The sequence below is a fragment of the Leminorella grimontii genome (genome assembly GCF_039789245.1).
Classification (GTDB): Bacteria; Pseudomonadota; Gammaproteobacteria; order Enterobacterales; family Enterobacteriaceae; genus Leminorella; species Leminorella grimontii.
The window spans coordinates 4,112,501-4,170,171 of the sequence record NZ_CP146357.1; the positions used below are offsets into that span (position 1 = coordinate 4,112,501).

48 protein-coding genes and 4 tRNA genes (2 of these 52 running past the window's edge) are annotated in these 57,671 nt (G+C 53.7%); 13 read left to right on the plus strand and 39 right to left on the minus strand.

What is annotated here, in order from left to right; all coding sequences use genetic code 11:
- The 3 genes in view from V8L73_RS18780 to pepQ are tightly spaced (at most 38 nt apart) and all read right to left on the minus strand, a layout consistent with a single transcriptional unit that may run on beyond the window.
- Positions 1-1,093, minus strand: the 5' portion of a protein-coding gene (locus V8L73_RS18780) for a TrkH family potassium uptake protein (RefSeq protein WP_347253725.1). Its footprint begins 359 nt before the window's first position; 1,093 of the gene's 1,452 nt are visible here — the first part of the coding sequence; the start codon lies at positions 1,091-1,093; the stop codon falls past the left edge of the window.
- A 38-nt stretch (positions 1,094-1,131) separates the two neighbouring features.
- Entirely contained in the window at positions 1,132-1,743 is a 612-nt protein-coding gene (locus V8L73_RS18785) for an IMPACT family protein (RefSeq protein WP_347253726.1), read from the minus strand.
- Positions 1,743-3,074, minus strand: coding sequence for a Xaa-Pro dipeptidase (pepQ, locus tag V8L73_RS18790; RefSeq protein WP_347253727.1), 1,332 nt, complete (start codon positions 3,072-3,074; stop codon positions 1,743-1,745). Before pepQ ends, V8L73_RS18785 begins: the two co-directional genes overlap by 1 nt.
- Positions 3,075-3,475: 401 nt before the next feature.
- Between pepQ and V8L73_RS18795 the strand changes: the two genes are divergently transcribed.
- A complete protein-coding gene (locus tag V8L73_RS18795) occupies positions 3,476-3,697 on the plus strand; it encodes a hypothetical protein (protein ID WP_347253728.1) in 222 nt (73 codons plus the stop codon).
- 68 nt (positions 3,698-3,765) lie between these two features.
- On the opposite strand, the gene metE is transcribed toward V8L73_RS18795, so the two are convergent.
- Complete coding sequence (gene metE, locus V8L73_RS18800; protein WP_347253729.1) at positions 3,766-6,036, minus strand: 5-methyltetrahydropteroyltriglutamate--homocysteine S-methyltransferase; 2,271 nt, start codon at positions 6,034-6,036, stop codon at positions 3,766-3,768.
- Positions 6,037-6,137: 101 nt separating this feature from the next.
- Between metE and metR the strand changes: the two genes are divergently transcribed.
- Entirely contained in the window at positions 6,138-7,034 is an 897-nt protein-coding gene (metR, locus tag V8L73_RS18805) for an HTH-type transcriptional regulator MetR (RefSeq protein WP_347253730.1), read from the plus strand.
- Here the strand turns inward: metR and V8L73_RS18810 are convergent.
- The gene (locus V8L73_RS18810; protein ID WP_261832716.1) at positions 7,031-7,894 is read right to left on the minus strand and encodes a carboxylate/amino acid/amine transporter; all 864 of its coding nucleotides are present in this window, start codon (positions 7,892-7,894) and stop codon (positions 7,031-7,033) included. The genes metR and V8L73_RS18810 overlap by 4 nt on opposite strands.
- Positions 7,895-8,083: 189 nt before the next feature.
- On the opposite strand from V8L73_RS18810, the gene V8L73_RS18815 reads away from it, so the two are divergent.
- The gene (locus V8L73_RS18815) at positions 8,084-10,372 is read left to right on the plus strand and encodes a zinc/cadmium/mercury/lead-transporting ATPase (protein ID WP_347253731.1); all 2,289 of its coding nucleotides are present in this window, start codon (positions 8,084-8,086) and stop codon (positions 10,370-10,372) included.
- A gap of 58 nt (positions 10,373-10,430) precedes the next feature.
- Here V8L73_RS18815 and edd read toward each other — a convergent pair whose 3' ends face one another.
- From edd to recQ, 6 genes are all read right to left on the minus strand, one after another.
- Complete coding sequence (gene edd, locus V8L73_RS18820; RefSeq protein ID WP_027275456.1) at positions 10,431-12,242, minus strand: phosphogluconate dehydratase; 1,812 nt, start codon at positions 12,240-12,242, stop codon at positions 10,431-10,433.
- A gap of 260 nt (positions 12,243-12,502) precedes the next feature.
- Positions 12,503-13,840, minus strand: a complete 1,338-nt coding sequence (gntU, locus tag V8L73_RS18825) for a gluconate transporter (RefSeq protein WP_027275455.1) — start codon at positions 13,838-13,840, stop codon at positions 12,503-12,505.
- A gap of 11 nt (positions 13,841-13,851) precedes the next feature.
- Positions 13,852-14,382 carry a gluconokinase gene (gntK, locus tag V8L73_RS18830; protein WP_261832718.1) on the minus strand — a complete coding sequence of 177 codons (531 nt, stop codon included), beginning with the start codon at positions 14,380-14,382 and terminating at the stop codon, positions 13,852-13,854.
- Positions 14,383-14,564: 182 nt separating this feature from the next.
- Positions 14,565-15,560, minus strand: coding sequence for a gluconate operon transcriptional repressor GntR (gene gntR, locus V8L73_RS18835; RefSeq protein ID WP_347253732.1), 996 nt, complete (start codon positions 15,558-15,560; stop codon positions 14,565-14,567).
- Positions 15,561-15,696: 136 nt separating this feature from the next.
- Positions 15,697-16,326 (minus strand): threonine export protein RhtC, encoded by a 630-nt coding sequence (gene rhtC, locus V8L73_RS18840; protein WP_027275452.1) that lies wholly within the window; start codon positions 16,324-16,326, stop codon positions 15,697-15,699.
- Between the two features lie 184 nt (positions 16,327-16,510).
- On the minus strand, positions 16,511-18,361 hold the full coding sequence (gene recQ / locus V8L73_RS18845) for an ATP-dependent DNA helicase RecQ (RefSeq protein WP_027275451.1): 1,851 nt from the start codon (positions 18,359-18,361) through the stop codon (positions 16,511-16,513).
- Positions 18,362-18,663: 302 nt separating this feature from the next.
- Here recQ and rarD point away from each other — a divergent pair, with 302 nt between their 5' ends.
- Entirely contained in the window at positions 18,664-19,551 is an 888-nt protein-coding gene (gene rarD / locus V8L73_RS18850) for an EamA family transporter RarD (protein WP_027275450.1), read from the plus strand.
- Here rarD and V8L73_RS18855 read toward each other — a convergent pair.
- The 9 genes from V8L73_RS18855 to lptM form a co-directional block, all read right to left on the minus strand.
- Entirely contained in the window at positions 19,543-20,538 is a 996-nt protein-coding gene (locus tag V8L73_RS18855; protein ID WP_245614601.1) for an AbrB family transcriptional regulator, read from the minus strand. The genes rarD and V8L73_RS18855 overlap by 9 nt on opposite strands.
- 353 nt (positions 20,539-20,891) lie before the next feature.
- Positions 20,892-21,842 carry a magnesium/cobalt transporter CorA gene (gene corA / locus V8L73_RS18860; protein WP_027275448.1) on the minus strand — a complete coding sequence of 317 codons (951 nt, stop codon included), beginning with the start codon at positions 21,840-21,842 and terminating at the stop codon, positions 20,892-20,894.
- A 476-nt stretch (positions 21,843-22,318) separates the two neighbouring features.
- Positions 22,319-24,481, minus strand: coding sequence for a DNA helicase II (gene uvrD / locus V8L73_RS18865; RefSeq protein ID WP_027275447.1), 2,163 nt, complete (start codon positions 24,479-24,481; stop codon positions 22,319-22,321).
- A 42-nt stretch (positions 24,482-24,523) separates the two neighbouring features.
- A complete protein-coding gene (gene yigB, locus V8L73_RS18870; protein WP_347253733.1) occupies positions 24,524-25,240 on the minus strand; it encodes a 5-amino-6-(5-phospho-D-ribitylamino)uracil phosphatase YigB in 717 nt (238 codons plus the stop codon).
- Entirely contained in the window at positions 25,240-26,166 is a 927-nt protein-coding gene (gene xerC / locus V8L73_RS18875; RefSeq protein ID WP_261832720.1) for a tyrosine recombinase XerC, read from the minus strand. Before xerC ends, yigB begins: the two co-directional genes overlap by 1 nt.
- Positions 26,163-26,870 carry a DUF484 domain-containing protein gene (locus V8L73_RS18880; protein ID WP_051155791.1) on the minus strand — a complete coding sequence of 236 codons (708 nt, stop codon included), beginning with the start codon at positions 26,868-26,870 and terminating at the stop codon, positions 26,163-26,165. Before V8L73_RS18880 ends, xerC begins: the two co-directional genes overlap by 4 nt.
- On the minus strand, positions 26,867-27,691 hold the full coding sequence (dapF, locus tag V8L73_RS18885; RefSeq protein WP_027275443.1) for a diaminopimelate epimerase: 825 nt from the start codon (positions 27,689-27,691) through the stop codon (positions 26,867-26,869). The genes V8L73_RS18880 and dapF overlap by 4 nt, the downstream gene beginning before the upstream one ends.
- Positions 27,692-27,794: 103 nt before the next feature.
- On the minus strand, positions 27,795-29,045 hold the full coding sequence (gene lysA, locus V8L73_RS18890) for a diaminopimelate decarboxylase (protein ID WP_347253734.1): 1,251 nt from the start codon (positions 29,043-29,045) through the stop codon (positions 27,795-27,797).
- A 113-nt stretch (positions 29,046-29,158) separates the two neighbouring features.
- Entirely contained in the window at positions 29,159-29,338 is a 180-nt protein-coding gene (lptM, locus tag V8L73_RS18895) for an LPS translocon maturation chaperone LptM (RefSeq protein WP_071783405.1), read from the minus strand.
- Positions 29,339-29,428: 90 nt separating this feature from the next.
- Here lptM and cyaY point away from each other — a divergent pair, with 90 nt between their 5' ends.
- Both cyaY and V8L73_RS18905 read left to right on the plus strand, forming a co-directional pair.
- Entirely contained in the window at positions 29,429-29,752 is a 324-nt protein-coding gene (gene cyaY / locus V8L73_RS18900) for an iron donor protein CyaY (protein ID WP_027275441.1), read from the plus strand.
- A gap of 271 nt (positions 29,753-30,023) precedes the next feature.
- Positions 30,024-30,995 carry a reverse transcriptase family protein gene (locus V8L73_RS18905; protein ID WP_261832722.1) on the plus strand — a complete coding sequence of 324 codons (972 nt, stop codon included), beginning with the start codon at positions 30,024-30,026 and terminating at the stop codon, positions 30,993-30,995.
- Here the strand turns inward: V8L73_RS18905 and V8L73_RS18910 are convergent.
- A complete protein-coding gene (locus V8L73_RS18910; protein ID WP_347253735.1) occupies positions 30,992-33,550 on the minus strand; it encodes a class I adenylate cyclase in 2,559 nt (852 codons plus the stop codon). The two genes, V8L73_RS18905 and V8L73_RS18910, sit on opposite strands and share 4 nt — an antisense overlap.
- 351 nt (positions 33,551-33,901) lie before the next feature.
- Between V8L73_RS18910 and hemC the strand changes: the two genes are divergently transcribed.
- Genes hemC through hemY form a run of 4 tightly spaced genes read left to right on the plus strand, consistent with a single transcriptional unit; the run spans position 33,902 to position 37,972 of the window.
- Positions 33,902-34,843, plus strand: a complete 942-nt coding sequence (hemC, locus tag V8L73_RS18915; protein WP_027275439.1) for a hydroxymethylbilane synthase — start codon at positions 33,902-33,904, stop codon at positions 34,841-34,843.
- The gene (gene hemD / locus V8L73_RS18920) at positions 34,840-35,580 is read left to right on the plus strand and encodes a uroporphyrinogen-III synthase (RefSeq protein ID WP_347253736.1); all 741 of its coding nucleotides are present in this window, start codon (positions 34,840-34,842) and stop codon (positions 35,578-35,580) included. Before hemC ends, hemD begins: the two co-directional genes overlap by 4 nt.
- A gap of 17 nt (positions 35,581-35,597) precedes the next feature.
- Positions 35,598-36,788, plus strand: a complete 1,191-nt coding sequence (gene hemX, locus V8L73_RS18925; protein WP_347253737.1) for a uroporphyrinogen-III C-methyltransferase — start codon at positions 35,598-35,600, stop codon at positions 36,786-36,788.
- A gap of 2 nt (positions 36,789-36,790) precedes the next feature.
- Positions 36,791-37,972, plus strand: coding sequence for a protoheme IX biogenesis protein HemY (hemY, locus tag V8L73_RS18930; protein ID WP_347253738.1), 1,182 nt, complete (start codon positions 36,791-36,793; stop codon positions 37,970-37,972).
- Between the two features lie 738 nt (positions 37,973-38,710).
- Here the strand turns inward: hemY and V8L73_RS18935 are convergent.
- The 4 genes from V8L73_RS18935 to V8L73_RS18950 all read right to left on the minus strand — a co-directional run bounded on the left by V8L73_RS18935 (position 38,711) and on the right by V8L73_RS18950 (position 39,164).
- Positions 38,711-38,787, minus strand: a tRNA-Pro gene (locus V8L73_RS18935).
- A 46-nt stretch (positions 38,788-38,833) separates the two neighbouring features.
- Positions 38,834-38,919: transfer RNA gene (locus V8L73_RS18940), tRNA-Leu, on the minus strand.
- A 26-nt stretch (positions 38,920-38,945) separates the two neighbouring features.
- Positions 38,946-39,021: transfer RNA gene (locus tag V8L73_RS18945), tRNA-His, on the minus strand.
- 66 nt (positions 39,022-39,087) lie between these two features.
- Positions 39,088-39,164: transfer RNA gene (locus V8L73_RS18950), tRNA-Arg, on the minus strand.
- Positions 39,165-39,641: 477 nt separating this feature from the next.
- Between V8L73_RS18950 and sstT the strand changes: the two genes are divergently transcribed.
- On the plus strand, positions 39,642-40,892 hold the full coding sequence (gene sstT / locus V8L73_RS18955) for a serine/threonine transporter SstT (protein WP_027275435.1): 1,251 nt from the start codon (positions 39,642-39,644) through the stop codon (positions 40,890-40,892).
- Between the two features lie 89 nt (positions 40,893-40,981).
- On the opposite strand, the gene wecG is transcribed toward sstT, so the two are convergent.
- The 14 genes from wecG to trxA form a co-directional block, all read right to left on the minus strand.
- A complete protein-coding gene (gene wecG / locus V8L73_RS18960; RefSeq protein ID WP_261832727.1) occupies positions 40,982-41,710 on the minus strand; it encodes a lipopolysaccharide N-acetylmannosaminouronosyltransferase in 729 nt (242 codons plus the stop codon).
- A 9-nt stretch (positions 41,711-41,719) separates the two neighbouring features.
- Entirely contained in the window at positions 41,720-43,090 is a 1,371-nt protein-coding gene (wzyE, locus tag V8L73_RS18965) for an ECA oligosaccharide polymerase (protein ID WP_347253739.1), read from the minus strand.
- A complete protein-coding gene (locus V8L73_RS18970) occupies positions 43,090-44,169 on the minus strand; it encodes a TDP-N-acetylfucosamine:lipid II N-acetylfucosaminyltransferase (protein ID WP_347253740.1) in 1,080 nt (359 codons plus the stop codon). The genes wzyE and V8L73_RS18970 overlap by 1 nt, the downstream gene beginning before the upstream one ends.
- Positions 44,166-45,416: a lipid III flippase WzxE gene (wzxE, locus tag V8L73_RS18975; RefSeq protein ID WP_027275432.1), complete on the minus strand. Its 1,251-nt coding sequence runs from the start codon at positions 45,414-45,416 to the stop codon at positions 44,166-44,168. Before wzxE ends, V8L73_RS18970 begins: the two co-directional genes overlap by 4 nt.
- A gap of 1 nt (position 45,417) precedes the next feature.
- Entirely contained in the window at positions 45,418-46,548 is a 1,131-nt protein-coding gene (gene rffA / locus V8L73_RS18980; protein WP_347253741.1) for a dTDP-4-amino-4,6-dideoxygalactose transaminase, read from the minus strand.
- 16 nt (positions 46,549-46,564) lie between these two features.
- A complete protein-coding gene (gene rffC / locus V8L73_RS18985; protein ID WP_347253742.1) occupies positions 46,565-47,275 on the minus strand; it encodes a dTDP-4-amino-4,6-dideoxy-D-galactose acyltransferase in 711 nt (236 codons plus the stop codon).
- Positions 47,253-48,134 (minus strand): glucose-1-phosphate thymidylyltransferase RfbA, encoded by an 882-nt coding sequence (rfbA, locus tag V8L73_RS18990; RefSeq protein WP_347253743.1) that lies wholly within the window; start codon positions 48,132-48,134, stop codon positions 47,253-47,255. Before rfbA ends, rffC begins: the two co-directional genes overlap by 23 nt.
- A 57-nt stretch (positions 48,135-48,191) precedes the next feature.
- A complete protein-coding gene (gene rffG / locus V8L73_RS18995; protein ID WP_347253744.1) occupies positions 48,192-49,271 on the minus strand; it encodes a dTDP-glucose 4,6-dehydratase in 1,080 nt (359 codons plus the stop codon).
- Complete coding sequence (gene wecC, locus V8L73_RS19000) at positions 49,262-50,524, minus strand: UDP-N-acetyl-D-mannosamine dehydrogenase (RefSeq protein WP_347253745.1); 1,263 nt, start codon at positions 50,522-50,524, stop codon at positions 49,262-49,264. Before wecC ends, rffG begins: the two co-directional genes overlap by 10 nt.
- A complete protein-coding gene (gene wecB / locus V8L73_RS19005; RefSeq protein WP_027275426.1) occupies positions 50,521-51,651 on the minus strand; it encodes a non-hydrolyzing UDP-N-acetylglucosamine 2-epimerase in 1,131 nt (376 codons plus the stop codon). Before wecB ends, wecC begins: the two co-directional genes overlap by 4 nt.
- An 82-nt stretch (positions 51,652-51,733) precedes the next feature.
- Positions 51,734-52,768 carry an ECA polysaccharide chain length modulation protein gene (wzzE, locus tag V8L73_RS19010; protein ID WP_347253746.1) on the minus strand — a complete coding sequence of 345 codons (1,035 nt, stop codon included), beginning with the start codon at positions 52,766-52,768 and terminating at the stop codon, positions 51,734-51,736.
- A 20-nt stretch (positions 52,769-52,788) separates the two neighbouring features.
- Positions 52,789-53,886 (minus strand): UDP-N-acetylglucosamine--undecaprenyl-phosphate N-acetylglucosaminephosphotransferase, encoded by a 1,098-nt coding sequence (wecA, locus tag V8L73_RS19015; protein ID WP_347253747.1) that lies wholly within the window; start codon positions 53,884-53,886, stop codon positions 52,789-52,791.
- A gap of 71 nt (positions 53,887-53,957) precedes the next feature.
- Positions 53,958-55,217, minus strand: a complete 1,260-nt coding sequence (gene rho, locus V8L73_RS19020; RefSeq protein WP_027275423.1) for a transcription termination factor Rho — start codon at positions 55,215-55,217, stop codon at positions 53,958-53,960.
- A gap of 443 nt (positions 55,218-55,660) precedes the next feature.
- Positions 55,661-55,987, minus strand: coding sequence for a thioredoxin TrxA (trxA, locus tag V8L73_RS19025; protein ID WP_027275422.1), 327 nt, complete (start codon positions 55,985-55,987; stop codon positions 55,661-55,663).
- A 145-nt stretch (positions 55,988-56,132) separates the two neighbouring features.
- Here trxA and rhlB point away from each other — a divergent pair, with 145 nt between their 5' ends.
- Positions 56,133-57,419 (plus strand): ATP-dependent RNA helicase RhlB, encoded by a 1,287-nt coding sequence (gene rhlB, locus V8L73_RS19030; protein WP_027275421.1) that lies wholly within the window; start codon positions 56,133-56,135, stop codon positions 57,417-57,419.
- A gap of 45 nt (positions 57,420-57,464) precedes the next feature.
- Positions 57,465-57,671: the 5' portion of a guanosine-5'-triphosphate,3'-diphosphate diphosphatase gene (gene gppA / locus V8L73_RS19035; RefSeq protein WP_347254836.1), read on the plus strand. It continues 1,278 nt past the right edge of the window; the window shows 207 of its 1,485 coding nt (coding positions 1-207); it begins with the start codon at positions 57,465-57,467; its stop codon lies off the right edge, out of view.

Consider the following 57,671-nt stretch of genomic DNA (forward strand, 5'->3'; position numbering starts at 1 on the left):
GCAAAAACAGCAGCAGCACTCGAATAACTTTAAGTCCCCCGCCGGTCGATCCCGCACATCCGCCGACAAACGTCGCCATCAGCAGCATCACGGGAATAAACGTCGGCCAATTGGCAACGGGTTCAATCGCGCTCCCCATCGTGGTACTCATTGATATCACGTGGAAAAACGACTGGTCCAGCGCCTCTAAAAACGACCCGTAAACGTTCTTATACCACAGCGTAATCGCACAGATGGCGATAAGCGCCACCTGAAAGAAGAAGTACATCTTGAACTCGGGATCGCGCCAGTACACCTTTAGGCTTCTGCCGCTCAGCACCGCAAAGTGCAGGCCGAAGTTACAGCCGGCGATAAACAGAAATACGCCGGAAATGCCGTTGATCAGGGAACTGTTATAAAACGCTAATCCATTTTCGTGAGGAGAAAAGCCGCCGATCGCAATCGTTGAAAAGCTGTGGCTTATAGCGTCAAACGGCGTCATTCCCGCCGCCCAAAACGCCAGCGCGCAAAGCGCCGTCAACAGAACGTAGATAAACCACAGCGTTTTTGCCGTTTCGGCAATGCGTGGACGCATTTTGCTATCTTTTAGCGGCCCTGGGATCTCAGCCCGATAAAGCTGCATGCCCCCGACGCCCAACAGCGGAAGGATAGCGACTGCCAAGACGATGATCCCCATACCGCCTAGCCACTGAAGCATCTGGCGATAAAACAGGATGGCCTTAGGCAAGCTGTCTAACCCAACCAGCGTCGTCGCGCCAGTGGTCGTCAGCCCAGAGAATGATTCAAAGAACGCGTTGGTGACGCTCATGCCTAGTGAATCTTCGAACAAGAAGGGCAAGGCTCCGACGCTGCCGAGCACGGTCCAGAACAGGACGACGATCAGAAAGCCTTCCCGGGACTTCAGCTCCTGTCGTTGATTACGGTTCGGGAGCCAGAGCATCAGGCCGATAATGATAGTCACGATAAACGTTTGGGTAAACGCACGCCCAGCGCCGTCACGATAGATTAACGCCACAATTCCGGGAATAAACATAAGCCCGGAAAAGAGGATAACCAAAAGCCCAACGATGCGGGTTATTGTGCGAAAGTGCATTCAGGTACGACCTTATTTCAATAAAAACCCGAGAATTATTACTCAATTGAGGACAAAAGCAACGTTCCTCGACTCGCGTCACGCAACTTACCGGCGACGCGGTCAACCTCCGCAAGCGGCAGCTGCAGCGTTAGTTGAATATTAGCTTCATATTGCGCATCGACAACTTTCCCGCCCGCCTGCTGCACCAGCGTTTCAATCATACTCAGCTGCGCGTATTCACAAGACAGACGGTATGCCGCCAAAGGAACCTTAAGCCGCGTCGGCAAAATTTTAAGCGCCTGCTGTACGCCGTTGCCATAAGCTTTAACCAGCCCACCGGTACCCAACAGAATGCCGCCGTAGTAGCGTACGCCTACCGCTACAATTTCACCCACGCCGCTGCCCATCAGCTGCGCCAACATCGGCTTACCCGCCGTACCGGAAGGCTCCCCGTCATCGGAAAAGCCCAACAGCTGGGAATCATCAGGCGCTCCTGCGACAAACGCCCAGCAGTGATGTCTGGCGTCCGGATGCTCATCCCGCATTTGCTGAATAAACTGTCTGGCCGCCTGAATGCCGTCTACCGGCGCAAGATAGGTAATAAACCGGCTCTTTTTTATCTCTTCGCAAAACGACGTCGTTTCGGCAGGAATAAAGTAGGGTTTCATTAGGCCAGCTTTAAATCTCGCGTCATGTTCTCAATCCGATCCTTACGGACAATAACGTTATCTTCAATACGAATGCCGCCATAGGGCCTGAGTGCATCAATGCGCGACCAGTTAAAGTTGGACGAATGACGGCCGACGCGCCAAGGTTCAAGCAATGAATCAATAAAGTAAAGCCCTGGCTCAATGGTCATCACCATGCAGGGTTCCAACGCTCGGGTACACCGCAGCGCCGGATATTCCGGCGGCGGCGCCAGGTGCGCGCCAGACTCATCTTGCATGAAACCGCCTACGTCATGCACCTGTAGCCCAAGCGGATGGCCAAGCCCGTGAGGGAAAAAGGCGCGGCTAATGCCCGAACTCACAATATCCTCTTCACTCAGGCGTGTAATGACATCAAACTGCTTTAACAGTTTCGCGATGCGATGGTGCATCTGTATATGGTAGTCAAGGAAGTTCACGCCCGGCTTTAGCGTTGAAATAAGCGCCTGTTGTTCAGCATTAAGCGCCCGAACCATCTGGCTAAAATCGCTTTCTTTATCCCTGGCGTAAGTGCGGGTCAAGTCGGCCGCATAGCCGTTATATTCCGCTCCGGCGTCAATTAAAAAGCTGTTCACGCTTTCAGGCAAGCGCGTTTCAAGACGGGTATAGTGCAGCACCGATGCGTGTTCGTTCAGCGCGATAATGTTGTCATACGGGACGTCAATATCGCGGTGCCCCGTTGCCGTCAGGTAGGCCAAATTGATATCAAACTCGCTCATATCCGAGTAAAACGCATCGCGAGCTGCCCGATGGCCGTCTACCGCCACCTTTTGGGCTTCGCGCATGCAGGCCAGCTCATAGTCGGTTTTATAAGAGCGGTAGAAGTGGAAGTAATCAACCACGGATTTAGGATTCACGTTTTCTGGAGCGATCCCCAACCGAAGCGCGCTCGACGGTGCGGGGCCGATGTACGCCGTACGGTTGAGCGGTTGCGCCAACATGCTGTCGATGTCGCCTGCGTTTCGTAACGGGCAAATATCAAAAGACGAAGTCCAGAATCCCTCCGGCATAGGCTCAACGCTGTACCAGTAATCAACGGGAGAATAAAACCAAAGCTTGGGCCTGTCGACGCCGTTAACCCATAGCCAGCAGTGGGGAACGTTAATCACTGGCGCCCAGGCCTTAAAGTGAGGATTAACTTTAAAAGGATAGTCTCTGTCGTCCATAAATATCCCGACTGGCTCGCCGGAATGGATCAGCAAAGCGTCCAGGCCGCTTTTTAGCAACGCTTCTTGTGCGCGATGCTGTAACGCGGATAGATGAGATAAATACAGCGCAGTCAACTTTTCCATTCCCCCTCCCGAAGCCCAACGGCCTCCCGCTACCTTAGCATGATAACCAGCGGGTCGACGATCAATAAAATAAAAACAAAATTTACTTATCAATAAAAATAAAATTAATAAATAAAAATAAGAGAATACATATTAACAATAAATACACCAGCACCTTCCTTGAACCAGAAAAATCTTTGATATAGTATTAATCGTTATTATTTAACTTATTTACAACAAACGAAATATTATAAATATTTCAATCAAATTCAGTTAGTTAAAATGAATTCAACGCGATAAAATTGCGTTATCAGCTTCACTTAAGAACAGTGTATGTAATATAGAAAACCATGAACTAATAGCTCTATTTATAAACGTCAATAGACATATAAATATGAATGTTTCTATTTTAAGGAGAGAAAATGCGTGAAATCAGCCAAAAAGAAGCGCTTGCCGTAAACGGAGGCTTTATGTTCCTCGAAGGCGGTATGGAAGGGAAAGCTGCCGGTTATGATATCGGCATGCAGGTAGACGCCGACAGAGCAGATAAGTATGCCAAAGCCGGCTTCTGGTTGGGCATTTTTGTGGGCGGAGACATGGCCTCAAAAATACTGACATCTATGTTTCAAGACAACATTTCTTAATCGCCATTTATAATGCAGCAAAAGGCAGAAAGAACGCTCTTTCTGCCTTTTATTTGCACAATTAATTATTACGCCTCACCCCGCAGCCGGCGCGCCGCCAGCACCATATTCGCCAACGCCAGCCTCGTTTCCGGCCAACCGCGAGTTTTTAGGCCACAGTCAGGATTAACCCACAGCCTCTCAACGGGGATCCGGCGGGCAGCTTTACGCAACAGCGCTTCAATCCACTCTACGGTCGGCACATTCGGCGAATGAATATCATAAACGCCAGGGCCAATTTCATTCGGATACTCAAAGCTTTCAAACGCATCCAGCAATTCCATATCAGAGCGGGACGTTTCAATGGTGATCACGTCCGCATCCAGCGCCGTAATGGCCTCCATGATGTCGTTAAACTCACAGTAGCACATATGGGTGTGGATCTGGGTTTCATCCTGAACGCCCGACGCGTTCAGGCGAAAAGCCTCCGTCGCCCAGCTAAGGTAGTCCTCCCACTGCGCTCGCTTCAACGGTAGCCCTTCTCTTAGCGCCGGCTCATCAATCTGAATAATGCCAATGCCTGCATTCTGGAGATCCAGAACTTCATCTCTAAGCGCCAGCGCAATCTGTCTGGCAATCGTCTCACGGCTGACGTCCTCGCGCGGGAAAGACCAACATAAGATCGTCACCGGCCCGGTCAACATGCCTTTCACCGGCTTTTCCGTTAAGGACTGCGCGTAGCTTGCCCAATCAACGGTAATAGGAGCAGGTCGGCTGATGTCCCCCACGACAATCGGCGGCTTAACGCAGCGAGAACCATAGCTTTGGACCCAGCCGTTTTGAGTAAAGGCAAAGCCGTCCAGCCGCTCGCCGAAATATTCCACCATGTCGTTGCGTTCCGCTTCGCCGTGAACCAGAACGTCCAACCCGAGCAGCTCCTGTTCAACGATAGCCTGACGGATGTGTTCAGCAATGCCGGTTCGGTATTTTGTTCCGTCAAGGCGCCCCTGCTTGAAGTCTAGTCGCAGAGTTCTGATGTCCGTCGTCTGGGGAAACGATCCAATGGTCGTTGTCGGCCAAGCGGGTAAACGATACTTCTCTTTTTGGCGCATTGCTCTCTGTGCATATGGGCTTTGGCGCCGGCTGTCCTGCGGCGTAATATTCGCCAAACGTTCGGCAACCGCTGGGTTATGTACCCGGGAAGAGTGACGGCGCGCGTGAATCGGCGCGCTGTATTCAGCCAAGGCCTGACGCAGCTCGGCATTTTCCGGTGCGGACAACGCGTTCGACAGCAGGCTGATTTCTTGGCACTTTTGCAGCGCAAACGCAAGCCAGCCCTTCACCTCATCGTCCAGCCGCGTTTCACGTTCCAGACTGAGAGGGCTGTGCAGTAGAGAACACGAACTGGCTATCCAGCAGATTCGCTGAGCCGCCAGCGGCTGCAGCTTATCAAACCACGTATCCAACTCAGCCCGCCACACGTTACGCCCGTTGATGACGCCTAATGAAAGCACCCAGCCTGCGGGCAGGGCTTCATGTAGCGCATTGAGATCGTCTTTTCCCGCCGTCAGGTCTACATGCAGCCCCTGAACCGGCAGTCGTCGAATAACGTCCAGATGATGCTCAATGCCATCAAAATAGGTGGTCAACAGCAGCTTCACGTGGCCGCTCAACGCCCGGTAAGTGGGTTGATAGGCCGTTAGCCACGCCTCTGGCAGGTCCAGCACCAGCGCGGGTTCATCAATTTGTACCCACTCTATGCCGCGCTCGGCCAGTTTTTTTAGAATCTGTCGGTAAACCGGAATGAGCGACTCCAGCAGCGACAGGCGATCAAAGCTATTGCCTTTAACTTTCCCCAGCCATAGATAGGTTAACGGGCCAAGCAGCACCGGCTTAACGCGATGGCCCAGCGCAATAGCCTCATCAACTTCCTCAAACAGCTGATTCCAAGAAAGCTGAAAGCGTTGCCCCTCGATAAATTCAGGCACAATATAGTGATAGTTGGTATTAAACCATTTAGTCATCTCTGCAGCGGCAACGGGCTCTCCCGTTGGGGCCCGCCCCCGCGCAATGCGAAACAGCGTATCAATATCGACGTTTCCGTCCTGATACCTCTCGGGTACGTTCCCCAGCAGCAGACTCGTTGTTAACACGTGATCGTACCAGGCAAAATCACCAACCGGCAGTAGCTCAATGCCGGCCTCGCTTTGCTGTTTCCAGTGACGAGCGCGCAGCGCTCTGCCCTCTTCAAACAGGCTTTCACGAGAAATATCCCCTCGCCAATAGCCTTCCAGCGCTTTTTTTAATTCTCGGTCCACGCCGATACGTGGAAATCCTAACGTATGGTTTAAAATCGTCATATTCACCTCATTTAGCCATCTAGATGTTTACACATCTATAATTGCCAGCTATGGTATTTGCCACAAGCGCATTCTTTTCATACCCGAGGTGAGAGATTTTCATGATCGAATTAAAACATCTGAAAACGCTGCAGGCCCTACGACATGCAGGAACGCTGGCCGCGGCCGCCGCATCCCTTCATATGACTCAGTCCGCGCTTTCCCACCAGCTAAACGAAGTTGAACAGCGGCTTGGCTACCGGCTTTTTATCCGCAAAAGCCAGCCGCTTCGTTTTACCACCCAAGGGGAAATCCTGCTGAATCTGGCTAATCAGGTTATTCCCCTGGTTCAACAGGCACTTCAGTCGTGCAGCGCGCCGACAAAAGGCAGTCTGAGGCTGGCCATCGAGTGCCACAGCTGCATTCAGTGGCTAACACCGGCGCTTAACGCCTTTCGCCAGCATTGGCCCAGCGTGGAACTCGATTTTAAAAACGGTGTGATTTTCGATCCGCAGCCGGCGCTACAGCTGGGGGAACTGGATATTGTGATGACGTCCGACATTCAGCCAAGTTCGCATTTACACTACAGCTCACTGTTTGACTTCGAAGTCAGGCTGGCGGTTGCGCCCGAGCACCCTTTAGCTCAAGCTGACGTTATACGTCCACAGGATCTGGCGCAGGAAACAATGCTGATTTATCCGGTACAGCGACAGCGCCTGGACGTATGGAAACACTTCCTACAGCCTGCGGGGATCCAGCCCACGCTGAAAAGCGTAGACAATACGCTGCTGTTGATTCAGATGGTCGCCGCCCGGATGGGCGTCGCAGCTCTGCCGCATTGGGTGGTTGAAAGCGCAGAACGCCAGGGGCTTATAGTTACCAAGCCGCTGGGCGACGGACTATGGCGTCGACTGTATGCCGCCGTACGCGACGGCGAGCAGCGGCAGCTGGCCGTTAGCGCCTTTATTGATGCGGCCAGGGCGCATTCAGCGACGCTCCCGTTCGTGAAAGCCGCCTAGGCTGAAACAGGGCGGGAAACCACCCACTTTTTATGAACCCACAGCGAAGCAAGAATAATTCCGCCGCCGATGATAAGCCTTATCCAGTCAACGTTGTGCTGCCATAGGGCAAAATTGACCACCAGCCCGGCGGGAATCAGCGCGTTATTCATAATGGCCAGCGTGCCCGCGTCTACCTGCGTAGCGCCGTAGTTCCACATAAAATAGCCCAGCCCTGAAGCGCCGATGCCCAACCAGACCAAGATCCCCCACTGCAGCGCAGTGGTTGGCATTTTACTAAAGTCGCCGAACAGCAAGCAGCCGACGCTCGCGACGCACAGTGCGCCAAGATAAAACCAGGAAAACGCATTGCGCTGAGGCATAGGGTAAACCTCCATCAGCCGCTTATAGCCAACCTGGCCAACGGCGAAACAGACGTTTGCCGCCTGAATCAGGCCCAGCCCTACCCAAAATTGAGCGCTCAGCTGGTTATAGCGAATAACGGCCGCGCCGATAACCGCCAGCAGCGCGCTAAGAAAGTACCCCCAGCGCAGGCGATTTCCAGCCAGAATGTCGTACAGCAGCGTGACGTAAATCGGCGTCATAATGGTGAACAGCAAGATTTCCGCTACGCTAAGGTATAAAAAGGCATGATAGTAAAACAGGTACATCAACCCCAGCTGGCACGCCCCTACGCTCATATAAAGCAGAATCTGACGCAGCGTGACCCCGCGCAGGCGCAAAAAAGGAAGAAAGACAAGAAAAGCGAGCGCAACGCGAATAAAAACGGCGAACCAGCTGTCTACCTGCCCGGCCAGATAGACGCCAATAAGGCTAAAAGAGAAGGCCCAAAGCAGGGTTGTGGCAATTAATGACGGCATAGGCAGTAGCTCACAGACGACCAACGAATTGGCGCCATTATAGGTAAGCCCCGTTATCCATTCCATAAAAATAAAGTTTACATATGGTTAATTAATAAGCTTTATTCTTTTTAGCCTCAAGGCTTGACTCTGGAGTAGACTCTAAAGTGTAGAGTCGTCATCATCAGATGAAAACCGAGGGTTCAGTTTATGAGCAACCATACTCACACCAACCAAACGTCGCAAAGCTGCTGTGGCGGACAGTGCGCGTCTTCCCACGAAGAGCGCCCGCATGCTCATGAGCATAATCAGGAACATAGCCACGATCGTCACCATGATGAAGGCTGCTGTGACGCTCAGGCATCTACAGCGGAGGAACCTCTTGCTGCCGCCTCACGGGGAGAAATCCGTCTTACCTGGCAAATTTCCGGTATGGATTGCCCCAGCTGTGCCAAAAAGGTTGAAACGGCCGTTGCGCAGGTCGAAGGCGTTACCCGAGCGCGGGTTCTGTTCGCAACAGAAAAGCTGGTCGTGGATACGCCAAACCGCAACGTTACGGCCCATATTGAACAGGCGGTGAAAAAAGCAGGCTATGCTCTCAACGCAACGAATGCTGCCGTAAACAGTCAAGCAAACAAAACCTCGCGTTTCAGGGACTATCTGTTCCCTGCCGCGTTGGCGGCGCTTATTCTTTTCAGTTGGGGCATTGAGTCCTTCTCGCCGTTCTACGGCAGGCTGGCCTTTACGCTGACGACGGTCGTCGGCCTTTTCCCTATCGGCCTACAGGCAATACGCCTCACTCGCTCAGGAACCCCTTTTGCAATTGAAACCCTGATGAGCATTTCAGCCATCGGCGCGCTGTTTATTGGCGCCACGGAAGAAGCCGCCATGGTTTTGATGTTGTTTATGATAGGCGAACTGCTGGAATCCTATGCGGCCAACCGGGCGCGGCAGGGCGTTTCGTCACTGATGGCGCTGCTGCCCGACGAAGCTGTGCTGTTGGTCGACGGTGAACGTAAAGTCGTTACCGCAGACAGCCTGCGGCCCGGCGACGAAATTGAAATCGCTCCCGGCACGCGCCTGCCGGTAGACGCTACGTTAGTCAGCGACAGCGCCAGCTTTGATGAAAGCGCACTGACGGGCGAGTCTATCCCGGTAGAACGCCTGCAGGGCGAAAAGGTAGCTGCCGGCAGTTTGGCGGTCGACAGCGTCGTGCACCTTACCGTGCTTTCCGAACCGGGCAACAACGCCATTGACCGCATTCTGTCCCTGATTGAAGAGGCTGAGGAGCGTCGCGCGCCGATAGAGCGCTTTATCGATCGCTTCAGCCGCTACTACACGCCGGCCATCATGCTGTTTGCGCTACTGGTCGTTATCGTTCCGCCCCTGCTCTTTAGTCAGCCTTGGGAAACCTGGATTTACCGAGGGCTGACGCTGCTGCTGATCGGCTGCCCCTGCGCGTTGGTAATTTCCACGCCGGCGGCGATTACTTCCGCACTGGCGGCGGCAACGCGCCGCGGAGCCTTGATTAAAGGCGGTGCCGCGCTCGAACAATTAGGAACTATCAGCCAGGTCGCCTTTGATAAAACCGGCACGCTGACGGAGGGCAAACCGACCGTAACCGACGTCATTACGCTCGACGGTATAACCGAAGCCGAGCTGCTCGCTCTTGCCGCTGCCGTCGAGGCAGGCTCACACCACCCGCTGGCGCAGGCGGTTATTCGCTACGCCAGCGCCAGCGGTATTAGCTACGTTCAGGCGCAGGAGCGCCGCGCTATCGCCGGCGTCGGCGTACGCGGAACGGTCAACGGCGCAGACGTGCTTATCAGCTCTCCGGCTAAACTGATGGAAGGCACGCTTTCCGTCGGTTGGAAAGATCGCGTTCTACGATTGGAAGAAGAAGGGAAAACCGTTGTCGTTACTCTGCAAAACGATCGCGCCGTAGGCCTTATCGCGCTGCGAGATACGCTGCGCGACGACGCAAAAGCCGCTCTCAGCGCGCTGCGCCAAATGGGCGTCAATGGCGTAATGCTGACCGGAGATAATCCGCGCGCGGCGGCGGCAATAGCGAAAGAGCTCAATATCGAATACGAAGCCGGGCTGCTGCCGGAAAATAAGGTAACCGCAGTCGCCGCCCTGAATCAAACGCAGCCGACCGCCATGGTGGGCGACGGCATCAACGATGCGCCGGCAATGAAAACGGCGACCATCGGCATCGCCATGGGCGGCGGGACCGACGTCGCGCTGGAAACGGCAGACGCGGCGCTAACGCACAACCGGCTCGTTGGCCTAGTGGATATGATTACGCTATCGCGCGCTACCCGCAGCGTTATCCGCCAAAACATCACGATTGCGCTGGGGCTTAAAGCGATATTTCTGGTGACCAGTCTGTTAGGACTGACCGGCCTGTGGCTGGCGGTGTTGGCCGACTCGGGCGCAACTGCGCTGGTGACGGCTAACTCGCTGAGATTGTTGCGGAAAAAGAACGCATCGTCATAGCGTTATTCGGTACGGATCAATGATATAAAAAAGGGATACCACGTATCCCTTTTCATATTTAAAACTTAAAGCAGCTCGCCCCTTCTTCCGCGCCGGAAATCTGCTCTCTGAGCGCGGAGAACAGCTCTCTGCCCGTACCGACGTGAGACGCCTGCAGGTCGGGCAACGCCGCTTCGCGCAGGGCAAGCTCTGCGTCGTCAACCAGCAGGCTGATTTTGCCGCTGACGCCGTCAACTTCAATAAGATCGCCGTCGCGCACCTTAGCCAACAGGCCGCCAACGTAGGCCTCCGGCGTAACGTGGATCGCCGCCGGCACTTTACCCGACGCGCCGGACAGCCGTCCGTCCGTCACCAGCGCTACGTTGTGCCCACGGTCCATCAGCACCCCCAGCGGCGGCATCAGCTTGTGCAGTTCGGGCATGCCCAACGCTTTCGGCCCCTGGAATCGAACAACCACCACGCAGTCGCGATCGAGCCGGCCAGCATTAAAGGCGGCGTCAATATCGTACTGGCTGTCAAACACCACCGCCGGTGCGACGATTTTTTGGCGCTCTTCCGGCACCGCGGACGTCTTCATCACCGCGCGACCCAAATTTCCGGCCAGCACCTTAGTACCGCCGTGCTTGGAAAAAGGCGCGTCCATGGAGGCGATAACTTCTTCGTCCAACGACGCCGTCGGCCCTTCGCGATACACCAAACTGCCGTTCTCAAGGAAAGGTTCCTGCGTATAGCGTCGCAGGCCGAAACCCGCCACGGTGTGAACGTCTTCATGCAGCAAGCCGCCGTCAAGCAGCGTGCGCACCAGCAGAGAAACGCCGCCCGCAGCCTGGAAGTAGTTAATGTCGTTCGGGCCGTTTGGATAAATGCGGCACAGCAGCGGCACCGCTTCGGACAGTTCGGAAAAGTCGTCCCAGGTGATGATAATGCCGGCCGCTCTCGCCATCGCCACCAGATGCATGGTGTGGTTGGTTGAACCGCCGGTCGCCAGCAGCGCGACAATGCCGTTAACGATGACCTTTTCATCCACCAGCCGCCCCGCAGGCAGATAGCTGCCGGAACTTTCCGTCATGCGCGTCACCTGACGCGCAGCGGCTTCGGTTAGCGCTTCGCGCAGCGGAATATCGGGGTAAACGAAGGAAGAGCCGGGAAGGTGCATCCCCATCACTTCCATCACCATCTGGTTTGAGTTCGCCGTGCCGTAAAACGTACAGGTGCCCGCAGAGTGGTAAGAGCCCGCCTCGGATTCCAGCAGCGCGTCACGCCCCACCTTGCCTTCGGCGTACAGCTGGCGAACGCGCACTTTTTCCTTATTGGAAATCCCGGTGCGCATCGGCCCGGCAGGGACAAAAACGGCGGGTAGATGGCCAAACGACATCGCGGCGATAAACAGGCCGGGAACGATTTTGTCGCAAACGCCCAGATACAGCGCGCCGTCAAACATATTGTGAGACAGGCCAACCGCTGCGGACATCGCTATCAAATCACGGCTGAGCAGCGAAAGCTCCATGCCGTCCTGCCCCTGCGTCACGCCGTCGCACATGGCAGGCACGCCACCGGCCACCTGGCCTACGGCGCCAACCTGATGCAAAGCGCGTTTAATGATGTTCGGATAGTGTTCATAGGGTTGGTGGGCAGAGAGCATATCGTTGTAGGACGTCACGATGCCAATATTGCTCTTCACCATGCTTTTTAACGACGCCTTATCGTCCGGCGAGCAGGCGGCAAAGCCATGGGCCAGGTTGCCGCACGACAGCTGCGAGCGGTGGACGGTCGTCCCCTTGGCCGCGTCGATTTTAGCCAGATAGCGCGCCCGGCTCTCTTTAGAACGAGAAATGATATTTTGCGTAACGCGCTCAACGGTAGAATTCATGTTATGCCTCACAGTCATACAAGCTTCGCCAAATTCTTAGATAAACGGTTGCGATGTCCTCTGGGAAAACCGCTTATGTAAGAAATCTATCGCTTAATGATACCGGTAACAAAATAAACCTGATTCGATTCAGCATCAACTAAAAGCGCAAGAATTGTTCAAAAATAAAATGGGAAAACGATACGGAACAATCAACGACAGACGATGAAAATCAGAAAGCGCCCCCGGTAGCTTGGCTACGCGAGGGCGCTTATCAGTAATTACAGCAGGGAGAACGCTATCATACCTACGATAGCACCCGTAGTTCCCAGGATGGTCTCCATCAGCGTCCAGGTTTTCAACGTTTGCGCTTCCGTTGCGCCGGTAAACTTACCGAACAGCCAGAAGCCGGAGTCGTTAACGTGGCTTAGCACAATCGAACCGCCGGCAATACAGACGGACAGCGCAGCCAGCTGAGCGCCGTTATATCCCAGCTCGCCGATAACCGGAAGCACCAGACCGACCGTCGTTAAACAGGCGACCGTTGCCGAGCCTTGGATAACGCGAACCGCAGCGGCCAAAACAAAGCAGGCCGCAGCAATCGGAAGACCCGCGCCAATCAGCGCATTACCCAGAGCGGGGCCCACGCCGGAATCAACCAGAACCTGCTTGAACACGCCGCCGGCGCCCGTCACCAGTAGGATAATACCCGCCGGTTGGATAGCCGCAGAACAAACGGACATCACCTTTTCACGGCTCATGCCGCGACGCAGCGCCAGGCCGTAAATTGCTAACAGACAGGCCAACAGAATAGCGACAAACGGGTGGCCGATGAATTTAAACCATTCAACCAGCGGAGAATCCGGCGCAACAATGCGCGTACCGATGGTGTTTAAGCCAACCAGAATCAGCGGGAACAGCACCAGAACCAGACTAAAGCCGAAGGACGGCAGCGCGTCTTTATTAATGCTAGGTTCATCAATGTCTTCCGGCAGATCCAACGTAACAAAACGGCTAATGAAGCTGCCAAAAATCGGCCCGGCCAGAATCATACCCGGGATCGCCGCGGCGAGGCCGATGATAATCATCCAGGTGAAGTCAGCGTTCATTTGTGACGCCAGCAGCATAGGCGTCGGCCCCGGCAGTAAGAACGCGGCGGCCGCGGCAACCCCGGCAAACAGAGGAACAACCAGCCTGACCAGGTTTCCTTTTGTACGACGCGCAACGGCAAACGCGATGCCGATGAGTAGAACGATGGCAACGTCAAAAAACAGCGGCAGCGCACAGATAAGCCCGGCAAGGCCCAGCGCGTAGTTGGCGCGCTTTTCGCCAAAGCCGTGCAGCAGCTTCACGGCAATCTGATCCAGCGCGCCGGTCTCATGCAGGATTTTGCCGAACATAGCGCCTAACGCAACGACGATGGCCAAAAAGCCGAGCGTACCGGCCATCCCCTTTTGCATCGTCTCTACGATTTTTGTTAAGGGCATGCCGGAAAACATGCCGGCGCCCAACGACACCAGCATTAGCGCGATAAACGCGTGCAGGCGAGCATACATCACGAGAAACAGCAGTAGTAGTACAGAGCCTACCGCCGTTAACACGAGGGTTAACGTATCCATTATTATTATCCTTAAGCAGTTTTGGATTTTATGTGCCGAATAACGTCAGCAACAACGTCATCAAGCGGTTGGTCAATATTGATAGCAGCAACGTCCTGTTCTTCCAGCCCAGGCTCTTCTAGCGCCGCGAACTGAGACTCCAACATTTTGGGCTTTTGGAAGTGACCTTTACGCGCCATCAGGCGCCGTTCGATAACGTCAAAATCCCCTTTCATATAGATAAACGAAAGGTTTTCATTACCTTCCCGCAGGCAGTCGCGATACTTCTTCTTCAGCGACGAGCAAATAATTAAGGAAACGTCGTTGGTCCTCTGCATGGCGTAAGCCGCGTCGTTCAACGCCTTCAGCCAGGGCATACGGTCATCATCGTTTAAAGGGTTTCCCGACGCCATTTTTTCAATGTTTCTACGCGGATGTAGGAAATCCCCATCAAGAAACGCCGCCTGGAGTTCGTGAGCGACCCGAGCAGCGACCGCCGATTTGCCACTGCCTGATACGCCCATAAGGACAAAAACGCGGCGCGGCTGAGTTTGATTATTCATTAGATACGATCCCCAATGCTTTATGTTACTGGTAACAAGTTATCGGTAACATTCTGTTGTCAGCAGATTAAATAAGCAATAAAGAAAAAGAAGTGAATGAGATATTTGTGAGGAAGTTCAAAAAACAGTGCGGAGGCATCTGCAAATAAGGGGGGGGGGGGAAAATCCCCCTTACGCTCAAATTAGATACTGTCGCCGGCAATCAGAGTGAAGCCAACGTCAACCACGCGGGAAGGCACGGCTTCTCCGCGCAGGCGAGACAGCAGAATTTCTGCGCCGATCTTTCCCATTTTTTCACGCGGCGTTAATACGCTGGCAAGCTTAGGCTGCATCACACGACCAATATCATGACCGTGGAAACCGGCTACGCCCATATCCTGAGGAATACGAATTCCCTGACGCTGGCATTCAAAAATGGCCCCGACCGCCAGGTCGTCATTGGTACAGAAGATGCTGTCAATTTTAGGATATTGCGTCTGAGCCTGAAGCAGCATTTCGGCACCGGCGGAATAGGAAGAGGCTTTTGCCGTCATGATGCTAAACGGGGTAAGCCCGGCTTCACTCATTGCCTGTTCATATCCCCGTTGCTTGATTATCGTTCTCTCATCGTAACGCGCCCCGAAGTAAACGACGTGCCGATGCCCCCGAGCGATAACGTCCCTCGTCATTTGGCGCGCGGCCTCATGGTTATCAAACCCGACGGCCATGTCAAGACAGGGAGAAACGCTGTCCATCAACTCGACGACGGGGATCCCCGCAACTTCAATCATTTTCAGCGTTCGAGGCGTGTGCTGGCGTTCGGAAAGAATAAGGCCGTCGATGTTATAAGACAGCAAAGAGGCCAACCTCTGCTCTTCCTTTTCTGAGCTATAGCCGTAGTGGCCCAGCATGGTCTGATAGCCATGGGCGTCCGTCACGCTTTCTATTCCGCGCAGCACTTCAGCAAAAACCTGGTTGGTCAGGGAGGGAAGTAAAACGCCAATAGCGTGGCTGGTCGCATTAGAAAGAATATCGGGCGCACGGTTTAGAATGTAGCCAGACTCCTCCAGAGCAGCAGCAATTTTCCCTCTCAGAGACAGGGAAACCAGCTCCGGATCGCGCAGATAGCGGCTGATGGTCATTTTTGTGACGCCAACGATATCGGCGACGTCCTGAAGGACGGGTCTTTTTTTCTTCATTATCGGCTAACTAGATAGAGAACTTACCAAAACAGAAGAGCCTATAGCTCCTGATGAAACGTTTCTCAGGTAAAGTACCTTATCTTTTGGCATAAGGAAATCAATAATTTCCCCTCTCCCTGTCGCTAAAAGAATGCTAAAGAGACAGTCTGGAAATAATCAGATTCAAACCGAACCCTGCAAACAGCGCGCCCGCAACGCCGTCGATCCACTTAGCCGCACGCTGATAGCCTCTTCGCATGGCCGGCAGCGCAAAAACAAACGCCACCAGAGAAAACCACAGTATCGTTTCAACCGCGATCAGCCCGAAAATTCCCCAGCGCGCGCCGCTTGCAACGTCGTCGCCTACGAAAACGGAAAATACGCTGCCAAAATAAATCAGCACCTTCGGGTTTGACAGGTTGGTCAGCAGCCCTTTAACAAAGGCATGGCTTGCGCTGACAGCCGCAACGTCATGCTCCGGGTCATGGCTTAACATCTCTTTTTTCATTACCGAACGAAGCAGACAAAAACCCATCCAGCACAGATAAGCGCCGCCGCAAACTACGATAATGCTGTGCAGCCAGGCCATTTTTTGCAGTAAAAGATGCAGCCCCATCAAGGCGACGGCGGCCCACACCATAACGCCAACCGTAATGCCTATAGCACCGAATATAGCCTCGCGCCGAGAGCGGCTTACCGCCGTCTGGGAAACGAAGAAAAAGTCCGGTCCCGGCGTCGCCAGCGCAACAAACTGCACAACGGCGACGGTTAGAAATAACGTCATAGCACTCTCTCAAAAATATCAGCGTATACCCGCCGTGCCTCAAGTAGCAGCTACGTTGGCTGCAAGTACTCGAATGAGTCAGGGTATAAACAAAAAATAGAAACGAACAATAAGCGACGAGGAATACTATTGTACTCCCGTTTGTTAAAGATAAAAGACGATGTTTAAGCCGTGGCGCTGGCGATTACAGGACACCGCCCGAATTAGGGCTAATCAGGTGCTCGCGGATCAGCGCTAAAAACGCCTGGCCAAAGCGTTCCAGCTTGCGATGCCCCACGCCGTTGATGGACAACAGCTCGCTTTCACGCGTCGGCTGCTGCTCGGCCATTTCCAGCAGCGTCGCGTCGTTAAACACCACGTAGGGCGGCACGTTCTCTTCATCGGCAATAGCCTTACGCAAATTGCGCAGCTTGGCGAACAGTCGCCTGTCGTAGTTGCCGCTAAAGCTTTTTGCCGCGCTGGCGCTGCGGGACTTCATCTTCAGATTCAGCACTCTCGGCACGGCAAGCTGTAGTGCGACCTCCCCTCTCAGCACCGGCCTGGCAGCCTCCGTTAGCTGCAGGGCGGAATACTGCGCGACGTTTTGAGTCAATAGCCCTAAATGGATCAGCTGGCGAAGTATGCTCACCCAGTGCTCGTGGCTTTTGTCCTTGCCGACGCCGTACACCGGCAGCTTATCGTGGCCAAATTCGCGAATTCGGGCGTTATTGGAACCCCGCAGGAGTTCCGCGATATAGCCGATGCCAAAGCGCTGACCGGCGCGATAAACGCAGGAGAGCGCCTTTTGCGCGTCCAGCAGGCCGTCGTACTGCTGCGGCGGGTCAAGGCAGATATCGCAGTTGCCGCACTGCTTTTGCTGGCTTTCGCCAAAATAGTTCAACAGCACCAGGCGGCGGCAGGTTTGCGCTTCGGCAAAGGCGTTCATCGCGTTGAGCTTGTGGCGTTCAATCTCTCGAAGCTCACCTTCCGGCTTTTCATCCAGACAGCGGCGCAGCCAGACCATGTCGGCCGGATCGTAGAACAGCACGGCTTCAGCGGGAAGGCCGTCGCGCCCCGCGCGTCCGGTTTCCTGATAGTAGGACTCAATATTGCGCGGGATATCGAAATGCACCACGAAGCGCACGTTGGGCTTGTTGATGCCCATGCCGAACGCCACGGTAGCCACCACGATTTGCAGATCGTCGCGTTGAAACGCTTCCTGCACTCGGTCACGGCTTTCGTTATCCATGCCAGCATGATAGGCCGCGACGCTCATCCCCTTCGCCCGCAGGCGCTCGGCGGCGTCCTCGACCTTTTTGCGACTGTTACAGTAGATGATGCCGCTCTTGCCGCGCTGGCTTTGCACAAAGCGCAGGAGCTGATCGGTTGGCTTGAACTTTTCAATCAGGGTATAGCGAATATTGGGCCGATCGAAGCTGCTGATATGAATGAGCGGATTGCGCAGCGCAAGCAGGCGCAAAATATCCTGACGGGTAGTTTCGTCCGCCGTTGCCGTCAGGGCGATAAAGGGGAGCGAAGGAAAGTGGTTGCGCAACGTTCCAAGGGCCCGATACTCCGGCCGAAAGTCGTGCCCCCACTGTGAAATACAGTGGGCTTCGTCCACCGCCAGTAAAGACAAATTCCAGCCGCTGAGCTGCTCAAGAAAGTTGTCCATTACCAAGCGTTCCGGCGCAACGTACAGCAGCTTGATTTCCCCTCGGCGGCAGGCGGAGATCACCTCGTACTGCTGCTCACGGGTCTGGGCAGAATTCAGATAGCCCGCAGAAATGCCGTTGGCCGTCAGCTGGTCAACCTGATCTTTCATCAGGGAAATGAGCGGTGAAACTACCAGCGCCATACCGTCCATCAGGAGCGCAGGAAGCTGATAGCACAGGGACTTGCCGCCGCCGGTAGGCATAACGACAAGGCAGTCACGACCGGACGCAGCCTCGGTCACAATTTCCAGTTGACCCGGTCTGAACTGCTGATAGCCAAAGGTGTCACGCAGAACCCGTGCGGCCAAAGCTTCTGAATCTAATAAAACCGCCGTTGACACCTTTACCCCCTGTAACTTTTGATGTCGGCTATTCTAGGCCTATTCCCGCCGTTTGTCCTCCCTGTAGGGGGAAAATCCCCTAAACGAGGCGGAAAAATCGAGGTCGGCCGCAGCGCTTTTACTTTTATACATCCGTCTTTAGGTAAACTTGCGCAACGCCGCCAGCTTATCTCTCTTTCCTCGCGATCCGGTGCTTTACGCTGCGTCAGCGGGAAATTTAAGCAACAAACGGCTAACGAAATGAAGTACACTGTCAGACTATATTTTTCAATTCTCTACTCTTACTTCGGTCACGTTTACTCATGGAATCTCAGCAGACCCGTTTAGGCATAATCTATGCCTTGGCAGCCTATCTTATTTGGGGGATCGCGCCCGCCTACTTCAAAGTTATCGACTTTGTTCCGGCGGACGAAATTCTGACCCATCGCATTATCTGGTCATTCTTTTTCATGATCCTGCTGATAACCGTTGGGAAGCAGTGGAGCAACGTGCGCCGAGCCTGCGCGGATAAAAAGAAACTGTTACTCTTGGCCGTCAGCGCGCTGCTTATCGGCAGCAACTGGCTGACGTTTATCTGGGCGGTAAACAATCACCACATGCTGGAAGCCAGTATGGGCTACTTTATCAATCCGCTGGTAAACGTGCTGCTGGGGATGCTGTTTCTCGGCGAACGCTTTCGCCGCATGCAGTGGGTAGCCGTGTTTCTTGCGTTTGCCGGCGTCGTGATTCAGCTGTGGCAGTTCGGCTCGGTGCCTTACATCAGCCTGATTTTAGCGTTCACCTTCGGCCTTTACGCGCTGGCGCGCAAAAAAATCGGCGTTGACGCCCAAAGCGGAATGCTGATGGAAACCCTGTGGCTGCTGCCCGTCGCGATCGTCTATCTGTTCTTCATCGCCGATTCGTCGACTAGCCATCTGGGGCAAAACAGCCTGTCGGTAAACCTGCTGCTTGTCGCCGCCGGCGTCGTCACCACCGTCCCGCTGCTGTTCTTTACCGCGGCGGCGACCAAGCTTAAGCTGTCAACGCTGGGCTTTTTCCAATATATCGGCCCGACGCTGATGTTCCTTTTGGCAACGCTCTTTTACGGTGAAAGCGTTGGTGAAGACAAGCTTATCACCTTCGGATTTATTTGGGTCGCGCTGGCCATTTTTATTCTGGACGCGCTTTACTCGCAAAAAAGGCTACGCTGACGGCGCTTTTCTCGGCGCATGGCGGGAAATAAACTTCGCCATCGCCGGGCCGGTCATCAGAATGCTGAATAGCCTGAGCGTCTGCATCGCCATCACGAACGACATGTCCGCCCCGCTGCCCGCAGCAATAATAGCTACCGTATCCAGCCCGCCGGGGCTGGTCGCCAGATAGGCGGTCAGGAAGTCCATATCCAGTACGTGAGTCAGCGCCAGCGCCATCAGGGCGCACAGAGACATTAACCCGACGATGGAAAGTATAATCTGCGGCAGCGTCCTTATCGCCAGCATAAACACCGCACGGTTAAAGCGCAGCCCCACGCTCCAGCCAATAAACGCATAGGCAACGGCTAATAGCCATTCGGGAAGCTGGATAGTCAGTACGTCGCCGGCGTGTAGGCCGGCACCGATAAGCATAGGAAACAGCATGGTGCCGGACGGAAAGCGCAGCCGCCGCCCAAGCCAACCCGCGACGGCTGCCAGCAGCAGCGTTGAGGCGAAGTCCCATCCCAGATGCGGAAACCAAACTATCTCCTGCGTCATGGCCTGCGCATCGCTGCCCATCGCGATGCGCACGACCAGCACCGCCGAGCCCGCAACAAACAGCACTCGCATATACTGCATAAACGCAACCAGCCGCACGTCAGCACCGTAGTCTTCCGACATCGCCACCATCGCCGCCGCCCCGCCCGGAGACGATCCCCACGCGCCGGTAGTCCCCGGCAGTTGGCTAAAGCGCACCAGCAGCCAGCCTGACAGGCCGCTGGCGAACAGCGTAGACAGCAGAATAAAAAGAACGATCGGCCAGTTGGCGGCCAGAGAAACCAGGATAGAAGAAGACAGGTTTTGCGCGATCATGCAGCCGATGATCGCCTGAGAAGAGATAAAAAAGCGATTATTGATTCGAATAGCCGCGCCGCACAGGCTCATTACCACGGCGACAACCATCGGCCCAAGCAGCATGGCGGCCGGCAGATGGAAGTGCAACATAATCAGCGATAGCGCTAAGGAAAGGGTCAGTAATATGGTCCACTGAAGAACGAGCGATCGCTTTGCCACGGTTAAGTATCCTGCCTGGAGAATAATGCACTCAACGACGGACGCCCGTTTTATTTTTAGACCGTAAGTCTATATTTGCGATTAAAGCTAAAACGAGACGATTAATGATAGAAAAATAGAGTTCCCGTCGACGACTATCAAGTTATTTATGGTAAAACGCACACTTTATACCAATCGAGCGGTAATTCTTTGACAAAAACAGGGTATTACGCCGCATTCTGTAAAGAATGCGGCGTTAGGCAGGGCTGGGACTATCCGAACGCAACGACGGGAACAACCTAAGGTCAAAGCCAGTTGCGGCGCTTAAAGTAAAGGTAAGGAGCAACCGCGGCGGCGATCATAAGACCAATCGACGCGGGATAGCCGAAGGTCCAGTCCAGCTCGGGCATAAACTTGAAGTTCATACCGTAGCTTGAAGCGACCAGCGTCGGCGGCAGGAACACCACGGATACCACCGAGAAGATTTTGATAATGCGGCTCTGCTCAATGTTGATAAAGCCCATCGCAGCCTGCATCAGGAAGTTGACCTTCTGGAACAGGGATTCGTTGTGCGGCAGCAGGGATTCGATATCTCGTAATACTTCACGCGCCTGATCCAGCTGGTTGCTCGGCAGGCGGGCCTTGCGAACCAGGAAGTTCAGCGCTCGCTGGCTGTCCATCAGGCACAGGCGAACCTTCCAACCGGTATCTTCAAGCTCGGCCAGCGTTGACAGCGCCTCGTCATAGCCTTCGCCCGGATGCCCTTCCATGATGACGCGGCTGAGGGATTCCAGATCGCTATAGATATTCTCGATTTCATCAGCCAGCTGTTCGATTTTGGTTTCAAACAGATCCAGCAGCAGCTCGTAGGCGTTACCGTCAATCATGGCCCGATTGCGAGCGCGCATGCGGTAGAGACGAAACGCAGGCAGATCGCGTTCGCGCAGCGTAAACAGCCGGCCTTCACGTATGGTAAACGCCACGGTGGCGTTGCCGCCGCGGTCTTCCGCATCTTCGTAATAAAAGAAGGAGTGGATGTGCAGGCCGTCTTCGTCTTCAAAGAAGCGCGCTGACGCTTCAATGTCGTCCAACTCTGGTCGGGTTGCCAACGACTGCCCAAGCTCGCACTGAACGCGATCCCGCTCTTCATCTTCCGGTTCAACCAGGTCTACCCATACGGAAGAGGTTAAGTTATCGCCATCGTCCAGTTCCAGACGAGACAAACGGCAGTCAGCTAACTGAAATGCGCTTAGCATAGCGTCATCCCTCTTTTTACAGTAGTAACGACACGAGCAACGCGTTGAACAATTTGAGATACACATCGCAGACCTAACGTCTGGATGATAAGACTCAGTAGCGACGACGATGAGTAAGAGGTCGCTGACAACCACGAAGGCTATCAGCAAAAGGGAATAGCCTTAGAAGTTGAACTTAGTTAAAAGATTCTTGAGCCAGTATCGACTGGGAATGTCCAAAGCTGTTGCCCCCGTAGGAAAATAGTGCGCGCATGTTACGCCTAGTAGAAAAAGGCTGTCAACTGTTGAACAACATTTAGAGACGCAGCCTAACAACCACCGAACGCAATTGCAGGACAAATGATAGCTGGGAAAAATAAATTTTCCATCAGGTCGTTAGATAATTCGCCGATCGCGGAGAAAACGACTGCCGCTGACCGACTGCTGCAACACAATCGGGCCTCGGCGGCGTTTTATAACAAAGAAAAACGGGCGAATTAAAGCGTTTCAAGGCGAGCGTAGGAAGCCACCAGCCACTTGATGCCCTCGCCCTGAAAGGCTATCTGTAAGCGCGCGTGTTCGCCGCTGCCTTCCAGATTGATAACGGTACCCTCGCCAAACTTGGGATGGCGCACCCGCTGGCCCAGCCGATAGCCGCTGTCGTTCTGGCTGATGGGCGTTCCCATGCGGCTGTGATTAACCGGTCGAGAAACGCTGGCGCGCAGCCGAACCTCCTCAACGCACTCCTGCGGCAGTTCGCCGACAAAGCGCGATGGACGATGATAGACCTCTTTGCCGTACAGGCGTCGGGTTTCCGCGTAGGTGAGCGTCAGCTTCTGCATCGCGCGAGTCACGCCTACGTAGGCCAGTCGGCGCTCCTCTTCCAGCCGCCCACCTTCGTCCAGAGACATCTGGCTGGGGAACATGCCTTCCTCCATGCCGACGATAAACACCTGCTGAAATTCCAGCCCCTTGGCCGAGTGCAGCGTCATCAGCTGCACCGCATCCTGATAGGCGTCGGCCTGCCCTTCGCCCGCTTCAAGCGCGGCATGGGATAAAAACGCCTGCAGCGGCGTCAGATCCATATCTTCATCCTGGAAGCTGAACTGACGGGTGGCCGTGACCAGTTCCTCCAGGTTTTCAACCCGCGCCTGCCCTTTCTCTCCCTTTTCCTGTTCGTACATTTGGCGCAGGCCGGAATCGCGAATAACGCGATCGGTCTGGACGTGCAGCGGCAGCTCGCCGGTTTCTCGAGTCAGAGCTTCGATCAGCTCGATAAAGCGCTGTACCGCAGCGGCGGCGCGCCCGGCCAGAACCTTCTCCGAAAGCAGCGCAACCGAGGACTGCCACAGCGTAATTTGCCGGTCACGGGCCGCGTGACGAATAACGTCAAGAGATCGGTCACCGATGCCGCGGGTCGGCGTATTGACGACCCGCTCAAACGCCGCATCGTCGTTAGGGTTGGAAATAAGCCGCAGATAGGCCAACGAATCCTTGATTTCCTGCCGTTCGAAAAAGCGCATGCCGCCGTAGATGCGATACGGCATCGACGCCTGTAGCAGCGCCTCTTCCAGCACCCGCGACTGGGCGTTGCTGCGATAGAGGATCGCACAGTCGTTCAACGCTCCGCCGCCGTCCTGATAGGACTTAATGCGGCTGACGACGAAGCGGGCTTCATCAAGCTCGTTAAACGCGCAGTACAGAGAAATCGGCTCGCCCGCGCCGTCTTCGGTCCACAGCTCTTTCCCCAAGCGGCCATCGTTGTTGGCGATCAGGGCGTTGGCGGCGGTAAGAATGTTCTTGGTGGAGCGATAGTTCTGTTCCAAACGCACCGTCTGTGCGCCGGGAAAATCGTCAAGAAAGCGCTGAATGTTCTCCACCTGAGCGCCGCGCCAGCCGTAAATGGACTGGTCGTCATCGCCAACGATCATCACTTTGGAAGCGTCGCCCGCCAGCATGCGGATCCAGGCGTACTGAATGCGGTTGGTGTCCTGAAATTCGTCCACCAGAATGTTGGTAAAGCGCTCGCGGTAGTGATTAAGGATCTGCGGCTTGTGCAACCACAGCTCGTGGGCGCGTAAAAGCAGTTCGGCAAAGTCCACCAGCCCAGCGCGATCGCAGGCTTCCTGATAGGCCTGATAGATGCGCAGCCAGGTGCCTTCCGTCAGGTTGCCGTACGTTTCGATATGGGAAGGGCGCAGGCCGTCGTCTTTTTTATTGTTGATGTACCACATCGCCTGGCGGGGAGGCCACTGCTTCTCATCCAGGTTCATCGCGCGAACGATGCGCTTGAGCAGGCGAAGCTGGTCTTCGCTGTCGAGAATCTGGAAATCCTGCGGCAAATTGGCGTCAAGGTGGTGGGCGCGCAGCAGGCGGTGGGCCAACCCGTGGAAGGTACCTATCCACATGCCGCCCTGACTGGTGCCGATAAGCTGTTCAATGCGATGGCGCATCTCTGCGGCGGCCTTGTTGGTAAAGGTCACCGCCATAATTGAGTAGGGCGAACAGCGCTCGACGGCTAACAGCCAGGCGATGCGGTGCACCAACACTCGGGTCTTTCCACTACCGGCCCCGGCCAGCACCAGCATGTTGGTACGGGGAGCCGCAACGGCTTCGCGCTGTTTATCGTTCAAGCTTTCAAGCAGAAGGGAAACGTCCATTATTGCGCCATATACTGGTAATTTATACAGAGGATGGAGCGATTATACCAACCGACACAGTGAATCCAATCTAGAAATTTCAATATGGGGTAATAAACGGGCGTCGGATACCTGAGTCAGGCTCTTCTTGCGATCGTTAATCCAACACGCCTGAAGGCCGTGACGCACCGCGCCGGCGACGTCGGTCGTCAGGTCGTCCCCCACGTGCAGAATGTACTGAGGGGCAATATTTAACCTGCGGGCGACGTTCAAATACATATCGCCGAACGGCTTGGCCCGACCGTCAGGCCCGGCGCGAAGCACCATTTGAAAATAAGGGCTCAGGCCAAACAACTGTGGGTTTGCGTTGCCGTTGGTGACCGCCACCAGAGGAAAGCGCGTCGCCAGCAGGCTTAGCGTAGTATGCGTCGCTCGTGGTACCTCAATGCGGCTGCGCCAGTAGCTGAAGTGCTCCATCGTCCGCGCCGCGCCTTCTGCCGCGTCGCATTGGCTATAGCCGTGCGCCAGCAGCGTAGCTTCAAACGCCCGGCGGCGCCATTCGCTGACGTCGTGGTAGATGTCCGGCTCTCGCGCCAGAAGCTCGCCGCGAATGCGGTTAAAGCCGTCTCTATCCAACAGGGCAACCCGAGGGAAATTCTGCTGCATAAACTGGATGACTTCCGTTTCCGTACGTTCGATTACCGGTCGGTTATCGTATAGCGTGTCGTCCAGATCGAACGTCATGGCCTTGATAGGACCAAGCGGCCGGTAAATACGCATCAGGATTTCCCCCTTTTCGCTCTCGGATGAGCAGCATCATACACAGAACTTAAGTGCTGGAAATCCAAATGCGTATAAATTTGCGTAGTGGACAGGCTGGCGTGGCCAAGCAGTTCCTGAACGGCGCGCAGATCGCCGCTGGATTCCAGCATATGGGTGGCGAAAGAGTGACGAAGCTTGTGGGGATGCACGTGGCTGCTCACACCCTGCTTAACGCCCCACTGCGCGAAGCGTTTTTCTACATTGCGCGCCGAAATCCGACGTCCCAACTTGGATAAAAACAGCGCGTCGTCCTGCGGTTCGTAAAACTCGCGCATCGGCAGCCAGCGGTTCAGCCATTCAAGGGCCATTCTGCCAATCGGCAACTTGCGTTCCTTGCTGCCTTTACCCAACACCCGCAGCTCGCCGGCGTCAAGATTGACGTCGCGGCAGTCGAGACCAACCAGTTCGGACAGGCGCAGGCCGCCGCTATACATCAGCTCCAGCATGGCCCGGTCGCGAACGGACAGCGGATCGTTTAGGTTAATTTCCAGCAGGCTGCTAACCTCATCGACGTCCATATTCTTCGGCAGGTGGCGCCCTTGCCGCGGCGCAGAAATCCCCTTTGCCGGGTTAGCGTTCAAATCGCCACGACCGACCATCCAGTCCAGGCAGCGTCTAAGCGCCGACAGTCGCAGCGCCAGGCTGGCTGACTCCAGGCCTGCTCGCTTGCTGCGAGTTACCAGAGAACGCACGCCGGCCGCATCGAGCTTCGCCCATTCGGTGATATTAGCGTCCGCCATCAGCGCCATAACGGCCTGAAGCTGGCGGTGATAGCTCGATAGCGTATGGGGGCTTAGCCGTCTTTCAACGCGGAGGTAGCGCAAAAAGCCGTCAACCGGCTCTTGCAAAACGGCAGGCAGGGAGCGTTCATCGCCGCCGGTCATTTCTGCTCAATCCAGTGCGCCAGCAGGCCGGGCAGCAGCAGGCTCAGGTTTTCCAACAGCAACGTTCCCATGCCCTGTTGATAATGTTGGGGATCGCGGCTGATAAAAATCACCATACCCATGTCGCCGCGCTTGCCCAGCATGGAAATGGCAACCGACCCCACCATTTTGGCTTCCGGCATCAGCAGCAAAATCTCAGGACCATTAAGAGGCCCCAAATACTGATTAGACTGCCCGAAACGCTGAATGCGCAGTGGTTCGAAAGACTGGCGAGGCAGGGCTAAATGGGTGAAATCGGAGGGCGCATCGAGACGCCATTTTTCACTGAACAGGCGCAGCGCTACGCCCACCAGGCCAAGCGATTTCGCCCACTTTTGCAGGCGGTTCAGCAGGTCCTGTAGGCTATCGGACTGCACCAGATCGCACTGAAGGTTAATCAGCCGATTGAACAGCGCTTCATTAGCAGACGCCTGCTCCATCAGCAGAGTAATCTCTTCTTCCAGCTGTTGAATGTGGTGCCTCTGTCGCCCCAGTTGCCACTCAACCAGCGAGACGCTGTCTCTGACGGGATGAGGAACGCGCATTTGTTCAACCTGACGCGCGTTTCGAATGAAGAAATCAGGATTATTCAGCAGAAACTGACTAACCTGTTCATCGGTTAACTCTACGCCAATCGTTGCTCCGCCTTCAGCCCGCTCGCTCATAAATGAATAAATCCATCATAAACATGTGTCGCCGGCCCAACCATAAACAGCGGGTTTCCCGGCCCCTTCCAGCTTATTTGCAGCTCGCCTCCCGGCAGGGCTACGTTAACCTTATTGTCCAACACGCCCTGAATTATGCCGACGGCCACCGCCGCGCAGGCGCCGCTGCCGCAGGCCTGCGTTTCCCCCGCGCCGCGTTCGTATACCCGCAGGCGGATACTGCCGCGATGGAGCACCTGCATAAAGCCGACGTTGGCCCGCTCAGGAAAGCGCTCATGATTTTCCAACAGCGGCCCCAGCGTTTCTACGTCAGCGGTAGTTACGTCATCTACCTGCAAAACGCAGTGGGGATTGCCCATCGATACCGCACCGCACAGTACGGTACGCTCGTCGGCGCGCAGAATGTAGGTTTTTTCCATTTTTGCAGCGCGAAACGGGATCTCGCCGGGCTCGAAGTTGGGGATACCCATATTGACCGTGACCAGGTCGTCTTCACCGACGGTCAGCGTCATGCGGCCGTTTTGCGTGCTCACGCGGATCTCGCGTTTATTGGTCAGCCCCTTAAGGCGAACAAAGCGGGCAAAGCAGCGCGCGCCGTTGCCGCACTGCGCGACTTCACTGCCGTCTGCGTTAAAAATTCGATAGTGGAAGTCCAGATCGGGGTCGTAAGGCGCCTCGACGACTAAAAGCTGATCGAACCCCACGCCGTAGTGGCGGTCCGCCAGGCGTCGAATCAGCTCCGGCGAAAAATAGACGTTTTGGGTGACGGCGTCGACCACCATAAAGTCGTTACCCAAACCGTGCATTTTGGAGAATTGCATCTGTTACCCCACTGATGACGACCGGCACTGGGCCGCCGTCGCTAAAGTTTTATTCGGGCCGCGAATATCGGCGAAGCCCTAAACCCAGGCTTCGCACAATCGTCTATTTTAACAAACGTTCGCCGCGCCACAGGTCCTCAAAGCGCTCACGCTCGCGAACCAAATGCGCCTGGCTGCCGTCAACCATGACCTCCGCGGGGCGGCAGCGGGTGTTATAGTTAGAGCTCATGGTAAAACCATAGGCGCCCGCGCTCCTGACCACCAGTAGATCGCCCTCATTGAGCGTCAAGTCGCGCTTTTTACCGAGAAAATCGCCGGTTTCACACACCGGGCCGACAACGTCATAGCTCTGGCGATGCCCCTGCGGATGTTCTAGCACGGGAATAATCTTCATCCACGCTTCGTACAGCGCCGGGCGGATCAGGTCGTTCATGCCGGCGTCAACGATGGCGAAATGGTGGTCATCTTGGGTTTTCAGATATTCCACCGTTGTCACCATTATGCCGGCGTTGGCCGCAATCGCTCGACCGGGCTCGAAGCAAAGCTCCAAATTTTCCCGCCCTTTAAGCTTGGCCAGCAGGGCCGAGGCGTACTCTTTCGGCTCAGGCGGCGTTTCGTCATCGTAACGAACGCCCAATCCGCCGCCCAGATCCAGATGGTGAATATGAATGCCGTCCTCTTCCAACTGGTCTAACAGCAGCAGCAGCCGATCGGCGGCATCGAGGAACGGCGAAAGCTCCGTCAGCTGTGAGCCGATATGACAGTCGACGCCGCGGATCTCGATGTTCGCCATGCTGTTAGCCAGCCGATAGACTTCTCGCGCCGTTTGATAGCTGATGCCGAACTTATTTTCTTTCAGTCCGGTAGAAATATAAGGGTGCGTTTTAGCGTCAACGTCCGGGTTAATGCGCAAAGAGATCGGCGCCTTGACGCCCATGTCTCCGGCAACCTGATTAATGCGGTGCAGCTCCGGCACGGACTCAACGTTAAAACAGCGGATCCCTACCTCCAGCGCCCGGCGAATTTCTACGACGGATTTCGCCACGCCGGAAAACACCACCTTATCCGGGGAACCGCCGGCGGCAAGAACGCGCTCAAGCTCGCCCTGAGACACAATGTCGAAACCGGACCCCATACGCGCCAGCAGGTTTAAAAAAGCCAGGTTGCTGTTAGCCTTAATCGCATAACAAATAAGGTGAGGATGCCCGGCCAGCGCATCATCGAACGCGCGCCAGTGCCGCTCGATGGTGGCTCGGGAGTAAACGTAAAGCGGCGTTCCGAAACGCTCTGCAAGTGAAGCGACCGACACGTCTTCTGCAAACAGCTGCCCGTCTTTGTAATTGAAGTAGTCCATATAAGTTCACCTGACCTTATTTTATTGCGGGCATAACTATAATAGCCGTCCCATCTTCTATAACTCGATTTCCGGACGGTGTCGCCTCGGCTATCCTTAAAAATGCAGGTTTGTTACTGCGATGCGTTCATACTGGAACCACCCTCGCTCACCGCTTGGGAGACGCCCTGATCCGGTACGGTAACATCCTGAGTCGGCTCATCCGGCGGCATGTAGAGAGGCCCCTTAAGGCCGCAGCCGCTAAGCCAGAGGGTTGCTATAACAACGAGTGAGCAGCGTAAAGTTTTATTCATGCATCTATTCACGTAAATAGGCCTATGATTCATTTTGTCTAGCCCTCTATAATCGCAGCTGGATCACGAAAAGCAATAGGAATTCTGATTATGAACGACACCGAGTTTCATCGACTGGCCGACACGCTTTTTCATCACGTTGAAGAATCCCTCGATAATTTTGACGGTGACGCCGACATTGATTATGAAATCAACGGCGGGGTGATGTCACTGTCTTTTGATAATGGCAGCAAAATTATCATTAATAAACAGGAAGCTATGCATCAAGTTTGGCTGGCGGCCAAGGGCGGCGGCTACCATTTCGACTACCGTGACGGCCAATGGCTGTGCGACCGCAGCGGCAGGTCATTCTTCGTTGTGCTGTCAGAAGCCGCGACGGAGCAGGCGGGAGAGCCGGTAGAGCTGGCGGAATAAAATCCTCAATAGCCATCGGCGGCTGCACGGTGTTATGATTTTTTTGCCTGCGGTAGCAATAGCGTTTTCAGACGTTCTCGTTTGAACGGGTCGGCGAATCGCCGACTTTACGCAAGCAGCTTGGCCCATATACCCTAAGCCGCGTCAAAGTACATCAGCACGCTTTGCGTGCGACGCGCTTACGCGCTAGGTACGTTTCCACGCCTTAGGGATCGCTTATCGTATTGCCGCCGCAGGCGCCTTTAACCACCGATGCAGCAAGGAGCACTCATTGGACGCAGCCAGGGCCTGTCTGATAGCGTTGGAATTAACCGGCAAAACCGCTTGTCCCGCCGATAAAGAAATCCAATGCCTTTACGCTCTCAGCAACCGCAGCGATCGCCACTATCGAAAGATCGTATTGACCAAGCGCAGCGGCGGCCTGCGCACGCTGTATGCGCCCGATATTTTGCTAAAATCCGTGCAGAGAAACATCCTTCGCAACGTGCTTTCTCACTTTCCCCTGTCTCCTTTCGCCACCGCCTATCGAGAGAAATGCTCGACGTTAGACAACGCCAGTCCTCACGTTGCGCAGAGCAACGTCTTAAAGCTCGATATAGAAAACTTTTTTGACAGCATCACGTTCTTCCACGTCCATCGCCTTTTTAAAAAGACGGAGCTGCCCGCTGCCGTAGTGACGCTACTGACACACCTGTGCTGCCATCGCGACGTTCTGCCGCAGGGGGCGCCTACTTCGCCGACTATTTCCAATCTTGTCATGAAGCGCTTTGACGACGTCATAGGCCTGTGGTGCCAAGAACGAGATATTGTTTATACGCGCTACTGCGACGACATGACCTTTTCCGGCGATTTTGACGCCCGGCAGGTCAAAAACAAGGTTCGCGGCCTGCTCTACGACATGGGCTTTACGCTTAACGCTCGTAAAAGCCGACTAATAACGGCGAACCAGCGCCAAACCGTGACCGGCATCGTTGTTAATCAAAAGCCGCAGCTTACCCGCGATATCCGGCGAAAGCTTCGGCAAGAGGTCTACTTTTGTCAGCGGTTCGGCGTAGCGTCACACCTTGTGCAAACCGGTGATTTCAACCCACAGGAAAGCCCACGGGAGCAGCGCCTGCGCTACCTTCAGTCGCTTCAGGGGAAAATTGCCTATTTGCTGCAAATCAACCCGGACGATGCAGAGTTTCAGAACGCGCGCAGCGCTGTCAGGCAATTATTGAAAGAAGAATCGGCGTCGGCCTAGAACGTATTGCTTAACAAAATATCTTTCTTGGTGAGCGGCACCGTCGGCGCGCTTAAAGGGGAAATAGAGTTGCTGTTGAAGGGAATAACTTTTTCTACCTCGTTTTCCCGAATGATTTGATAAAACTGCGGCAGATTAAAGTTCACCGAGCCGGAGCCGTAGGTAAAGCGCTCGTGAGAAGAGGCATAAAAGCGGCTGACGTCGCATACCAGTTCATCAATACAGCCCTGACAGTTCAGATAAACTTCCACCCGGTTAAGCTCGTCAAGAATATAGATATTGAAGCCCTTCTCCGTATCCTCAAAGAAAAACTGAATGATGCCTTCGCTGGCAAAGCCGTCGATAATCTCCGGCAGGTGCTGGTGCTCAGACTTCGGCTCCATCGAAATGCCGTTGAGCTTGTTATTGGAAATCGCGCCGTAAAACTCCACGGCGTTTTCCAGCCGCTGAACGGAAACACTAAGCCGTTCGAAGAACAGGCCCCAGGTCTGACCGGCGACGCGAATTGCCTTAAAGCGGTTTGATTCCTGACGCGTACTTGACAGCCGCAGGCTGATGCATTCTAAAACCAGCTGCTGAAGCCGAGTCTGAATCAGTCCTCGCAGATGCTCGCTGTAACAGAACACGTCCACCGACTCCGGCGGTTCAGCGTCCTGATGCATTTTACCCAAAATAGTTTTCAACGCCTCAATGACGGCCTGGCTGCTGTTAAAGTGCAGCGTACGGATCTCATTCCACGAGTTGCGATACAGCAGGTCAACGCTGCCAATAAGGCACTGCTCCTGGCTGCCGAAGCTGAGAACGTCCAGCTTGCCGAGGTCAAACGACGGCGTATTTTCTTGCAGCAAAGAGGCCGTTGGGTCGTTTTCAAGATTGACTATCAGCGCTAAATGCCGAATTTCACAGGGGCTATACAGCGCCTTGGGCGTCGGCGCCGGAACCCGCAAAGGGAAATGCTTGGCGATATCAGCCACGAACGCCTGCAGCTTATCCGTGTCGCAGCACTGGCCGTTTTTAACGTGTATGTGCGTATCGGGCGTCAACAGGCCGTTGAAATAGCTCCAGGCTACCAGCTTGCTCAGATAGCGGTTATATTCCAGCGGCTGATGCCCAATGATGGAATTAATCGTCGGCGACTGATTATAGAGATACCAGCCCGCGCGGTTGGCGCGATCGACCGGCACCTGAATAAAGGTCAGATTTTTTTCGGACAGGTCCGGCGATATTTGCGGGTTAACCAGCGTCACTTTCCCCGGCAGCGCCTCAAACGCCGCGTAGAGTTTGCGGGTCAATACGCCGATATCCTGCGGGCTGGCGCTGACGCTCAGATTATTTCTGCGGGCAAAGCGAATAAGGTTGCGATAGCTCTGCATCAGCGCGTCAAGCAGCTCGTTGTTGGCTTCGCGCACGCGCTCTATCTTCCAGCAGGCCCGATTGTCCAATACCTGAATTTGCTCGTGGCTCCAGCCCCACTCGCGAACCAGCTGATGTAATATTTCCCGCCGCCAGTTGCCCTGTTCCGGTATACTCTGTGCCGGAACGGAAAGCTGTTCGCAGACTTTCATATAGAAGCAGCGGCGCGCCAAATCCAGTCGAGCATCATCGCCAATGGCAACCAGATAGGTCGTCACTCTTTCCAGCATCATGTAGTAGGCGTCAAGGCTGAAGGAGTCCAGATCGCCGTTATGCAGCCGGCGCTTAATTTCCAGCGCCAGCAGCTGCGACTGGGGATATTCCCACGAATAGGCCTCCAGCAGCAGAGTTTTTAAAACGGCTTTATAGGGGGAGTCGATACTCTTATACAGCTGCCACAGGCTGGCGCCGAAGTATTCTTCCGCCGACAGCGCGCCCAGGCCGCCCAGATCTATCCACTCATCGCGCTTTAAAGAACCGTCGGCAAAAAGCGCCGAGACGTACTCTTCATAATTCATCTCCCGATCGCCAGGAACCATATTCCACAGGAGCGGCTTGCCGGCTAACCTGACGGCGCTGCGGTAAAACTCATCCAAAAGAAGGATGTGCAGCGTCGAGCCGCAGTCTTCTGCATCAAGTTTGCCGCTCAGGTTTTGACGAAAGCGGTTTTCGTCAATCAAAAAAAAGTTAACTTCCACACCGAGCGATGCGGCCCACTGTTCCAGCAGCAGGCACTTTGCCTGAAGGATCGTACGCTCGTTGCCGTTTAGCCAGGATTGGTGACAAACCCAGATATCCAAATCGGAAAAGCGGCTTTGGCCGGAAGAGGACGTGCTTCCCATACTATAAACGCCGGTAATGGGAAGATTGGCGCCGCTATTGGGCGACAAAGAAATAGGGGTAGATTTGCAAAACTCTTGCAAATACTGGCGCTGAACGTCAGTCGGCGCGTAGGAACATATGCCGTAGGGAACGATCCCGCCCTGATAACCGGGCATGCTGGGATGGTGATAGTGTAGAAAAACAGGCAGCAGCGTATAGACCTGCCGGAACGCAGATCCCATATTCGCCATAGCACGTTCGATACGCAGTTGATTTAACGTATCCAAACGCTGCTTTAATAAAGTGATATTAAGATGCAAGACGATTTGCCTGATTCATTCCTACGGTATAATGGAACCGCGTTCTGGCTGCCGCTCCGGACTGCAATATCACTCGCTCAATGAATGACCAGAAACGTGATCAATGTAACACCTTGCGCTCAGGGCGTAAAGATATTGCCCTCGACGTAGACCGCTATCGCACGATATTGTTCATAAATTAAACGGCGGCATTCCTCTTTAACGACGGTTCCATAACTGAAATGTTATATATTTCAGCGAAAAGCGCTGAAAATAATTTGCCGCCGCCGCCGTGATAATCTTTCCATTGCGCTGACACTTTACGCACCAGCTGGTAGAATGGCGGCACAATAAAAAAGGTAACGATAAGCCATGTCTCAAAATACGATCCGCATTGCTACCCGCCAGAGTCCCCTTGCCCTTTGGCAAGCCCATTACGTTCGCGACCGCCTGTTGGCCTGCCACCCCGGACTTACCGTTGAGCTGGTCACGATGGTCACGCGCGGCGACATCATTCTCGATACGCCTCTGGCGAAGGTCGGCGGCAAAGGCCTTTTCGTTAAAGAGTTGGAAACCGCACTTCTGGAAGGACGCGCCGATATCGCCGTTCACTCAATGAAAGACGTGCCGGTCGCGTTCCCCGAGGGGTTGGGGTTGGTCACTATTTGTGAGCGTGAAGACCCGCGCGACGCCTTTGTTTCCAACCGTTTTAACTCTCTGGACGAGCTGCCCGCCGCAAGCATCGTCGGGACGTCCAGCCTGCGCCGGCAGTGCCAGCTGAGGGCTCGCCGTCCGGATCTCACCATTATCGATCTGCGCGGCAACGTGGGCACCCGCCTGAGCAAGCTCGATAACGGCGATTACGACGCCATTATTTTAGCCGCAGCCGGATTAAAACGCCTGAATCTGGAAGAGCGAATTCGCAGCTATATGGCGCCGGAAGAGTCGCTGCCCGCCGTAGGCCAAGGGGCCGTGGGCATCGAGTGTCGGCTTGATGACAGCGAAACGCGCGCGCTGCTGGCACCGTTAAATCATCAGGAAACCGCCGTACGCGTACTGGCGGAACGAGCCATGAACGCCCGCCTCGAGGGCGGCTGCCAGGTCCCAATCGGCAGCTACGCCGTTTTAGAGGGCGACACGCTTTGGCTGCGCGCGCTGGTCGGCGAACCGGACGGCAGCCGCATCGTTCGCGGCGAACGACGCGGCCCCGTGAGCGATGCGCAGCAGATGGGGATCGAACTGGCCGATGAGCTCCTTGCACAAGGCGCTGACGGCATTTTGAAACGCCTCTATCAGGACAACGAACCAAAATGATTTTGGTCACGCGCCCCTCCCCCGCCGGTGAGCAGCTGGTCGACCAGCTTACCGCGCTGGGAATGGACGCCTGCCATACGCCGCTTATTTCTTTTGCCCGCGGCAAAGATCTTGATAGCCTGCCTCACTGTTTAGATAAACTGGGCCCGGGAGATATGGTTGTCGCGGCCTCCCAGCATGCGGTTTACTACGCTCAGGAAGCGCTGCTACAGCAAGGCTACGCCTGGCCAGAAGAGGTTGCCTATTTCGCTATCGGTAAAAAAACGGCTTGCGCGCTTGAGGAAGCAACGGGTTTTCCAGCTCTCTATCCTGAAGGTCGCGAAATCAGTGAGCAAATGCTAAAGTTACCTCAATTACAACACGTTGCCGGTAAGAATATTGTTATTTTGCGCGGCAACGGCGGTAGGGAGTTTTTAGCGCAAACGCTAACGGCGCGCGGCGCAAAAGTCAGGTTTTGTGAATGCTATCAGCGCGTTCCTGTCGACTATGACGGCGCTGAGCTTTGCGAACGCTGGCGAAAATTAAGCGTAAATACGCTGGTGATTACCAGCGGAGAAATGCTACAACAGGTTTACAATTTGGCGCCCGAGCGCTATCGAAGCTGGTTACTCAATCTCAAGCTGCTGGTCGTAAGCGAACGCTTGGCCGAGCAGGCGGAGGATTTAGGCTGGCTACGGTGTCGGGTTGCAGATAATGCAGACAATGGCGCACTGCTTCGTGCGCTGCAATCATTTTAACTACGGGATGTGCCAAGATGACGGATTCAACGACCCCATCAGCACCAGCTGAACAGCAAAACGGCGGTTCAACTGAAAAAGAAACGGTAACAAAGACCCCCAGTGTCAAGCAGGGCGGCCGGGCGGGCGTCGCCCTGGGCGCTATCGCCATTGCTTTAGTCATTGCTCTCGGCAGCGGTCTGTACTACCACGGGCATCAGCAGGTAGCATCCCAAAAGGCCACGATTGCCCAGCTTCAGGCTCAGATTGACGCCCTGAAGTCAGGGCAGTCGAAAGAAGACGATCGCCTGCTCGCTTCTCAAAATGCGTTTACTGAACAGCTCAAAAGTACGGAGAAAAAGCTGGATGAACAGCGCCTGCAGTTGAGCTCCCAGTCCGCCTCTCTGGAAGCGCTGCAAAGCAGAGTGTCTACCATTGCGGCCAGTGACGACGCGAAGGTCTGGCATCTTTCCGAAGCCGATTTTCTGGTGAAAATGGCGGCTCGTAAGCTTTGGATAGAGCAGGACGTCGCCACTGCGGTCAACATGCTCAAAAGCGCAGACAAATCTCTGGCCGAGCTTAACGATCCGACGCTGAGCGAAGTTCGTCAGGCTATTATTCAGGACATTAACGCCATTTCCGGCGTCAGCCAGATAGACTTTGACGGCATCGCCCTGACGCTGAACGAGCTTTCCGATCAAATAATGAACCTGCCTTCCGCCAGCACCGATTGGGACAATACGCCAATCAGTAAAGAGAGCACGGAAGTCAGCGGTGAGCTTAAAGACTGGCGCCAGAATCTGCAAAAAAGCTGGCACAATTTTCTGTCTGAATTCATCACCATTCGGGCGCGCAACGTGCCGGAAAATGAGCTGACGAGCCCGCTGTTAACGCCGGATCAGGATACCTATCTGCGCGAAAACCTGCGCCTGAAGCTGCTGATTGCAGCCAGAGCGGTATCCCGCCACCAGGGTGAAATTTACAGCCAGTCGCTGGACAGCGTATCAACCTGGATCCGCGCTTACTTTGATCCTGACGCTGCGTCAACCAAGGCGTTCTTAAGCCAGTTGGACGAGCTCAGCCAGCAGTCAATCAGCCTCGATTTACCGAAAACGCTGAAGAGCCTGCCGCTGCTGGATGCAACCATCAAGTCGCGTAGCCGCGATGCGATGAAGTCCGCTCCTGAAGCCGCGCCGGCTCCGACTCCGGCCGCTAATCAGGAGGGCTAACCATGGTTCGCCTACTTTTTTTACTGGTAGTTCTGATTGCAGGAATCGCTCTAGGCCCGATTCTTGCGGGCCATCAAGGTGCGGTACTTATCCAGACGGACAACTACGACATTAAAATGAGCGTAACCGGCCTGGCAATGATAATTGCGCTGCTGGTTATCGTTCTTTTTTGCTTGGAATGGGTTCTACGCCGCCTCTTCCACACCAGCGCCCGCACCAAGGGCTGGTTTATTGGCCGTAAAAGCACCCGCGCCCGTCGGCAAACCCGCGCTGCAATGCTTAAGCTGACGGAAGGCGACTTTGGTCAGGTAGAAAAGCTGCTTATCCGTAACGCCGACCACGCCGAACAGCCGGTAGTAAACTATCTGCTGGCGGCCGAAGCGGCACAACAAAACGGCGATACTCAACGTATCAACGACTATCTCAACCGAGCGGCAGAGCTTGCCGACACCGATCAGCTGCCGGTCGACATCACCCGCGTGCGCATTCAGCTGGCGCAGGGCGAATATCACGCGGCGCGCCACGGCGTCGACAACCTTCTAAACGATGCGCCTCGCCACCCTGAAGTTCTTCGCCTTGCCCAGCAGGCCTACCTGAAAACCGGCGGCTACGCTTCTTTACTGGAAATCATCCCATCAATAGAGAAAGCGAAGCTTTACGATGAAGATACAGTAGAAAGCCTAAAGCTTGAAGCCTATACCGGGTTGATGAACCAGGCGATGTCGGAAGGCGGCAGCGAAGGCTTAAGCCAGTGGTGGAAAGATCAGCCTCGGAAAGTTCGCAACAACAGAACGTTACAAATAGCCTTGGCCGAGCACTTTATTGCCTGCGACGATCATGAACAGGCACAGAAAATCGTTCTGGAAGGGTTGAGGCATCAGTATGACGAAAAGTTGCTTCAGCTTGCACAGAAGTTAAAAACCGGTAACCCCGCGCCGCTGGAAAAAGAGCTCAGGCTGCAAATTCAAGAGCATGGCGCAACGCCTTTGTTAAGCGAAACGCTGGGGCAACTTTTAATGCAGCACGGAGAATGGGAACAGGCCAGCGATGCGCTTCAGCAAGCCGTTGAGCAACAGCCTAACGCCAAAAGCTACGCGCTTCTGGCTGACGCGCTGGATAAGCTTAACCGTACACAGGAAGCCGCTCAGGCTCGCTGTCAGGGCCTTGCCCTTACGCTAAAATAGCTGCTAGAAAGCAGCCCCTTCAGGCGAGCCAATATGGCTCGCCTTTTTTATGTGCTGAATGCTTATGCCTGAATCTGCTAAATTTCAGATAAAAAAAACACTTGCCTAAAAAGACAAGTGTGAGAAAAAATCAGGTCAAAGGACAACATGGTGGTGTCTCACTCAACGTTATGCCTGATGTTTGATGAGGTCATCATCATAAGCCAGACCATAGACACCCTAACTCGGCTCTGCATCATTCGATAGCTTATGAAGCGACTTGGATCGACTGTCATAAATGGGTGAATGAGCATCTACAGTTTAGCTATTGCAGCTATCGTGCCAACCTCCCCAGAAAACGCCGAAAAGGTCATCAACACATTGATATAATAAAGTTTCCTGCAGATTAGCCGAAAGAATCCCCCTTATTACTCTCTTTCTGCCAATCACACAGCGACATTAGGCGTCGCCAAACGGAGACGGCAAAAGGGCTATAATATTTTATTTATTATTATCAGCATATTGAGTGTCTTTGGATAACGACAGTCGTTCAGAGAGGTGTTGGAAATTGGCGACATCGCTTTAAATCACTTCGTGAGAAAGCCTGACCAATAAAAAGGAAAAACATGACGACTCTAAGAATCCAGAAATAGAAAATGGTTAGCGCCACGGTGCAGATAAAGCGTTAAAGGAACAAAGCGGATGTAGACAAAAGCAATGGACTAGAGATAATTGGTTGGAAAAACTGGGGAATAAAAGTGGTCGGCGAGAGAGGATTCGAACCTCCGACCCACTGGTCCCAAACCAGTTGCGCTACCAAGCTGCGCTACTCGCCGATTACATAGATAGGTACTGGCTTTGATTACTAACAGACAGTTTGTGTGGTGCGAAGAGAGGGACTTGAACCCTCACGTCCGAAGGACACTAACACCTGAAGCTAGCGCGTCTACCAATTCCGCCACCTTCGCAATGTACACAAAACTCTTTAGATTAGTGGGGTGGCTAATGGGACTTGAACCCACGACAACTGGAATCACAATCCAGGGCTCTACCAACTGAGCTATAGCCACCATAAATCTTTGCTCAACCCGGTATTTTAATCACCTTGGATCTTATCACGCCCTGCGCACTTTTAATGGCGCGCCCGACAGGATTCGAACCTGAGACCTCTGCCTCCGGAGGGCAGCGCTCTATCCAGCTGAGCTACGGGCGCGCAGCGCGCCGTTGCGGAAAGGATAGTACGGATTTAATCATCTTCTGTCTAGCCCTTTTTTCACTAATTTTTTCGTTTGCTCACTTCATCAGCGATTAGCGCATTTTTTTATCAGAAAATGGTGATAAATCGGCTTTTCCCCAGAATTAATTCATATCTATACCTATTTTTTGCTTCCAGAAATCCTCAACCTCTTTTAAAGTCTCTTTTAGCGGATGGAAACACATTCGCATATAAGTAATGCCCCCCTATCCCGCAGTCTATCTTCTGTATGGTAAGGACAAACGGTGCGATTTAATCCTAAATGTTTTTTCGCGTCATTCTTTGCCGTTTAAAGAAGTGGACTGGGAAGCTATGGCATAACCAAATAGCAAACGCACTCTTCTTGTCAAAACGTCGACGCACTCAATAAAACAGAGCGTTGGCCGGCTTGAAGTTCAGGCTTGGAAAACTACATTAGTCAGGGATTATTTAACCGTGAGTACATTACATTCACCGCGCCCGGCGCGTTTTAGCCTCGTGGTCCAAATACTTATTGGACTCATCGCCGGCGTCATACTGGCGTATATTTCGGCGCCAGCTGCCGCTGCTGTGGGAATTCTGGGCAGTTTATTCGTTGATGCATTAAAAGCCGTAGCGCCTATTTTAGTTTTCATTTTAGTCGCTTCTTCAATCACCAATCATAAGCGCGGCCAAAAGGCCAACATTACGCCAATTCTCGTCCTATACCTGATAGGTACGTTCGCTGCAGCCCTTATCGCCGTGTTGGGAAGCTTTATGTTCCCTTCAACGTTAATAATGACGACGGGAGACGCGACTCTGACACCTCCCGGCAGCATTATGGAAGTATTAAAAACGCTGCTATTCAAAATGGTAGATAATCCGGTAAGAGCGCTGATGAACGCTAACTATATCGGTATTTTGGTATGGGGCGTCGGGCTAGGTGTTGCCCTACGCCACGCGTCTGATGAAACCAAAAAAGTCGTGAGCGATCTTTCTTACGGCATCGCATTCATTGTCCGTTTGGTTATTCGTTTTGCGCCAGTTGGCATATTCGGTCTGGTTGCGGCGACATTTTCCGATCCAGCGGCAGGATTCGACGCCTTTGGCAAGTACGTTCACGTGCTGCTAGTACTGCTGGGCTGTATGCTGATTGTTGCGCTGGTGCTCAATCCGCTGATTGTCTTTGTTATCACCAAAAAGAACCCTTATCCGCTTGTGCTGACCTGCCTGCGCGACAGCGGCATCCCCGCTTTCTTCACCCGCAGCTCCGCCGCTAATATCCCCGTCAACATGGCATTGTGCAAAAAGCTAAACTTGCGAGAAGAAACCTATTCCGTTTCGATTCCTCTTGGCAGCACCATCAACATGTCCGGTGCAGCAATTACCATCACGGTACTCACTCTGGCCGCAGTGCAAACGTTAGGCATTGACGTTGATATCCCTACGGCGCTATTGCTTAGCATCACAGCTTCAATCTGCGCCTGCGGCGCTTCCGGCGTAGCTGGAGGCTCCCTGCTGTTGATCCCCGTTGCCTGTAGCCTGTTTGGCATTCCTAACGATGTCGCTATGCAGGTCGTGGCTATCGGCATGATTATTGGCGTACTGCAGGATTCCGCAGAAACCGCGCTAAACTCATCAACGGACGTTGTTTTCACAGCGGCCGTATGCCGCGCAGAGGAACAAAAGTCGTCAAGTAGACAACCCATGACCGTTAGTGAAGAGTAATTGCAGATTGGATTCAGAAGAAAACAGGCCGCTTCTGCGGCCTGTTTGTTAAGAATTAATAAAGATGTGAGACAGAGCCCGCTACGGCCCTACAGGCGACCGGTATAGTGATATATCACATACTTAAGCAGTTTGACCTGACGGCGCCAGCGCGTAGGCTGAGCCAACAGCCGATAAAGCCATTCCAGCCCCATATTCTGCCAAGCCTTGGGAGCGCGCTTTACGTGGCCGGTAAAGACGTCATAGGTACCGCCAACCCCCATAAACAGCGCATCCGGATAGACTTTTCGGCAGTCGCGCATAAAGATTTCCTGTTTCGGCGACCCCATGGCGACCGTCACAAACTTCGCGCCGCTGTCGCGAATTCGCTCAAACAGCGCGCCGCGATCTTCCGGCTTGAAATAGCCGTCCTGGCTGCCGACAATATTTACCTGCCATTGGCTTTTCAGCTTCTGCTCCGCCTGCGCTAATATTTCCGGCTTGCCTCCAACCAAAAAGACCGGAATACCTTTTTCACCGGCCTTTTCCATCAGCGCTTCCCACAGATCGGCGCCGGCAATACGCTGCATGTCGACGTCAGGATACTTACGGCGGATAGAGCGCACAATGCTGACGCCGTCGGCATACTTATACTCTGCCGCGTCAATCAGTTCGCGCAGCGCCTTATCCTGCTCCGCCGTCATGACCTTTTCAGCATTGATAGCGATAAGCGTCCCAGTTTTCAGAGAGCCTTCGTCAAACAGGTGGTCAACAAACTGGGCCATATTGCGAAAGCCCCAAATATCAATACCGCGAATACTGTACTTAGGCGTACTCACTTATCTCTCCTACACCACTTCCGCTTTATTAACCTTTGTCTGCCCGGAGGGCGAAGCGCCGCGAACCCGTTGGCGGATCATGCCACAGACGTCAAAAGCCCAGTACATCAACTTTGCCATAATCAGGCAAAGCGCAAAAATAAGGCCAAAAAACACTACGCGCGAAACGAAAGAATCCAATCCTTCTCTGGCCAATACGATGATATTAAATACGGCCCCGAAACAGAACGCCTGCATGATGGCGCCCTTGTAGCGATTGGTTTCCGCCTTGCCTTTTTCATAAATCCAATCAAACCATTTGACGATAAGCCCAACCAGCACGGCGCCTAACGGAATAAACCAAATGCCGCCCATGACCACCAGCGAACCGATAAGCGTCGGTGAAATAGCCAATCCGGCATGGTAATCAAGCACTTCCCAAGTAAAGTAGTTAGCGGTGTTGATCACGAGGTTAGGCCGCTCCGGCCACAGCCAGCTGGGAATGAACACGTAAAAGTCGCGAACGATGGGCGCCAGCCCCTGAAACTCTATCTTGTCGTAGTTTTGCAGCAGCAGCGCCAGGTTCTCCCAGGGAGAAAACGTATCGCGCGTCAGGTACAGAAAAGTATAGAACGCTTCTGCGCCGGTAACGTTCATACCGTAGCGTTTTAACGCCAGCCAGAACATACCAACGACGCCGACGACGCCGGCCATCACCAGCATCCACAGCGTAATATGGCCACGCGCAATGCCGATAAATAAAAATAACGAGAAGGCGATCAGGATATTCGCCCGCGTACCGCCCACCACAACGTAAGTCAGAATACCGAACGCAACGGTAGTGAACAAAAACAGAAACCAGCTGCGGGTATTTTCCTTAAGGAAGTAGACAACCAGCATGGCCGGAATGAAAAAGTAGAAAAAGCGCTTGAGCGCCACGCCGGAGACGTCGCTGGAAAAGATTTGGCTATATTTTTCCAACTTAAACAGCAGAAAGCCGTTTTGTAAAAAGAAGATGCCCACCGTTGCAATCGCCACCAAAGCCAGCAGCATCCACGTCAGGTTGGTTTCCACCCTGTTCATCGTAAACAGCGCCGGGCGCGGCGCGGCCGTCGGCTTCACCAGCCGGGTTTTATAGCAAACATAGTAAACGGCATAAAAACAGGTCGACGACAGCAGGGCGTTAAGCAGCGAATCCACTTCAACGACCTGCACGTCAAACTGAAAAACCAGCAGGCAGGTTAACGGGAAACCGAAGTAAAACGTCAGCAGATAAAGCAGAGAAAACAGCACGTTGAAGTTAAACTTCACCCGCCTGAACTCTTTATAGGTCAGCGTCAGGATAAAACCCAGCGAGATAAGATAAACGACGAACAATCCGCCAAACTGTGCCAGATCCATTATCCCTCCCCAGCCGCTATCGCCAACGCGCGTTTCCAACCCTCAACATAGTTTGGATTAAAAAACGCGATTTGGCTCTTATCTATCTCAGACATATGCCTTTTGGCCTCATAGGCTTTATCCACGTCTAACTCGTCGCCATAGAACAAAAACGGCACGTTCTGCTCCCGCAGGTCGCGCCAAAACGGATTATGACGACTGACAACAAAAGGAACGCCGCTTTGAATCAGCAGGCACAGTGTACCAATCCCCTGTTGGCGATTAAAAATAAAGTAACCGAGATCGCAGTTAGCCAGCATGGTCAGATAGTCATCAAACGGGATTTGTTCCGTCAACAGCGTAACCTGCCCCTGCGGAAAAAGCGCCGCCGACTTTTCTGCAATATCATCGATATAAACCTGATTGTTTTTCGGATAGCCAAGCGGAACCAGCACGTTAAGCTCCTGCTGCCCAAAGCGGCGGTGAACATCCTCCAGCGCCTCAACGTGCCTGTTGGTTCGATCGCCAGAGTTACCCACTAAAATCGTCAACCGCTTACCGCCATCGCCCACTGGCGGCCGATAGTCAGGGTTCATTCGGGTTGGAAAATAAAGCAGCGTGCCAGGAACGTCGGGGTGACTCGCCTGATAGTGAAATAAATCCCCTCTTGTGGCGAACACGTGACCGACTTTTCCCTGCGCCAAGCGGCGAAGACGATAAAACAATTTAAACTTCAGGCTATTGGAGTCTTCATACAGATCCGCTCCCCAGACGTGCCAGCTTACCCGATGGGCAGCTATCTGGTTGAACAGCAGCGCTAGCCAAAGCCGGGCATTAAACTGTCCGTGAAATAAAAAGCGAGCGCCTTTATCCGCTCTGGCGCTGGCAATGACCGCCTTGGCCAGGCTGGCTTTATTCTCGTAGCGCTCAATCGCTAAGCGTCCAAAATCGGCAAACGGCGAGCCGTCCTTTGCCGCCACCATAAAGCGCGTCGCGATTTCCGACGGTGCCTGAGGCGCCAGTACGTCGTTGAAAAAGCGCAATACCGTCACGTTGTGGTGGGGAATATCGGAACCCAGAATGTGAATCAACGTTGTCATGACCGCCCACGATAAATAAGAAAAACGCAGCTACAGAGGGTGAAGTAGATAATATAGGTCGCCATATAGGACTGCGCAGCACCGACGGCGCCGTTCATTGGGATGAGATAATGGGAAAAGCCGACCAACAGCGCAAACTGACTTACCTCAGTTAAAACGTAAAATCGCAGCGACGCTTTGGCGATGACCAAATAGCCAAATACGTAAGAGCCCACTTTCAAAACGTCACCCACCAGCTGCCATGCAAACAGATCGCGCATAGCGACAAACTTGCTTGAAAACAGCAGCCAGATAGCGAAATCTCTCAAAAGCCATACGGTAAAGCTTACCGCTGCGACGGCAGGCAGAACGAAGCGCAGTGAACGGAAAATCTCTCTGGAAATATCCCGCTTTTCCGTCAGCTTTGAGAGCGTCGGCAGCAGATACACGGTAAATGAGGCGGTAATAAACTGCAGATAGGCATCGGAAATGCTGCTCACCCCCTGCCAGATACCGACGTCGTCCCAGCTATACCGCTCGGCCAGCAGGTTTCGCATCATGACGTAGGCCACCGGCAGCGTCACGGACGTGATCAGCGCCATAACGGTGAATTTACCGAGGCTGCTCGCCATGGCCTTATCCCATGCGGGCTTCAGATAGCTTAGCGGCATCGGGCTGCGCTTATACAATATTATGCCGGCAGGGATCGCCGCCAGCGCGGGAACCAAAGCCAGCCCGGCCAGGGCGCCTTCATAACCCCCAACCCAATAGCACGCAACGTAACCAATAACCCCAAGCAGGCTGCCGCCGATAACGCCCAGCGCGTTGCCCATCGCGTCGCGATAGCCCTTAAGAATGGCTAAAAAGAAGTTCGCGTATGCAATGCCCATCTGAATGAAGGCCACCGCCCAAACTACGTCAAGATAGCGGGTATGGCCAAACAGCCCCTGGCTTATCGGTTCGGCAAACAGAATAAAAACGACGGCCAACAGGGTCGAAAAGCCCAAAATCAGGCTGGCGGAAGTCCCTACGGCTTTACGCAGCTGGGACGGGTCCTGTTGATACTGAGCAACGTAGCGAGTAACGCCGTTAAAAATGCCGGCGCCGGATAAAACGCCAAGCACCGTAATAAGCTGCCTGAAGTTCCCTGCCTGGCCTACGCCGCTGGGGCCAAACGAAACGGCCAACAGCTTGACCACCAAAAGCCCTACGCCGATCTTTATCAGCGTAGAGCCTGCGGTCCATATTGACGCTTTAGCCAGAGACATATCAGGCGAAGTAGCTCAGAATGGTGTTGATTACCGTACGCTGAGTAACGTCCGTCATGTTATAGAACATCGGCAAACGCACCAGGCGGTCGCTTTCTTTCGTGGTGTAGCGGTCTTCACCGTGGAATTCACCGAACTTCTCACCCGCCGGACAGGCGTGCAGCGGAATATAGTGGAATACCGCCATAATTTCCGCCTCTTTCAGGTAGTTAATAAAACGCGTACGGTCTTCAACGTCGTTCAGCTTGATATAAAACATATGGGCGTTGTGTACGCAGTCGGCCGGGATGGTCGGCAAAGCAATCCGCCCTTTGTCAGCCAGTCCTTTAAACGCGCTGTAATAATTATTCCACAGCGCCAGGCGGCGATGATTGATTTCCTGCGCAGCCTCAAGCTGAGCCCACAGATAGGCAGCCTGCAAATCGGCCATCAGATAGCTGGAGCCAATGTCGCGCCAAGTGTATTTGTCTACCTGTCCGCGGAAAAACTGGCTGCGATTGGTGCCTTTTTCGCGAATAATCTCGGCCCGCTCAATCAACGTCGGATCGTTAATCAGCGTCGCCCCACCTTCACCGCCGGCGGTATAGTTTTTGGTTTCATGGAAGCTATAGCAGCCGATGTGGCCGATGCTGCCCAGCGCTTTCCCCTTGTAAGTCGACATCACGCCCTGCGCGGCGTCTTCCACCACGTAAAGGTTATATTTTTTTGCCAACGCCATAATGGTATCCATTTCACACGCTACGCCAGCGTAGTGAACGGGAACGATGACGCGCGTTTTTTCCGTGATCGCCGCTTCAATTTTGGTTTCGTCGATATTCATCGTATCCGGGCGAACGTCAACAAACACGGCCTTGGCGCCACGCAAAACGAAAGCGTTCGCCGTTGAGACAAAGGTAAAGCTTGGCATGATCACTTCATCGCCCGGCTGAATGTCTAACAGCAGCGCGGCCATTTCCAGTGATGCGGTACAGGACGGGGTCAAAAGCACTTTGTGGCTGCCGAAGTTCTGCTCCAGCCACTGCTGACAGCGGCGGGTAAACCCGCCGTCACCGCAGAGCTTACCGCTGCCCATGGCGGCCTGCATGTAGTCTAGCTCTGTTCCAACAACCGGGGGCGCATTAAACGGAATCATGTTCTTCACCTAATAGTTATCTGTATAGCCAATATGCCGTGCTGTGAATTGAAGCACCGCTTCGAATATAAAGGCGTAAGGCGGCAATATTTCCCATCTGAGTGGCGACATAAAGCGTCTTCAGCTCTTTTTGTACGCACCAGCGCTTTGCCGCGTTCATCAACGCCAACCCAGCGCCCCGTCGGCCACGTCCGGGCCAGGCGGCCAGCAGGCCAATTCTGGCCTGCTGTTCATCTAATTCTCTTAACGTCACGAACCCCAGGGGCTGACCAGCCTCATCCTCAACGATAAGACAGCAGCGATCGAAGGTACCCAACACCGCTTTTTCTGCCCATAGCGCATAAAAACGGCCGCTGTCGCCTTCCTGGTACCACGGTGCTCGAAAACGGCTTTGGCTAAAGGCGGCCGATGCGGCGTCGCGCAAAGCGGGGATGTCCTCTTCAACGGCCAAGCGGCAGGAATACCTCGAATCGGACTCAGCTATCAATACGTCATCCAGCGTCAGGCTAAAGTCCACTTCGCCTTCCACCAGCCGAAATTCCAACGCGTTCAGCGCATCGATAATGTCTGAACGCTCGGCCGGCACCTTGGCCTGAACGCGCTGATAGCGGGACAGCGAAGCCACATCCAGCGACGGAGCCTCATTAGAAAAGCTTAGCCTAGCGCTGGAAAGCGAGAAAAACTCGCTTTCCCAAGCCAGCTCATCAATATTGGCGAAGACGGACATTAAGTAAATCCCGCAGATATTTACCGTAACCGGTTTTAGACATCAGGCTAGCGGCCTTCTGAATTCCCTCATCGTTCAACCAGCCGTTGCGCCAGGCGATTTCCTCCAAACAGGCAACCTTAAATCCCTGACGCTTTTCCACCGTCTGTACGAACGTACTGGCTTCAATCATGCTGTCGTGAGTGCCGGTGTCCAGCCAGGCAAATCCGCGGCCGAGAAGCTCAACGTTCAGAGCGCCCTGCTCCAGATACATCTGGTTAATGCTGGTGATTTCCAGCTCGCCGCGCGCTGAAGGCTTGACCTGCTTGGCCAACTCAACTACCTGACGGTCATAAAAATAGAGCCCGGTCACCGCCCAGTTGGATTTGGGTTTGGTCGGCTTCTCTTCAATGGACAACGCACGGAAGTTTTCATCAAACTCCACGACGCCAAAGCGCTCCGGGTCCATCACCTGGTAGCCGAACACCGTCGCGCCGTGCTCGCGGGCCACAACGTTGCGCAGCTTAGGCGTAAAGGACTGACCAAAAAAGATGTTGTCGCCCAGCACCAAACAGCAGGCATCGCCGTTGATAAACTCTTCGCCGATAATAAAGGCCTGTGCAAGCCCGTCCGGGCTCGGCTGTTCGGCGTAGCTTAAGCGGATGCCGAACTCCTCTCCCGTCCCCAGCAGGCGCCTGAAAGCCGGTAAATCTTCCGGCGTGGAAATAATCAGAATATCCCGAATGCCCGCCAGCATCAGTACGGAAAGCGGATAGTAAATCATCGGCTTGTCGTAAATCGGCAGCAGCTGCTTGGATATGCCGCGGGTTATCGGATACAGGCGCGTACCGGAGCCGCCCGCCAGAATAATGCCTTTCATTGTTTATACGTCCTCAATTGACTCCAACAGCCCGTCGGATCAATAAACTTAACTTAATTATTTCGTCGACTGTAACCCGATACGCTCTCTGGCATAAGAGCCATCCTGAACGCGCTGGCACCATTCCCGATGGCTTAAATACCACGCCACCGTTTTACGAATACCGGACTCGAACGTCTCCTGCGGTTTCCATCCAAGCTCACGCTCAATCTTTCCGGCATCGATGGCATAGCGCATATCGTGGCCAGGCCTGTCCGTAACGTAGGTAATCAGGTCTTCGTACTTGGCAACGCCAGACGGCTTCTGCGGCGCTAGCTCTTCTAACAGGTGGCAAATAGTGCGCACAACGTCGATATTCTTACGCTCGTTATGCCCGCCGATATTATAGGTTTCACCGATTTCGCCTTCCGTCACCACCTTGTACAGCGCTCTCGCGTGGTCTTCGACAAACAGCCAGTCGCGGATCTGGGCGCCGCTGCCGTAAACGGGCAGCGCTTTCCCCTCCAGCGCGTTCAAAATAATCAGCGGGATTAGCTTCTCCGGGAAGTGATACGGGCCGTAGTTGTTAGAACAGTTGGTCACAATGGTCGGGAAACCGTAGGTCCGAAGCCAGGCGCGAACCAAATGGTCGCTGGAAGCCTTTGAGGCGGAATAGGGGCTGCTCGGCGCATAGGGCGTCGTTTCCGTAAACAGGTCATCCGTACCGTGCAGATCGCCATACACCTCATCGGTTGAGATATGGTGGAAGCGAAACGCTTTTTTGCGATCGCCTGACAGTTCGTTCCAATAGGCTCTGGCCGCTTCCAACAGCGTATAGGTGCCGACGATGTTGGTTTCAATAAACGCGGCTGGCCCGTCAATCGAACGGTCTACGTGGCTCTCCGCCGCCAGATGCATGACCAAATCCGGACGATGCTGGGCAAAAGCTCTGTCGAGCGCGGCGCGATCGCAGATGTCTATCTGCTCAAAGGCATAGCGATCGCTGTCAGAGACCTCAACCAAGGAATCCAAATTACCGGCGTAGGTCAGCTTATCAACGACGATAACGCTGTCGGACGTATTGTGAATAACGTGCCGAACAACCGCCGAGCCGATAAATCCGGCACCGCCGGTAACTAAAATTTTTCTCACCGCCATACTCCCTTGGTGTCAATAATCCACTGCTGCTTCACCTGCTCTGGCGCAATCGCCTTAAACTGGCGGTGGTCCACCAGCATTACGACAACGTCTGCCTGTTCCAGCGCCTGCGTCGTATCAAGCAAAGTTACCTTATTGCCCAGAATGGCCGGCAGCTGATGTACGTTAGGCTCAACGGCCAGCGTTTGACCCACGTGCCAATCGGCAATCATATGGGTAATTTCCAGCGCCGGGCTTTCGCGCAGGTCGTCGATATCCGGTTTGAACGCCAGACCAAAGCAGGCTATTTTCACCTCAGCGGCCCGCTTGCCGCTGTCGGCGAGGCAGTCGGCTACTGCGGCCTTCACTTTATCCAGCACCCAGTAGGGCTTTCCGTCGTTAACCTCACGGGCCGTGCGAATAATCCGAGCCTCTTGGGGGTTTTGGGCAACGATAAACCACGGGTCGACAGCAATGCAGTGCCCGCCGACGCCCGGTCCCGGCTGAAGAATGTTCACGCGCGGGTGGCGATTCGCCAGACGAATAAGCTCCCAAACGTTGATGTCCTGATGGTCGCAAATCAGCGACAGCTCGTTGGCAAAGGCGATATTAACGTCGCGATAGCTGTTTTCCGTCAGTTTACACATTTCCGCCGTACGGGCGTTGGTCACTACACATTCGCCCTTGAGGAAAATTTTATACAGCTGGCTTGCGCGCTCAGAACAGCGCGGCGTCATTCCACCGATAACGCGGTCATTTTGCAAAAGCTCAATCATCACCCGCCCCGGCAACACGCGCTCTGGGCAATAGGCAATGTTGATATCCGCCGCTTCACCCGCGCTTTGGGGAAAAGTCAGATCGGGACGAGCTTCCGCCAGCCAGCCCGCCATCTGTTCCGTTGCACCAACGGGAGATGTCGACTCAAGAATGACCAGATCCCCTTTCTTCAAGACTGGCGCTATCGATTTGGCCGCAGACTCAACGTAAACCATATCCGGCTCATGATCGCCTTTAAACGGCGTAGGCACCGCGATTAAAAACGCATCCGCCGGCTGGGGCTTGGTCACCGCCCGCAGAAAACCACCCTCTACGGCCTCTTTAACCACTTTGTCCAAATCAGGCTCAACGATATGAATAGCGCCGCGGTTGATGGTATCAACGGCGTGCTGATTAACGTCAACGCCGATCACGTTCTTCTTATGCGATGCAAACGCAGACGCGGTTGGCAAACCAATATAGCCAAGGCCAATAACGGAAATCGTTTCAAAACTCATAGCTTCACCTGATTGTTTTTTAAAGCATCGAGAATACGCTGGCAGGCTTTCCCGTCACCGTATGGGTTGTGCGCACGGCTCATGATGTGATATTCGTTCTCATCCTCCAGCAGCCTGCCCACTTCTTTTAAAATTAAAGCAATATCCGTACCAACTAATCTCACCGTGCCGGCAGAAACCGCCTCAGGACGCTCGGTGGTATTACGCATAACCAAGACAGGTTTACCTAAAGAGGGAGCTTCTTCCTGAATACCGCCGGAGTCCGTCAAAATCAGATAGGCATGATCCATCAAGTAAACGAAGGGCAGATAGTCCTGTGGTTCAATCAGCGTCACGTTGTCAATATGGCTTAGAATGCGCTTTACAGGCTCACGCACGTTGGGGTTTAGATGTACCGGGTACACAACCTGAACTTCCGGATGCGTACGGGCAATTTCTGCCAAAGCGCTACAAATTCGTTCAAAACCGTCGCCAAAGCTTTCCCGGCGGTGGCCGGTCACTAAGATAATTTTTTTGTTTTGATGTAAGAACGGGTAGCGCGTTTCCATTTCCTCACGCAGCGCGACGTCGCGATGAATGCGATCCCGCACCCAGAACAACGCATCGATCACCGTATTACCCGTAACAAAAATCCTGCCGTTAGGAATGGCTTCTCTCAGCAGGTTTTGCTTTGACGTTTCCGTAGGAGAAAAGTGATACATGGCCAAATGGCCAGTGAGTTTGCGGTTTCCCTCTTCAGGCCAGGGAGAATAGAGATCGCCCGTGCGCAGCCCTGCTTCTACGTGCCCTACGGGGATCCGCTGATAAAACGCCGCCAGGCTGGTAGCCAGCGTCGTTGTCGTATCGCCGTGTACCAGCACCACGTCGGGCTTAAACGACTCAAGCACCGGCTTTAAGCCTTCCAGAATGCGGCAGGTAATCTCCGTTAATCCCTGTCCCGGACGCATGATGTCCAAATCGTAATCAGGTTTAATATCGAACAGCTTAAGCACCTGATCCAACATCTCACGATGCTGCGCCGTTACGCACACCTTGGACTCAAAATTATCATCGTTAGCCAGCGCATGAACTAACGGCGCCATCTTTATAGCCTCAGGACGCGTGCCAAAAACAGTTAACACTTTCACAGGTTTTCTCTTTCCAGTCTGTCGTTGCGTTTATCAACATCCATAAAGGCGCCCGAAGGCGCCCAATAATTATTATTCTTTTTTACGCTTTTCGCCTGCGGGTCAGCGCTACTCCGGCGCCAATCAGGCCGCCAATGCCGCCCCACATGATCAACAGGAACACTCGACGCGGCTTATCTCGAACGATAGGATCTTCCGGCGTACGTAAATAGCGATAGGCTCTAAAGTCCGCATCCAGCTTTACGCCCTCTTCTAAAGAAGACAGGATGGCGCGGTTGTGATCGTAATCGATATCAAAGTTGGGCCCCGTTGCCTGCAGCGCCTCATATCGGGCTACTAGCTCTGGTTTCCCTAGCATAAACAGCTCAGAGCTGGACAGCTGCTCGGCGGGCGTGTCGGTTTTAGCGCGATCGATACCCTGTTTTTCGGCAACCTCAAGCGCGTTCTTCACGCGCTTGAGTTCGCGCTGATAAACGGCGTTCGCGATATCTTCTTGACGTTTAACCTGATAAAACAGCGTCGTTTTACGCGCAGACCAGGTGCCGGAAAGCTCATCATTGAGCGCAGCGATAGCGCGCTGATTGGCAAAATTAACGTACTGACGCAGAAGCTGGTTGGCATCGCTTGGCGTTTCCGCCGTCAGCTTGACGCTGTCGTTCATTCCCTTCTTGTCATCTTTAGGCGTAAACGAAATATTGTTAATAAGCTCGTCGAGCAGCACGGCGTCGGCGCGCGCATCCCCTTCCTTACGCTTATTGTAATAGTCGGAAGTCATCCAAAAGTCCCGACGCGTATCGTAAGAAGAAAGCTGCATAACGAATTCATCATACACGTCTGCCGCTATCGGCGTTTCGCTGGTCGATGAGTTCGCGTTGTTGTCGCGCATCAACCCCCTCAAGAACTGCTCTTGAGAATAGTAGCCGCCCAACATGCTGACCGTAGGTTTGTCCGTAATGGCCGTCGCGCTCCACTCCTGCTTTACTACGTAAGAGTAGGCCAACGCAACCAGCGCAAACGCAATGGCGATACCGACTATCCACACTTTGCCATACCATAATGAATAGCACAGGCTGCGAATATCTAATTCATTATCAATGGACTGAATCTCTGGTTTCATACTGATGACAAAGCCTCTGTTTAAGAAATATGCCGTTCTTTATGAGCCTTACGCATCCGACGCTTAACGCGTTTAATAAAACGGGCAACTCGCCAGGCGCGCTTGATGCAAAAGCCATACACAAGAAAAACAAGCAAAAATAATGCCATCATCATCCATTCGGAGATGAAAGAAATATGTTCGCCGGCGACCCCAATAGCAGCCAGGACGGCAGCTGAAAGCGTAATAAGCACAAAGGCCTGAGGGGAAGTAAACCCGGCGCGCATGATGAGGTGATGGATATGCTGGCGATCTGCGGAGAAAGGGCTCATTCCCTTACGCAGACGGCGATACATAATGGCTATCATATCGACCAGAGGAATGGCGATGACCCAAAGCGCAGTAACCGGATTCATAGGATGGCCTGCACCCTGCGTGCTTTGCATCAAGATCCAGATAACGGTGAAGCCGATAAGCGTACTGCCCGCGTCTCCCATAAACACCTTATAGCGTTTACCGAAAGCGCCAAGATTCAGCAGCAGGTAAGGAATGATGGCGGCAATAATGGAAAAACACCAGTAGCCAAGACGCGCCTGACCGTCGATCATCAGCAGGATGCCCAGCGCGCCAAACGTCACGCAGGCCAAGCCGCCCAGCAGGCCGTCAATACCGTCAACCATGTTGAAAGCGTTGATTGAGGCCCAAACGGCAAACAGCGTAACTAAATAGCCGAAAGGACCGAGAACAAGCTCAAACGGCCCAAGGATATAACCCAAGCTGTGAAGATAAAGACCGGCAAAATACATCATAGCGACGGCAACCAGCGCCTGCACTGACGCCCGAAACTTCACGCTAATGTCAAACCTGTCGTCAATTGCGCCCACAACAACCAGTACGCCGGCGCAAATAAGATAAATGCCGGGCTGTTCTATCTCTTTCCAATTAATGAAAAGATATAAACAAATCCCGGCATAAACGGAAATGCCTCCAACGAGAGGTATTACCCCCTGATGGCGCTTTCTGTAGTTAGGCTTATCAACCAACCCTATCTTTTTCGCCACTTTACGAGCGACAAACAAAAAAGCCAGAGAAAACAAAAAAACGATAATAATATCGCTACTCATAGTGAGTGCATTCACGATTAACGGCTCTCAATAAAACGGATGAGTATCAGGATATTACCCTAATACTCACCTCGGTTTAACTTTAATTACGAACGCTTCATCATATCGAAGAATTCATCGTTCGTTTTCGTCATCGCTAACTTGTTAATCAGGAATTCCATCGCGTCAATTTCACCCATTGGGTGGATAATGCGGCGCAGGATCCACATCTTTTGTAACTCTTCTGAGGTTGTCAGTAGTTCTTCTTTACGGGTACCGGAACGGTTGTAGTCAATGGCCGGGAAGACGCGCTTCTCGGCAATCTTACGAGACAAGTGCAGCTCCATGTTGCCGGTGCCCTTGAACTCTTCGTAAATAACTTCGTCCATTTTAGAACCGGTATCCACCAGCGCGGTAGCGATAATGGTCAGGCTGCCGCCCTCTTCTACGTTACGCGCGGCGCCGAAAAAGCGTTTAGGACGGTGCAGGGCGTTAGCATCAACGCCGCCGGTCAGCACTTTGCCTGATGCCGGTACAACTGTGTTATAGGCGCGGGCCAGACGGGTAATTGAATCGAGCAGAATAATAACGTCTTTTTTGTGTTCAACCAGACGCTTGGCCTTTTCAATGACCATCTCGGCTACCTGAACGTGGCGGGAAGCCGGTTCGTCAAAGGTTGACGCGACGACCTCACCTTTCACCAGACGCTGCATTTCGGTCACTTCTTCAGGACGTTCGTCAATCAACAGCACCATCAACACGCAGTCAGGATGGTTATAGGCGATGCTCTGAGCGATGTTTTGCAGCAGCATGGTTTTACCCGCTTTCGGCGGAGCGACGATAAGCCCGCGCTGGCCGCGGCCAATCGGCGAAGCCAGATCGAGTACGCGGGCCGTCAGGTCTTCCGTAGAACCGTTGCCGCGCTCCATGCGTAGGCGTGAATTGGCATGCAGCGGCGTCAGGTTTTCGAACAGGATCTTGTTACGAGCATTTTCCGGCTTATCGTAGTTGACTTCGTTAACTTTCAGCAGCGCGAAGTAGCGCTCGCCCTCTTTCGGCGGACGAATTTTGCCGGAAATGGTATCACCGGTACGGAGGTTAAAGCGGCGAATCTGGCTGGGGGAAACGTAAATATCATCGGGACCGGCGAGGTAGGAGCTGTCTGCGGAACGCAGGAAACCGAATCCATCCTGCAGTATTTCCAGCACGCCATCGCCAAAAATATCTTCACCGCTTTTTGCGTGTTGTTTAAGGATAGCGAAGATAATGTCTTGCTTACGCATCCGGGCCAGGTTTTCCAGGCCCATATTTTCGCCGAGAGTAATTAACTCAGAGACCGGCGTATTTTTTAATTCGGTAAGATTCATAGTGGTGGGTTCTTTAACTCGGGGTCTGTCTCGAAACGTCTTGATGATTATGATGGCGAGCTCGCCACGCCCGTAAAATATTAGAATACTCAATCGCGCCGCACGTCAATGATGAAAGACATGACAAGGTCTGAAACTATTGAAGAAAAATCAGAAAAACGCGCCTGAATATAATTCTAAACCTGCTTCAAAATCATAGCACTATTGCGTGCACTTAAACTGTACTGAAGAACATATAGGCTATGGATTTAAATTGGATACATCTATAGATAAGATTGCATGAAGCGTAAATAAAGGTAGCACGCTTTATCCATGCAGTCTATGGATCGATAAAGAAAATGCAAAATTTCCGCATGAAAACGCGTTGACTCGGCTCCAGCGGAAATCGTCTGAAAACCAAACGCAATTCGCCGAAGCCTGCACCAAACGCCGCCTTAAAGCGATTAAAGGCTATTGTCTAAAAACTCTTTCAGCTGGGACTTGGACAGTGCGCCAACCTTAGTTGCCGCCACCGCGCCGTCTTTGAACAGCAGCAGAGTCGGAATACCGCGAATGCCGAACTGAGGCGCAGTCGCCGGGTTTTCATCAATATTCAACTTCGCGACGGTGAGTCGTCCTTCATACTCGGAAGCGATATCATCCAGAATAGGCGCAATCATCTTGCACGGACCACACCATTCAGCCCAAAAGTCTACCAAAACTGGCCCCTCGGCTTTCAAAACGTCACTTTCAAAACTGCTATCGGTTAAGTGAATAATTTTTTCGCTCATGTTTGACTCCGCGGGATTAGATGTGCTTCATTGGTGCCTTATTGACCAACAAAACGGTGAATAGACGTTGACTTTATTTCAACGGATACGCATTCGTAAAGCAATACTTTCGTGAATACAAGGTTAACTGCTATTCTACACCACTATGAGCAAAACACACTTAACAGAACAGAAGTTCGCCGACTTCGCACTGCACCCTTCGGTTGTCAAAGCGCTTGAAAGTAAGGGCTTTCACTACTGCACGCCAATCCAAGCGCTGGCGCTGCCTTATGCCGTAGAGGGAAAAGACGTTGCAGGACAGGCGCAAACGGGTACCGGAAAAACATTGGCTTTTCTGGCATCGACCTTTAACTATTTATTAACTCACGCATCCGACGAGCAGCGAAAAACCAATCAGCCGCGCGCGCTTATTATGGCGCCGACCCGTGAGTTAGCCGTCCAAATCAGTAACGACGCTCAGCCGCTGGCCGCCGAAACGGGCTTTAAAACGGGCCTGGCCTACGGTGGCGACGGCTACGACAAGCAGCTTAAGGTGCTGCAGGCTGGCGTTGATATTTTGATTGGCACCACCGGGCGTCTTATTGACTACGCCAAGCAGGGCCATATCGATCTGAGCGCTATTCAGGTCGTCGTTCTGGATGAAGCCGATCGCATGTTCGATCTCGGCTTTATAAAGGATATTCGCTGGATCTTTCGCCGCATGCCCGCGGCAGAGCAACGCCTGAACATGCTGTTTTCAGCGACGCTCTCTTTTAAAGTCAGAGAGCTGGCGTTCGAACACATGAACAGCCCTCAGTATATAGAAGTGGAGCCGGAGCAAAAAACCGGACACCGAATCAAAGAAGAGCTCTTCTATCCCTCTAATGAGGACAAGATGCGCCTTCTGCAAACGCTGCTAGAAGAAGAGTGGCCGGATCGCTGTATCGTTTTTGCCAACACCAAGCACGTTTGTGAGGAAATCTGGGGCCATCTGGCCGCCGACGGTCATCGAGTCGGGCTGCTGACGGGCGACGTACCGCAGAAAAAACGACTGCAAATTCTGGATGAGTTCACCAAAGGAAATTTGGATATCCTGGTTGCGACAGACGTCGCCGCACGCGGATTACATATCCCTGAAGTGACGCACGTCTTCAACTACGATCTGCCGGACGACTGCGAAGACTACGTTCACCGCATCGGACGCACCGGTCGCGCTGGCGCAAGCGGCAATTCAATCAGCCTGGCCTGTGAACAGTACGCCTTAAATTTGCCGGCGATTGAACAATACACCGGGCATGCAATCCCGGTAAGCCGCTATAATCCGGACGCACTGCTGACGAACCTCCCTGCCCCCAAGCGGCTACCTCGCTCAAGAGCGGTCGGCAGCCAACGGCGCACCGGAGGAGGACCGCGCAGAAGCGGAATGCCTCGCGGCCGTAAACGTTCATCCTAACGCGCCGCCAGCATGCTTGAAGCCAAGAGCCCAGAAAAAGGCCTGATAAGCGAATCTTCGCTTTACGCCGCCGTCGACCTGGGCTCCAACAGCTTTCACCTGCTGGTTATTCGAAACACCGACAGCGGCATACAGGTTCTCGACAGACTGAAGAAAAAAGTGCGCCTGGCTGCCGGATTAAGCGATAGCGGCTATCTGTCTGAAGAGTCGATGGAGCGGGGCTGGCAGTGCTTGGCCCAGTTCGCTGAACGC

Excerpts from the sequence above, each read along its gene's own strand:
- V8L73_RS18785 (WP_347253726.1), bottom strand. The coding sequence starts at position 1,743 with ATGAAACCCTACTTTATTCCTGCCGAAACGACGTCGTTTTGCGAAGAG.
- pepQ (WP_347253727.1), bottom strand. The coding sequence starts at position 3,074 with ATGGAAAAGTTGACTGCGCTGTATTTATCTCATCTATCCGCGTTACAG.
- V8L73_RS18795 (WP_347253728.1), top strand. The coding sequence starts at position 3,476 with ATGCGTGAAATCAGCCAAAAAGAAGCGCTTGCCGTAAACGGAGGCTTT.
- metE (WP_347253729.1), bottom strand. The coding sequence starts at position 6,036 with ATGACGATTTTAAACCATACGTTAGGATTTCCACGTATCGGCGTGGAC.
- metR (WP_347253730.1), top strand. The coding sequence starts at position 6,138 with ATGATCGAATTAAAACATCTGAAAACGCTGCAGGCCCTACGACATGCA.
- V8L73_RS18810 (WP_261832716.1), bottom strand. The coding sequence starts at position 7,894 with ATGCCGTCATTAATTGCCACAACCCTGCTTTGGGCCTTCTCTTTTAGC.
- V8L73_RS18815 (WP_347253731.1), top strand. The coding sequence starts at position 8,084 with ATGAGCAACCATACTCACACCAACCAAACGTCGCAAAGCTGCTGTGGC.
- edd (WP_027275456.1), bottom strand. The coding sequence starts at position 12,242 with ATGAATTCTACCGTTGAGCGCGTTACGCAAAATATCATTTCTCGTTCT.
- gntU (WP_027275455.1), bottom strand. The coding sequence starts at position 13,840 with ATGGATACGTTAACCCTCGTGTTAACGGCGGTAGGCTCTGTACTACTA.
- gntK (WP_261832718.1), bottom strand. The coding sequence starts at position 14,382 with ATGAATAATCAAACTCAGCCGCGCCGCGTTTTTGTCCTTATGGGCGTA.
- gntR (WP_347253732.1), bottom strand. The coding sequence starts at position 15,560 with ATGAAGAAAAAAAGACCCGTCCTTCAGGACGTCGCCGATATCGTTGGC.
- rhtC (WP_027275452.1), bottom strand. The coding sequence starts at position 16,326 with ATGACGTTATTTCTAACCGTCGCCGTTGTGCAGTTTGTTGCGCTGGCG.
- rarD (WP_027275450.1), top strand. The coding sequence starts at position 18,664 with ATGGAATCTCAGCAGACCCGTTTAGGCATAATCTATGCCTTGGCAGCC.
- V8L73_RS18855 (WP_245614601.1), bottom strand. The coding sequence starts at position 20,538 with ATGTTGCACTTCCATCTGCCGGCCGCCATGCTGCTTGGGCCGATGGTT.
- corA (WP_027275448.1), bottom strand. The coding sequence starts at position 21,842 with ATGCTAAGCGCATTTCAGTTAGCTGACTGCCGTTTGTCTCGTCTGGAA.
- uvrD (WP_027275447.1), bottom strand. The coding sequence starts at position 24,481 with ATGGACGTTTCCCTTCTGCTTGAAAGCTTGAACGATAAACAGCGCGAA.
- yigB (WP_347253733.1), bottom strand. The coding sequence starts at position 25,240 with ATGCGTATTTACCGGCCGCTTGGTCCTATCAAGGCCATGACGTTCGAT.
- xerC (WP_261832720.1), bottom strand. The coding sequence starts at position 26,166 with ATGACCGGCGGCGATGAACGCTCCCTGCCTGCCGTTTTGCAAGAGCCG.
- V8L73_RS18880 (WP_051155791.1), bottom strand. The coding sequence starts at position 26,870 with ATGAGCGAGCGGGCTGAAGGCGGAGCAACGATTGGCGTAGAGTTAACC.
- dapF (WP_027275443.1), bottom strand. The coding sequence starts at position 27,691 with ATGCAATTCTCCAAAATGCACGGTTTGGGTAACGACTTTATGGTGGTC.
- lysA (WP_347253734.1), bottom strand. The coding sequence starts at position 29,045 with ATGGACTACTTCAATTACAAAGACGGGCAGCTGTTTGCAGAAGACGTG.
- lptM (WP_071783405.1), bottom strand. The coding sequence starts at position 29,338 with ATGAATAAAACTTTACGCTGCTCACTCGTTGTTATAGCAACCCTCTGG.
- cyaY (WP_027275441.1), top strand. The coding sequence starts at position 29,429 with ATGAACGACACCGAGTTTCATCGACTGGCCGACACGCTTTTTCATCAC.
- hemC (WP_027275439.1), top strand. The coding sequence starts at position 33,902 with ATGTCTCAAAATACGATCCGCATTGCTACCCGCCAGAGTCCCCTTGCC.
- hemD (WP_347253736.1), top strand. The coding sequence starts at position 34,840 with ATGATTTTGGTCACGCGCCCCTCCCCCGCCGGTGAGCAGCTGGTCGAC.
- hemX (WP_347253737.1), top strand. The coding sequence starts at position 35,598 with ATGACGGATTCAACGACCCCATCAGCACCAGCTGAACAGCAAAACGGC.
- hemY (WP_347253738.1), top strand. The coding sequence starts at position 36,791 with ATGGTTCGCCTACTTTTTTTACTGGTAGTTCTGATTGCAGGAATCGCT.
- wzyE (WP_347253739.1), bottom strand. The coding sequence starts at position 43,090 with ATGGATCTGGCACAGTTTGGCGGATTGTTCGTCGTTTATCTTATCTCG.
- V8L73_RS18970 (WP_347253740.1), bottom strand. The coding sequence starts at position 44,169 with ATGACAACGTTGATTCACATTCTGGGTTCCGATATTCCCCACCACAAC.
- wzxE (WP_027275432.1), bottom strand. The coding sequence starts at position 45,416 with ATGTCTCTGGCTAAAGCGTCAATATGGACCGCAGGCTCTACGCTGATA.
- rffA (WP_347253741.1), bottom strand. The coding sequence starts at position 46,548 with ATGATTCCGTTTAATGCGCCCCCGGTTGTTGGAACAGAGCTAGACTAC.
- rffC (WP_347253742.1), bottom strand. The coding sequence starts at position 47,275 with ATGTCCGTCTTCGCCAATATTGATGAGCTGGCTTGGGAAAGCGAGTTT.
- rfbA (WP_347253743.1), bottom strand. The coding sequence starts at position 48,134 with ATGAAAGGCATTATTCTGGCGGGCGGCTCCGGTACGCGCCTGTATCCG.
- rffG (WP_347253744.1), bottom strand. The coding sequence starts at position 49,271 with ATGGCGGTGAGAAAAATTTTAGTTACCGGCGGTGCCGGATTTATCGGC.
- wecC (WP_347253745.1), bottom strand. The coding sequence starts at position 50,524 with ATGAGTTTTGAAACGATTTCCGTTATTGGCCTTGGCTATATTGGTTTG.
- wzzE (WP_347253746.1), bottom strand. The coding sequence starts at position 52,768 with ATGAAACCAGAGATTCAGTCCATTGATAATGAATTAGATATTCGCAGC.
- rho (WP_027275423.1), bottom strand. The coding sequence starts at position 55,217 with ATGAATCTTACCGAATTAAAAAATACGCCGGTCTCTGAGTTAATTACT.
- trxA (WP_027275422.1), bottom strand. The coding sequence starts at position 55,987 with ATGAGCGAAAAAATTATTCACTTAACCGATAGCAGTTTTGAAAGTGAC.
- rhlB (WP_027275421.1), top strand. The coding sequence starts at position 56,133 with ATGAGCAAAACACACTTAACAGAACAGAAGTTCGCCGACTTCGCACTG.